Raw genomic sequence first — 56679 nt, forward strand, 5'->3', positions numbered from 1 at the left:
AGGCGGCCTTTGCGCTGGTGCGGCTGTTCGGCACTACCGGTGAGCGGCGGTGGCTTGAGGCCGCCGAACTGGCCTTCGACCATTTCGTGCGCGCCGAGCATTGGAAAGCGCATGACCACTGGCTGAGCTACTGCATCAACGAACTGACGGAACATGATTCGTCCGAGGCCTATTTTCGCTTTGGCCTCGACAATGTGCGCGACCATCTCGACTTCGTTCTCGAGCGCATCACCACCTTTCCGACGCTGCTCGAACTGATGATGGCAGCGGCGAAGATGATCGGCCGGCTGCGCGGCGACCCGGCGCGCGCGCATCTGCTCGACGGTTTCGATCTGGCGCACTTCCACAAGGCGCTGCACCACCGCGCGAACTATCTGCTCAACGGACATTTCTGGCCCGAGCTGGCGATGTTCTATGCGCGGCCCGACCGGATCGCGGGTAGCTTCTTCATCCGGCACCATGGCTTTCGCGTCCGCATCGACGATGTCGAACATTATCTCTCGGGACTGGTCGCCTATCGCGCCCATCTACTCGCGGGCGATTGCGGCGAGGAGGCGGCCGACCCGCGCGACCCGACGGTTCACTGGACCGCGGAGCATGTGGCACGCGCGACGGGCGGCCGCTGGCTGCGCCCGCCGCCGCCCGACTGGTCGGCGACCGGGCTGTGCATCGCGCCGGCGACGATGATGGCGGGCGACATGGTGGCGGTGCGGCGCCGCGAGGGCGAGGTCGGGGTGCCGGTGTCATGGCTCGCGCGCTTGCCGGCGGCACCCGCCGCGCTTCTCGTCGCCGGCGGGACCGACGACCTTCCCGGCGGCGCGCCCTTGTTGCATGTCGAGGATAGCGGGACGGCGGTTCTGGCGCTCGGCCGCTACGCGCGCGCGCAGATGAGCGGGCGGGTTCTTGCGGTGACGGGGAGCGCGGGCAAGACCACCGCTGTCGCGATGCTCGCGCATGCGCTGGCAGCCTATGGCGCGGTCGGTCAGACCCGGCACAATGCCAATTTGCCGCACGGTATCGCCTGGAATCTCGCTTCGATCCCTTGGCCGACCCCCCATGTCGTACTGGAGCTCGCGATCGGCCGGATGGCGCGCAACGCCCGGCTGACGCGCCCCGACATCGCGATTTTCACGAACATCCTTCCCGCCCACCTTGAATATCATGGCGACCTCGCCACCGTCGCGGGTCGCAAGAGCGCGATTTTCGAGGGCATGGCGCCGGGCGGCACCGCGGTTCTCAATCGCGAGATGGCCGAGTGGGAACGCGTCCATATGGCGGCGAAGATGCGCGGCCTTGAGATCGTCCACTATGGGCGGTCGGCGGGATGTCCGTTCCGCCTGCTCGGCTATGACGCCTCGCGCCGTCTTGTCCGCGCGGCGATCTTCGGAACCGAGCGGCGCTACCTGCTGGGCGCGGCGGGCGAGCATATGGCGCTCAACAGCCTCGCGGTCCTCGCCGCCGTTGCCGCCGCAGGGCACGACATCGAGCCCGCTATCGCCGCGCTCGATCGCTTCTCACCCCTCGCGGGCCGCGGCGAGCAGAGCGTGCTGCGTCTCGGGACGCGGCGCATTACGCTGATCGACGAGGGGTATAACGCCAATCCCGGTTCGATGGCCGCGGCACTGGCGCTGCTGCGCGACTGGCGTGGATCCGGCCGCAAGATCGTCGTTCTGGGCGAAATGCGCGAGCTCGGCCCCGATGCCCAAGCCTGGCACGCCGGGCTGGCGCCGCTGATCGCCGCGAACCGGATCGACCGCGTCCACGCGGTCGGCGACCTCTATGCCGCGTTCTGGCATGCGCTCCCCGAAGAGCGCCGCGGGCGCCATGTCGAGGCGCCCGAAGCGCTCGAAGCGATACTCGTCGAAGAATTGCGCGATGGCGACGTGCTCCTGCTCAAAGGGTCGCACGGCAGCCTGATTCATGAACTGGTCGATCGGCTGAAGGAGGTGGGCTGCCGCGACGGCGACGAAGACGATGCGAAACGAACGAAACTGGCGGCTTCGACGGTGGGTGCGTCGGGGCCTCTCGAAGCGGGACCTTAACACGACAAGGGGTTAGAGCCATGTACAGCCACGATGACACCCAATCCTCCGCCCGGCCGTCGGAGGGCGCGCAGCGCGCCGTCGAGTCGCTCTCGGAAGCCGCGGCGAGAAAGGTCAGCGTGGCCGAGCGTCAGCTTGTGGAGGGCGCACGGCAGCTGCTCCGGGCGCGGCTGAAAATGGCGCGGCATTTGCCCAAGGGCCTGCTTCGGGATTCGGCGTGGGACATGATCCTCGAACTCTTCATCGCGCACGAGGAGGGCGGCATCGTTTATGTGAAGCAGCTGACATTGAGCTCGGGCGAATCGGCAGCGGCGGCGATCCGGCGCATCGATCGGCTGGAAGAGGCGGGGCTGATCGAGCGTTTTCCCGACCCGCTCGACGGCCGCCGCGTCATCGTGCGGTTGCAGGAGCGTGGACGCGACGCGATGCTCGCGATGCTGATGCAGATATTCCGGACCGAAGAAGACTGATCCATTCGCAATGGAATCTCACACTCGAATTTGTCGGCGATACGTGCGGTATTCTCGGGTTTCCATGCCGATCGCGCGAATAACACCGCCGACTACCGGGCTTGACTCTATCGAGAAATAGTCACTTGCATTCGCTTGAGGCGCACATTTTCAGCTGCTCCAGCTAACCTGCGACAGAAAAATTGTGAAATTGGGCCAGCACGAAGTCGACGGACTTGCGCCGATTGCCGAGCGATTGCCGTCCGCAACCACGCCGCGCGCGATCAGGAGTCTGAGGCAGACCGGGTGGACTTTGTTCACCGACAAATTGGCACGACTATCCATGCCAATTTTTATGTCGCTTACCGCCCGGCCACGGGCTCGCCAAATTGGCGTTGTTTATAAGCAGCGTGGGGGAAGAAGCGGCATTGCAAATGAAATGCCCCGCAATATCAATGCTATATAAGAGAATGGCTCCCCGGGCAGGATTCGAACCTGCGACCAATCGATTAACAGTCGATTGCTCTACCGCTGAGCTACCGAGGAGCAGCCCGCCGTGGCGGGCGAGGCGCCCCTTTGCCGCCGCTCGCGCGATTTTGCAAGGGGGTTTTGGAATAATTCGGCCGATAAAGCGGCACCGGCCCGCTCCCCTCCCGGCCTCCCTCACGATAGTAACCTATGGGAGGCCGAGAGGGGAGCGGGCCGGTGCCGCTTCCCCGAATCAAACGATGAACTGCTCCATCGCGATGCGCTCGTCGAGCCCCTGGTCGGGGTCGAAGAGCAGGGTCAGCGGCCGGCTGCGGTCGGTGGTCACCGCCACCGTCTTGACCTCGCGGATTTCGCGCTGGTCGGCGACCGCGCTGACCGGGCGCTTCGCGGCTTCGCGGACGTTGAAGCGGATGCTCGTCGATTCGGGGACGAGCGCGCCGCGCCAGCGCCGTGGGCGGAAGGGGCTGATCGGCGTGAGCGCGAGCAGGTCGGAACCGAGCGGCAGGATCGGGCCGTTGGCCGAGAGATTATAGGCGGTCGATCCCGCCGGGGTCGCGACGAGCACGCCGTCGCAGGCGAGTTCCTCGAGCATCGTGCGCTCGTTGATCAGCACCTCGAGCTTGGCCGCCTGACGAGTTTCGCGGAGCAGCGAAATCTCGTTGATCGCGGGCAGGATGTGACGCTCGCCGCTGATCGTGGTGATGTCGCCCTGCAAGGGATGGATCAGGAAGGTGCGCGCCGCAGCAAGGCGGTCGAGCAGCCCCTCGACGCGGAACTCGTTCATCAGAAAGCCGACGGTGCCGCGATTCATCCCGAAAACGGGCAGCGTGCGTCGCTGATCGAGCAGCTGGTGCAGCATCGCGAGCAGGAAGCCGTCGCCGCCAAGCGCGATCAGCAGATCGGCCTCGGCTAGATCGACGAAATCGTAGAGCGGCCGCAATTCGGCCTCGGCCTCTTGCGCGGCGGGCGCGTTCGACGCGACGAGCGCGATCTTGCGTTGCATTTTGGTCCGGTCCCCCTTGGGGCGGCCGGTCAGCCGCCCGTGGCACTCATATGGCGCGCGACCGCCGGTTGCGATTCTCTTGTGATGACAAAGTCATGCGCGAGCGGTTTGCCAGCGAGCGCGGCGTCGATCAAGCCATCGACGTCGTCGCCCTCGCGCAGCGCCGCGCGCAGGTCGACATGATCGTCCTGGCCGAGGCACATGTAGATGCGCCCCTCGACCGTGAGGCGGATGCGGTTGCAGCTCGCGCAGAAATTGTCCGATAGCGGGGTGATGAGGCCGAGCGTCACCGGGCTGTCCTCGACCTCGAAATAGCGCGCCGGGCCGCCGGTGCGCTTGACGATCGGGGAGATTGCGCGCTCGGCGCGCAGCGGCGCGACGAACTGGTGAAGCGGGATATAATGGTCGCTGCGATCGTCCGCGACCTCGCCGAGCGGCATCGTTTCGATGAGCGTCAGGTCGCAGCCGTTCGCCGCGCACCAGCCCAGCATCGGCAGCAGCTGGTCCTCGTTGAGTCCCGCGAGCGCGACCATGTTGATCTTGACTGCCAGGCCTGCCATACGCGCCGCCTCGATGCCGCGCAGCGCAACCGACAGGTCGCCGACGCGCGTGATGTGGCGAAAGGCCTGCGGGTCGAGCGTGTCGAGGCTGACGTTGATGCGGCGCACACCCGCCGCGGCGAGCATCGACGCATGGTCGGAGAGCCGCATCGCGTTGGTGGTGAGGGTGAGCTCGTCGAGCCCATCCCCGATCAGCGCCCCGAGCCGCATCGCGAGGGTGTCGATCCCGCGCCGGACGAGCGGCTCGCCGCCGGTCAGGCGGATGCGGCGGACGCCGCGCGCGACGAATCGGGTCGCGAGATCGCCCATTTCCTCGATGCTGAGCACCGCGGATTTGGGCAGGAAGCTCATATCCTCGGCCATGCAATAGCGGCAGCGCAGGTCGCAGCGGTCGGTGACCGACAGGCGCAAATAGCTGATCCGGCGGCCATAGCCGTCGGTGAGCGCGTCGGAACGGGGCGAATTCGCGGCCATCGCGCCGATACTGGTGCAAAAGGGAAGGGATTGGCAAGCAAAGCCTGTTATGGGCGCGGCAATGAATCATAGTGCCGACCCCAATGCGGCGGGAATCCGCCACCTCGACGCGCTGCACGCGCGCCACGACGCCGACATCGGGGTGATCCTGGTGCAGATCGACCAGCTCGCGCGGATCAACCACAGCGCGGGCACCGAAACCGGCGACGCGCTGCTCGAAGAGGTCGGGCGCCGGCTCTCCACCTTTGCGCGCAACGAATTCGGCCCCGGGTCGAGCGTCGACCGGCTCGAAGGGCCGCGATTCCTGATCGCGCCGGCGGCGCCGCAGTCGCTCGCCGCGCTCCAGGCGCAGGAACGCGCGCTGCACGTTGCGCTCGCCGAACCGATGGTCGGCGATCCCAACGGGCGGCTCGCCATCCGGATCGCGACCGCGCTGATCACGCGCGACGAGCCGGTGGGCGATCAGCTGCGCACCGCGACCGACCAGCTCGCGCGCCCCGCCTCGGCGCGCGACGGCGCGATGGTCAAGGCGGCACTGTCGCGCGGCGAGGTCGCGATCTTCTATCAGCCGCAATATGACGTCGCGACCGGCGCGATGGTCGGGGTCGAGGCGCTGCTGCGCTGGCGCCATCCCGAGCTGGGGCTGCTCGGGGCGGGGCCGCTCGTGACTGCGGCGCGCGCGGCGCGGATGGAGCGCGAGCTGACCGAACATGCCCACCGCGTCGCGCTCGCCGAAGTTGCGGCGTGGCCCAGGGCGCTCGCGAAGCTGCGCGTCTCGCTCAACATCACCGCCGCCGATCTCGGCGATCCCGACTTCGCCGACCGGCTCGCGGCGATGGTCAAGGCGGCGAAGGTCGACCCCGACCGGCTGACCCTCGAACTCACCGAACAGGCGATGCTCAGCGATCCGGCGAGCGCAGCGCAGCAACTCGCGCAGATTCGCGCGCTCGGCTGCGCGATCGCGATCGACGATTTCGGCACCGGCTATTCGAGCCTGTCGCTGCTCGCGCGGCTGCCGATCGACTATCTGAAGATCGACAGCGGCTTCACCCGCACGATCGACGGCAGCGACCGCGACCGCATCGTCGTGCGCGCGATCGTCGATCTGGCGCGCGCGCTGGGCTTGCTCGTCGTCGCGGAGGGCATCGAACAGGAAAGCCAGCTTGCGCGATTGAAGGACCTCGGCGTCGCGACGTGGCAGGGGTTTCTGAAATCGGGGCCGGTGCCGGGCGAGGAATTGCCGGGGTTGATGGAATAGATAAGCCAGTCCCCTGAAGGGCCGGGCATCCCCGTTGCATCCATAGCCTCGTCATTGCGAGCAAAGCGAAGCAATCCAGGGCAGCCTTGCACCACTCTGGATTGCTTCGCTTCGCTCGCAATGACGATCTTCGGCTACGCCGCCTGCTTCGCGAGCTTGCCCAGCCCCTTCGACAATTGCAGCGCGCCGTTGAGGCGCGCGGCCGCGCTCGCCCACTCGCCGCTCACCGACAGCCGGTTGTCGGGGCGGATACGCGCGCGGCCCTTCAGCCGTTCGACATAGGCGATCAGGCCGGGGACGTTGGCGAACGCATCGCCATGGAACGACACCAGCGCGCCCTTGGCGCCGACATCGAGCTTGGCGATTCCGGCAGCCTTCGCATTCGCCTTGATCTCCATCAGCTGGATCAGGTTCGCGGTCTCGGGTGGCAGCGGGCCGAAGCGGTCGATCATCTCGGCGGCGAAGGCGTCGAGCGCCGCGCGATCCTCGGCCTCGTTGAGACGGCGATAGAGCGCCATGCGCAGCGGCAGGTCGGGGACATAGTCCTCGGGGATCAGGATCGGCGCATCGACGGTGATGACGGGCGACAGCGCCTCGCGCGGCGGCGCGACCCCGGCACCCTCGGCCTTGGCGACGAGGATCGCCTCCTCGAGCATCGACTGATAGAGTTCGAAGCCGACCTCGCGAATATGCCCCGATTGCTCGTCGCCGACGAGATTGCCCGCGCCGCGAATGTCGAGATCGTGGCTCGCGAGCTGGAAGCCCGCGCCCAATGTGTCGAGATCGCCGAGCAGTTTCAGCCGCTTTTCGGCGGTGTCGGTGATGCCGCCGCTCTCGGGCGTCGTCAGATAGGCATAGGCGCGCGTCTTCGATCGCCCGACGCGGCCGCGAAGCTGATAGAGCTGCGCGAGGCCGAAGCGGTCGGCGCGGTGGACGACCAGCGTATTGGCGCTTGGAATATCGAGCCCCGATTCGACGATCGTCGTCGAAACGAGCACGTCATATTTGCGGTCGTAAAAGGCGCTCATCCGCTCCTCGACCTCGCCCGCGCCCATCTGGCCGTGCGCGACGACATATTTGACCTCGGGCACGCGGGTGCGCAGAAATTCCTCGATGTCGGGCAGATCCTTGATGCGCGGAGTGACAAAGAAGCTCTGGCCGCCGCGGTCGTGCTCGCGCAGCAGCGCCTCGCGGATCACCACCGGGTCCCACGGCGCGACATAGGTGCGCACCGCGAGCCGATCGACGGGGGGCGTCTGGATCACCGAAAGCTCGCGCAGCCCCGACATCGCCATCTGAAGCGTGCGCGGGATCGGCGTCGCGGTCAGCGTCAGCACATGAACGTCGGCCTTCAGCTGCTTGAGCCGTTCCTTGTGGACGACACCGAAGCGCTGCTCCTCGTCGACGATGACCAGGCCGAGGCGCTGAAACTCGACCGCTTTTGCGAACACCGCATGGGTGCCGACGACGATGTCGATCTGCCCGCTCGCAAGGCCGTCGCGCGTCTTTGCCGCTTCGGCGGCGGGGACGAGGCGCGACAGGCGGCCGATGTTGATCGGGAAGCCTTTGAAGCGCTCGGCGAAATTGGTGAAATGCTGGCGCGCGAGCAGGGTGGTCGGGCAGACGACCGCGACCTGCATCCCCGCCATCGCCGCGACGAAGGCGGCGCGCAGCGCCACCTCGGTCTTGCCGAAGCCGACATCACCGCAGACGAGGCGGTCCATCGGGCGGCCCGAGGCCATGTCGGCAAGCACGTCGCCGATCGCGCGGTCCTGGTCGTCGGTTTCCTGATAGGGGAAGCGGTCGGCGAAGGCGGGATAGGCGGCGTCGGCGGCCATCACTTCGCCGGGGCGGAGCGCACGCTGCGCCGCAGTCGCGAGCAGTTCGCCCGCAATTTCGCGGATGCGCTCCTTCATCCGCGCCTTGCGCCGCTGCCACGCCTCGCCGCCCAGCTTGTCGAGCGCGACGCCCTCGCTCTCGCCGCCGTAGCGCGAGAGGACGTCTAGATTTTCGACGGGGACATAGAGCTTGTCGCCGCCCGCATAGGTCAGCGCGACGCAATCGTGCGGGCTGCTGCCCACCGGGATCGAGGTCAGTCCTTCGTAGCGGCCGATGCCATGGTCGAGGTGGACGACGAGATCGCCGACGCTGAGCGTCGCGAGTTCGGCGAGAAAGGCGTCGGCGCTCTTGCGGCGTTTCTGGCGGCGGACGAGGCGTTCGCCGAGGATGTCCTGCTCGGTGAGCAGGCTGATCGCGTCGGACGCGAAGCCATGGTCGAGCGGGAGGACGATGAGCGCGACGTTGCCTGTCCCCCTCCCGCTTGCGGGAGGGGTCAGGGGAGGGCTTGTCTCGTTGGCGCGCTCCGCAACAGGCCCTCCCCCGACCCCTCCCGCAAGCGGGAGGGGGGAAGCCAGGCCGAGAGCTTCCTGCCACGTCTCGGCCTGCACCAGCCCCGTGACCCCATGCTCCTTCAGCAGCCCGGCCAACCGGTCGCGCGCACCGCCCGAATAGCTGGCGATGATCGTGCGGCGCCCCTTGCGGCGCTCATCGGCCAGATGGTCGGCGACCTTGTCGTAGACATTGAGGTCGGCGGTCCGCTCCGGAGTGAAATCGCGCGCCGCGAAACTTTCGAGGTCGAGCACGCTCGCCGCTTCGGGCACGTCGAACGGCGTGACGACATGGACGGGGCGCGCCGCCTCGGCGTCGCTCCATTCGGCTGCGGTCAGATAGAGCGCCTCCGGTGCCAGCGGGCGATAGCTGCCTGCCTGCTCCTGCTCGGCGGCGACGCGGTTGGCATGATAGTCGCGGATCGCCTCGAAGCGCGTCTCGGCAGTCGCGTCGGTGCGGTGACCGCGCAGCACCGGGGTCGCGGCGTCGATATGGTCGAGCAGCGTCGCGAGCCGTTCCTCGAACAGCGGCAGCCAATGGTCCATGCCCGCCTGCCGCCGCCCTTCGCTCACCGCCTGATAGAGCGGATCGCCCGTCGCCTGCGCGCCGAACAATTCGCGATAGCGCGTGCGGAAGCGCTTGATCGTCGCCTCGTCGAGGAGGGTTTCGGCAGCGGGGAGCAATTGCAGCGCCTTGGCGGGGCCAAGGCTGCGCTGGTCGGCGGGGTCGAAGCGACGGATGCTTTCGATCTCGTCGCCGAAGAAATCGACCCGCAGCCCCGCCTCCTCGCCGGCGGGGAAGAGGTCGACGAGGCTGCCGCGCACGGCGAATTCGCCCTGGTCGGCGACGGTATCGACGCGGTTGAAGCCATTTGCGACGAGCAGTTCGGCGAGCGCGTCGCGGTCGATGCGCTGGCCGGCGGCCAGCGTCGTCGCGAGCTGGCGGATGCGAAAGGGGGTGAGCGTGCGCTGGGTGATCGCAGCAACGGTGGTCAGGATCAATTCGCCGCGCTTGGGCGTCGCCTGCAACGCCGACAGCGTCGCCAGCCGGTCGGCGCTGACGCGCATCGAGGGGCCCGCGCGGTCGTAGGGCAGGCAATCCCACGCGGGAAAGCGATGGACGATGAGGTCGGGGGCGAAGAAGGGGGCGGCGTCGGCCACCGCCTGCATCGCGGCGTCGTCGGTCGCGACGTAGAGCATTCTCTTGTCGCTTGCGCGCGCGAGGTCGGCGAGCAGCAGCGGCAGAAAGCCGTCCGCCGCGCGCGCGAGCGTCAGCGGCGCCGATGCCTGCCCGATGGCGGCGAAAATGTCGGCGGCAGGGCGAGTCACGGGAGCGGTATATAATCGAGCCGGCGCATCGCGGCGATCAGGTCGGGACGGTCGAGATGCGACGGCGGCGCGCCGGTGCCGAGCGCCCAGCCCATGATGTCGACGTCATCCTCGTCGCACACCGCCTCGAACCACGCGATTTCCTCGTCGCTCCAGCCGGGCGAATAGCGGTCGAAAAAGCCGCCGATCATATAATCGGCTTCGCGCGTGCCGCGGTGCCAGGCGCGGAATTTCAGGCGTTTCAGGCGGTCTTGCATGGCGGGCCTTTTAGAGCGGTTCTGAGATTTGCCCACGGTCATTTCCCAACCCGTTCGCATCGAGCGAAGTCGAGATGCCCATCGGCCCGGCGCTTGCCTTCGAGGTGTCTCGACTTCGCTCGACACGAACGGAAAGGCGAGGCTAGACATGCCCTAGCCATGCGACCCGAAATCCTCAACCCGCTCTTTGCCGCGCTCACCGACCTCAAGGGCGTCGGGCCGCAGCTCGCCAAGCCGCTCGCGCGGCTGGGGCTCGAGCGGGTGGTCGACGTGCTGTTCCATCTACCGACCGGGCTGATCTCGCGCGTGCCGGTCGACCGGCTCGACGATGCGCAGCCGGGGCAGACGGTCATCGTCGATGTGACCGCGCAGGACTATCGCCCCGGCCGTAGCCCGCGTGCGCCCTTTGGCGTCGAGGCGTTCGACCGCGCGGGCGATCATGTGCGGCTCGTCTATTTCGGGCGGACGTCGGGCCTCGCGCGCAAGCTGTTCCCGCTTGGCGAGATGCGCCGCGTGTCGGGGCGGCTCGACCTTTATGGCGACATGCGCCAGATCGTCCATCCCGACCATGTCGCCGAACCGGACGATGCCGATGCGATCGCGGTTCACGAGCCGGTCTATCCGCTGACCGAAGGGCTGACCAATGCGCGGCTGTCGCAGCTTGCCGCGGTGGCGCTCGAGCGGCGGCCCGAACTCGCCGAATGGATCGACGCGCCCCTGCTCGCGAGTCGCGGCTGGCCCGCCTGGCGCGAGGCGGTCGAGCGCGCCCACGCGAGCCCGCGCGACGAGGCGGCGCGCGACCGGCTCGCCTATGACGAGATTTTCGCCAGCCAGGTCGCGCTGATGCTGATCCGGCAGGGACTGCGCACGCGCAAGGGGCGCGCGGTGCGCGGCGACGGGCGGTTGACCGGCGCGCTCAAGCTGCCGTTCGGGCTGACGGGGGCGCAGGAGCGCGTCGGGCGCGAGATCGCCGGCGACATGGCGCAGGACACGCCGATGCTGCGGATGCTGCAGGGCGATGTCGGGTCGGGCAAGACGCTGGTGGCGCTGCGCGCGATGCTGAGCGCGGTCGAGGCGGGGACGCAGGCGGCGCTGCTGGCTCCCACCGAAATCCTCGCGCGCCAGCATCATGCGACGCTGCAGTCGATGCTCGCGGGGCTGCCGGTCAATCTCGCGATCCTCACCGGCCGCGATAAGGGACGCGTGCGCGAATCGACGCTGATGGGGCTGGCGGACGGCAGCATCGACATCCTTGTCGGCACCCATGCGATCTTTCAGGAGGCCGTGAACTACCGCGATCTCGCGCTCGTCGTCGTCGACGAACAGCATCGCTTCGGTGTCGCGCAGCGGCTGATGCTGACGAGCAAGGCGGCGCGCCCGCCGCACCTGCTGGTGATGACTGCCACGCCGATCCCGCGCACTTTGCAACTCGCCAACCATGGCGAGATGGACGTGTCGCAAATCGACGAAATGCCGCCGGGGCGCACCCCGGTCGACACGCGTGTGGTGTCGGTCGAGCGGCTGGGCGAGGTCGTCGAGGCGCTCGAACGCCATCTCGCGAGCGGCGCGCAGGCCTATTGGGTGTGCCCGCTGGTCGCCGAAAGCGAGGCGAGCGAACTCGCCGCGGCCGAGGAACGCGCGGCGCTGCTGCGCGCGCGGCTCGGCGATGCGCGCGTCGGGCTCGTCCACGGCCGGATGAAAGGCCCCGACAAGGATGCGGTGATGGCGCGCTTCGAGGCGGGCGAGATCGGGGTGCTCGTTGCGACGACGGTGATCGAGGTCGGAGTCGATGTCCCGGCGGCGAGCCTGATGATCGTCGAACATGCCGACCGTTTCGGCCTCGCGCAGCTCCACCAGCTGCGCGGGCGCGTCGGGCGCGGCACCGCGAAATCGGTATGCCTGCTGCTGCGCTCGCCGAATCTTTCGGAAACCGCGCGCGAGCGGCTCGCGCTGATGCGCGAGACGAACGACGGGTTCGTGATCGCCGAAAAGGATCTGGAGCTGCGCGGCGGCGGCGAGCTTCTCGGGCTCAAACAGTCGGGCGACGCCGATTACCGGCTCGCGAGCCCCGAACAGCTCGTGCGGCTGCTCCCGGTCGCGCACGACGATGCGCGGCTGTTCGTCGAGCGCGACGGCGGTATGGAGGGCGCGCGCGGCGAGGCGGTGCGCCTTTGCCTCTATCTCTTCGAACGCGACGCGGCGGTGCCGCTGCTGCGGAGTGGTTAGGCATTCAAGCCCCTCCCCTTCAGGGAGGGGGATTCTTCAGGCTTAATTCACGTCCCCACGCGCGCCCATCGCGCGGATCGTCGGCAGATAATCCTCGACCGAGATCATCTTTTCGAACTGCACGCCGGTCTTGCCGCCGAGCGACCAGATCACCTTGGCGGCGACACGGCCGACGATCGGCATCCGGAAGACGACAAGGTCGCCGGGTTCGAGCCCGCGCTCGAAGCGCATCAGCAGGCCGTCGGCGCTGATATTGACGCAGGTACACATTTCCTGGCGCCCGTCGGGCATCACGAAGGGCAGGCGGCAATAAACGTCGCTACGCGGCGAAAGCCGCTGATCCAGGCCGACATAGTGGGCCTTGTTGGTGTCGATCTTGCGCATAATCCTAACCTTGCTGGTCTGGCGGGAAGGATCAACCCGATTCCTCAAAAATCGGTAAATATCGCTTCATCTTTCAGCGGGTGACGAGGCCGTGCTTCTTCGCGCCGAGGCTGACCGGAACGGGATCGGCGGCGGGCGCGATCAGGTGGTGCGGGTCGCGGACGACCTCGCCCGCCACCTTCACCGCGCCCTCTTCGAGCTTGCGTCGCGCCTCCTTGTTCGACGCGGCAAAGCCGAGCTCGCGCAGCGCATCGAGGATGCGCAGCCCGTCGGCGGGTGCCGCGACCTGCGGCAAGTCGCCGCCGATATGGCCCTTTTCAAAGGTTTGCGTCGCGGTCTCGGCCGCGGCGCGCGCCGCCTCGGCACCGCGGCACAGGGCGGTCGCCTCGTTCGCGAGGATCTTTTTCGCCTCGTTGATCTCGGCGCCCTCGAGCGCTTCGAGGCGCGCAATCTCGGCGAGCGGCAGGTCGGTGAAGAGCTTCAGGAATCTGCCGACATCGCGGTCGTCGCTGTTCCGCCAATATTGCCAATAGTCGAAATGGGACAGCTGGTCGGCGTTGAGCCAGACCGCTCCGGCCGCCGTTTTTCCCATTTTGGCACCCGCTGCGGTCGTGAGCAGCGGCGTCGTGAGGCCGTAAAGCTCGGTTCCGTCCATGCGGCGGCCGAGTTCGATGCCATTGACGATATTGCCCCACTGGTCGGAGCCGCCCATCTGCAACCGCACCCCCATGTCTTTCGACAGATGGCGGAAATCATAGCCCTGGAGGATCATGTAATTGAACTCGAGGAAGGTCATCGGCTGCTCGCGCTCGAGCCGCAGGCGGACCGAATCGAAGGTCAGCATCCGGTTGATCGTGAAATGGGTGCCCACCTGTTGCAGCAGTTCGATATAGCCGAGCTGGCCGAGCCAGTCGTGGTTGTTGACCATCACCGCGTCGGTCGGGCCGTCGCCGAAGATCAGGAAGGGCTCGAAGATGGTGCGGATCGACGCGATATTCGCTTCGATCGTCGCATCGTCGAGCATCTTGCGGCTCTCGTCGCGCCCGGTCGGGTCACCGATCCGCGTCGTCCCGCCGCCCATCAGCACGATCGGCTTGTGCCCCGTCTGTTGCAGGCGGCGCAGCATCATGATCTGCACCAGGCTGCCGACATGCAGGCTCGGCGCGGTGGCGTCGAAGCCGATATAGGCGGGCACGACCTGCGACGCGGCGAGCGCATCGAGCCCTTCCGCGTCGGTCATCTGGTGGATATAGCCTCGCTCGTCGAGCAGGCGCAGCAGGTCGGATTTATAGCTGGTCATGGCGGCCTCTTTGAAAGCGGGGGGCGCTTAGCATGGGGTTTGCGATTTGGATAGCGTGCGGAAAGAGTTGATCTGCCACCCCGACACCCCCGCTGACGCGGTGCAGGCCGTGTGGGTCGAGGTGTCCTTTTCGCTCGGCGACGGGTTCGCGCTGCGCTTCGGGGTCGAGGGCGATGTCGCGCGCGTCGTGCTGCCGCCGGGCGAGGGCGCGCTCGTCATCGCCGACGCGCCGACCGACGGGCTGTGGCAGACCACCTGTTTCGAGGCCTTTCTGACCGAAGAGGGCGAAGCCGACTATACCGAGTTCAACTATGCTCCCGACGGGCGCTGGGCCTGTTATCAGTTCGACGATTATCGCTCGCTCGCCCGGACCGACGAGCTGGCGCCGTGGGAGATGACGAGCGAACGCGGCGAGGGCCTCTATATCCTGCGCGTCGAGCCCGGCATCCTGCCCGACCGGGGCAGCAAGCTGGCGCTCGCCGCGGTGATCGAGGAAATCGGCGGAACCAGAAGCTATTGGGCGCTCCGCCATCCGCCGGGGAAGCCCGACTTTCATCATCGCGATTGCTTTGCGCTCACGCTTGGGGCACCCCCCGCGGCATGACAGTCCAATTCGGCATCGACCGCCTGCTTTCCGAACCCGGCCTGCGCAAACCGCTCGAAGGCAAGCGCGTCGCGCTGCTCGCGCACCCCGCATCGGTGACCGCCGGTCTGACGCACAGCCTCGACGCGCTCGTTGCGGCGGGGGTCAACGTCACTGCGGTGTTCGGGCCGCAGCACGGCGTGCGCGGCGACCTTCAGGACAATATGATGGAGTCGCCCGATTTCACCGATCCGGTGTATGGTGTTCCTTGTTTTAGCCTCTATGGCGAAGTGCGCCGGCCGACCGGCCAGTCGATGCACATATTCGACGTGCTGCTCGTCGATCTGCAGGATCTCGGCTGCCGCATCTACACTTATGTGACGACCTTGCTCTATATCCTCGAAGCCGCCGCCGAGCATGGCAAGGCGGTGTGGGTGCTCGACCGGCCGAACCCCGCCGGCCGCCCCGTCGAGGGCACACGGCTCCGCGCAGGCTGGGAAAGCTTCGTCGGCGCGGGACCGATGGTGATGCGTCACGGGCTGACGCTCGGCGAAATGGGGCATTGGTTTATCCGCCACTTCGGGCTCGATGTCGATTATCGCGTGATCGAGATGGAGGGGTGGCGGCCCGATGCGGCGCCGGGCTTCGGCTGGCCCGCGGATCGCGTCTGGATCAACCCCAGCCCCAACGCCGCGAACGTCAACATGGCGCGCGCCTATGCCGGGACGGTGATGGTCGAGGGCGCGACCCTGAGCGAGGGCAGGGGGACGACGCGCCCGCTCGAACTGTTCGGCGCGCCCGACATCGACGCGCGGGCGCTGATCGCCGAAATGCGGCAGCTCGCTCCCCAATGGCTCGCGGGCTGTAAATTGCGCGACATCTGGTTCGAGCCGACCTTTCACAAGCATATGAGGCAGCTCAACAGCGGCATCCACATCCACGCCGAGGGGCCGTGGTACGATCATGAAGCCTTCCGCCCGTGGCGCGTGCAGGCGCTCGGCTTCAAGGCGATCCATGCGCTCTATGGCGACTATCCGCTCTGGCGCGGCAAGGATTTCAAATATGAATATACCGACGATGTGCTGGCGATCGACGTGATCAACGGCGGCACGGCTCTGCGCGAGTGGGTCGACGACGCCGGTGCGCAGCCGGGCGATCTCGACGCGCTGGCGCTGCCCGACGAGGCAGGCTGGCGCGAGGAGATCGCGGAATTGTTAATATATTGAATTTCTTCTTCTTCCTCCGTTCGCCCTGAGCTTGTCGAAGGGCTGTCCTTTTCGGACGGAGCAGGAAAAACGGCCCTTCGACAAGCTCAGGGCAAGCGGGAAAAGGGATGGTTGAGACCATGCATCGGCGACAATTCATGGGCGCGGCGGCACTCGGCGGGCTGGCGGTCGGCCTGCCTGCGGCGAGCTGGGCGGCGGACGATTTCACCGGCCTCGCCAATATGGCGAAGGACGCGCAGCCGATCGGCGCCGACGAGCATAAGGTGCGGCTTGCGAAGGCCACGCAGCTCTTGCGCGCGAACGACATGGATGCGCTGCTGATCGAGCCGGGGGCGAGCCTCATCTATTTCACCGGCGTCCACTGGTGGCGCAGCGAGCGGTTGACCGCCGCGGTGCTGACGCGCGAGGGCGAGGTGGCGATCGTCACGCCCTTTTTCGAGGAACCTTCGGTGCGCGAGAGCCTCGGCGTCGAAGCCGAGGTGCTGGTGTGGAACGAGGACGAGAATCCGCTTGCCGTTGTCGCCGCCTGGCTCGGCAAGCGCGGGCTCAGCAAGGGCAGGATCGGCATCGAGGAAACGGTGCGCTATTTCGCGGTCGACGGGCTTAAAAAGGCGATGCCCGATGTCACCGTCGTCAACGGCGCGCCGGTCGTGCGCGGGTGCCGGATGATCAAATCGGCGGCGGAGATCGCGCTGATGAGCCTCGCGACCGACATTACCATGGCCGCCTATCGCTACACCGCGCCGCGGGTGGAGGCGGGGATGACCCCCGCCGACATCGGCGCGATCATGAACGGCGCGACGCGGGCGCTGGGCGGGGAGCCCGAATTCGCGCTGGTGCTGCTCGGCGAGGCGAGCGCCTATCCGCACGGCAGCGGCAAGCCGCAGATGGTGCGGCCGGGCGAGGTGGTGCTGATGGACTGCGGCTGCAACGTCCACGGCTATCAGTCCGACATTTCGCGCAGCTGGGTCCATGGCACGGCGAGCGCGCGCCAGCGTCAGGTGTGGGATCAGATGCGCGAAGGGCAGCGGGTCGCCTTCGCCGCGGCGCAGCTCGGCACCCCCGCGGGCGCGGTCGACGATGCGGTGCGCGCCTATTATGAAGGCCTCGGCTATGGCCCTGGCTACAAGCTGCCCGGCACCTCGCACCGCACCGGCCATGGCATCGGCCTCGATGGGCACGAGCCGGTCAATCTGGTGCGCGGCGAAACCACGGCGCTGGCGCCGGGCATGTGCTTCTCGAACGAACCCGGCATCTATATCCCCGGCGAGTTCGGTATAAGGCTGGAGGATTGCTTCCATATGACCGGGGCAGGGCCGAAATGGTTCAGCGAGCCGCCGACGTCGATCGACGAGCCGATCGGCTGATCGTCAGGCGTCGAGCCCCTTCGGCCGCTGCACCAGGCTGACCAGCACGAAGGAGATGATCATCAGCAGATACCAGCTGCCGAGCTTTTCGACGCCGACCATGTGCCAGCCGTGGTTCTGGCTCGGATAGGTCCATGCGCGCGCGAAGGTGCCGATATTTTCGGCGAACCAGATGAAGAGCGCGACGAGACCCCAGCCGACGAGCAGCGGCATCCGGCGGTGGAGGTGCAGCGGGCGGAACCATATCTGACAGCGCCAGAAGAGCAGCGCCGTCGCGGCGAAGAGCAGCCAGCGGATGTCGGGTAGCCAATGGTGCGCAAAGAAATTGATATAGATGGCGGCGGCCAGCACATAGCTCGTCCACATCGGCGGATAATGGGTGTAGCGGAAATCGAAGATGCGCCAGACGCGCGCGATATAGCTGCCCACCGCGGCATACATAAAGCCCGAGAAGAGCGGCACCGCGCCGATATGGAGCAGGCTCGCCTCGGGATATTGCCACGACCCGGCGGCGGTCTTGAACAGCTCCATCACCGTGCCGACGATGTGAAAGATCAGGATGACGAGCGCTTCCTTCGGCGTTTCGAGCCGGAACATGAGCATACCGAGCTGAATCAGCACCGCGCCGATGGTGATCGCGTCATAGCGGTGAAGCGGCGCGCCTTCGGGCCAGAAGAAATGCGTGCCGAGAAGAAGTGCGAGCATCAGGCCGCCGAACAGGCACGCCCAGCCCTGCTTGAAGCCGAAAACGAGAAACTCGAGGAACCAGCCGCGCGGTCCTGGCGCGACCGCCATCGCTTCCAATTGGACACGCACGGCGTAGAAACGCGAATGGCGCCCAATTTTCTCAGTCATCCCGATCGTCTCGGTGCATGGACATTGGCTGAAAAGCGCCGGTTTCCCAATCGCGCAGATATGCGCTGCCCACGGGCGCGTCGATCAGGGGCAACCAGCTATCATCCGCGTTCAGCACCTTGCCGATGGCGATATAGCTGAAACTGGGATTTTCATATTCCTCTTTGGTCAGGCCGCGTGTGTCGCATCGAAAGCGCCAGCCGCTGTCGGGGTATTTGTCTCCGTCGCGTGGCGGGTCGGGTTCCTCGCGATACAGATATTCCACCTTGAGCCGACCATCGAGAATCTGGTCATCGACAAAGCAGCGATCCCAATATTCGCGGCGGGCAGGGGCGGTCGGCGGAGGGGTGGCGCGATCCTCGCTCCAGTCGATGTCGATGATATGCCCGCGGGCAAATGTCACGCGATCACCGGCTTTGAGCTGGGGCATGTCAAGTGGATGATTGTCGAGCGTACCGGTCAACCACGCTCCCTCTGCCGCCGTCACGATGACCCACATGCGTTCTGCGCCCCATTCGCTGCTATCGGGAATCGACCGGAAAATCAGTTTGACGAGGTCGCCGGGCGATACTGCCAACAGCTCATTCTCTGAGGGAAGATAGAAAGTATAGGGCGCCTCGGCGGCGATCGGCCGCGGGTCTTCTATCTCATACCGTCCGAACCAGCCGCGCAGCCTGTCCCTGAATAGGCCCACGCTACGTCAATGCTTTCGTGTCAGTTCGCGCATCGCGTCGTCGAGGCCGGCGAGGGTCAGCGGATACATCCGCTCGTTCATCAGCTGCTTGATCAGCTTCACCGACTGGGTGTAGCCCCAATGCGCTTGCGGAACCGGGTTGAGCCACACCGCGGCGGGATAGACATTGGTCATCCGCTGCAACCACACCGCCCCGGCTTCCTCGTTGAAATGTTCGACGCTGCCGCCCGGATGGGTGATTTCATAGGCGCTCATCGACGCGTCGCCGACGAACACCAGTTTGTAATCATGGCCATATTTGTGGAGGATGTCCCACATCGGCGTGCGTTCCGACCAGCGGCGCTTATTGTCCTTCCACACGCCCTCATAGGGGCAGTTGTGGAAATAGAAGAACTCCAGGTTCTTGAACTCGCTCGTCGCGGCGCTGAACAGTTCCTCGCACAGCTTGATGAAGGGGTCCATCGACCCGCCGACGTCGAGGAAGAGGAGCAGCTTCACCGCGTTGCGCCGTTCGGGACGCATCCTGATGTCGAGCCAGCCCTGCCGCGCGGTGCCGTCGATCGTCCCCGCGATGTCCAGCTCGTCGGCGGCGCCCTCGCGCGCGAATTTGCGCAGGCGGCGGAGCGCGATCTTGATGTTGCGCGTGCCGAGTTCCTTGGTGTTGTCGAGATTCTGGAACTCGCGCTTTTCCCACACCTTCAGCGCGCGCTTGTGCTTGCTCTCGCCTCCGATCCGCACGCCTTCGGGGTTGTAGCCCGAATTGCCGAAGGGCGAAGTGCCGCCGGTGCCGATCCATTTGTTGCCGCCCTGGTGGCGCTTCTGCTGTTCCTCGAGCCGCTTCTTCAGCGTCTCCATGATCTCGTCCCAGTCGCCGAGCGACTTGATCGCCTCCATCTCCTCGGGCGTCAGATATTTTTCGGCGACGGCCTTCAGCCATTCCTCCGGGATGTCGACGGGGTTCTGGCCATAGTCGGTGAGCAACCCCTTGAAGACCTTGTTGAACACTTGGTCGAAGCGGTCGAGCAGGCCCTCGTCCTTCACATAGATGGCGCGCGAGAGATAATAGAATTGCTCGGGGCTGCGGTCGATCACCTCGCGGTCGAGCGCCTCGAGCAGCATCAGATGCTCTTTCAGGCTGGCGGGAATGCCCGCGGCGCGAAGCTCGTCGAGAAAGCCGAAAAACATGGGCAAAGGCGTAACCTGTCGGCGCGGCGTGCGCAATCACTTTACGTAAACGGAAAGCGATTGACGGCGGGCAGCGGTGTCCGAAGCCCTCTTCCAAATTCGGGCTGCACCCGTAAAGTTTTACCCCTTCACCATTCGGAGATTCTTCCATGCAGATTGCGGTTTTGACGTTCGACGGTTTCAACGAACTCGACAGCTTCGTTGCCGCGGCCATCCTGAACCGGCTGCGCGGGCGGGGATGGGCGGCGCATATCGCGGCGCCGACACCCCAGGTCACCTCGATGAACGGGGTGACGATCGACCGGCAACAGCCGCTCGAATTCGCATCCGAAGCCGACGCGGTGATCGTCGGCAGCGGCGTAAAGACGCGCGAGATCGCGGCCGACGCGGCGATGCTCGGCCGCATCGGGCTCGATCCGGCGCGTCAGCTGGTGGGGGCGCAATGTTCGGGGACGCTTTTGCTCGCCAGGCTCGGGCTGATCGGCGACCTGCCCGCCTGCACCGACCTCACGACCAGGCCGTGGGTGATCGAAGCGGGGGTCGAGGTGCTCGACGCGCCGTTCGTCGCGCATGGCAATGTGGCGACCGCGGGCGGCTGCCTCGCCTCGCAATATCTTGCGGCCTGGATCATCGCCCGGCTCGCCGGGCCGCAGGCGGCCGAAGAGGCGCTGCACTATGTCGCGCCGGTCGGCGAGAAGGCGGCCTATATCGAGCGCGCCATGCGTGTCGTGGAGCCGTTTCTTGCCGTCGAGGGCGCGGCCTAGGACTGTCGGGGATCGAGCGCCGCGGTGGCCGCCGCCGCCGCCGGGCGCCGCTGCCGTCAGATTGCGCTTGCCATCGGCGCCGCAAATCCGGAAGAGTCGAAAGAAAACCGGGTCGCTTGGCATAGGGGGCAGAGCGATGGCACCGTTCAATTTCGGGCAACTCAAATTTCTGAAGGCGCTGACCGAGGCGCTGTTTCATGGCGCGGAGATGGCGATTTCGGCCGATCAGGTCGTCGCCAACGTCACCGATCTGTTCGCGAAGGTCGGCGGGACGAAGCTCGACGAGATCCGCCTGTCGCTGACCTTGACCGAGGTCGCGCTCGGACCGCTGTTCGCCCTCGTCAGCGTCGAAACGCGCGTCGAGCGCATCCGTGACCGGATGCAGAATACGAGCTTCGATCTGTTTCAGGACATGGGGCGGCTGCGCGGGATCATCTATGCCTGCTATTATGGCCATTGGCAGCCGGGCGGCGAGGACGAGAATGCCGCCAACCCGGTCCATGCGCAGATCGGCTTCACCCTGCCCAAATTCCGCCACCGCGGCGCAAGCGACATCGCGACCCCGATCCCGCCGGTGACGGGCCGCGAGATCGACCCCGCTCATGTCATCGACGCCGCCGGGCTCGAGCAGGAATATGACGTGATCGTCGTCGGTTCGGGCGCGGGCGGGGCGATCGCGGCGCATAATGTCGCGGCACAAGGTTACAAGGTGCTGATCGTCGAGGCGGGGCCTTTCTATCCCTCGCCGCGCATCACCCATCACGAGCTCGACATGATCGCGCAGCTTTACAAGCATGGCGCGCTGCAGACGTCGACCAACCGCGATTTCGTGGTGTTTCAGGGGCGCTGCGTCGGGGGCTCGTCGACGATCAACAACGGCATCTGCCTGCGCGTCAACGAGGCGGGGCGCACCCATCCCGACGCGCCCGACGTGCTGGCCAAATGGTCCGCAATGGGCGCGCCGGTCGACGCTGCCGCCTTTCACGCCGCCTATGATGCGGTGCAGGCGCGGCTCGGCATTGCGAAGATCGAGCCGCGGAGCGGGCGGCACAATGGACCGCATCTGCTGAACGGCTGGGCGGCCTATGCCGCGACCTCGTCCGATCCGAAGGACCGGCGCGCGGTCGCCGACTGGTTCGCGAAGAATTTCGGGCCGCCGAACACGTCCACCGCCTGCGGCTATTGCGGCTATTGCAACTCGGGCTGCGCCTATGGCCGGCGGCTGGGGATGGCGCAGACCTATCTGCCCGATGCGTGCCGCGACCATGGCGCGCGGATCATCGCGGGGACAAAGGCCGACAAGATATTGTGGCAGCATGCGATCGACGGGCGCCGCGAGGCCGAGGCGGTGAAGCTGGTGCTGCCCGACGGGTCGAAGACGCTGGTGCGCGCGCGCATTGGGGTGGTCGTCGCGGCGGGGACGATCGCCTCGTCGAAGCTGCTCGATCGCAGCGACATCGACGGCACGGGCAAGCGCGTCTCCTTGAACGTCGCCTCACCGGTCGTCGCGCTGATGCCCGACAACGTCGGCGGCGACGCATGGGACGAGGACCAGATGTCGAGCTATGTCGATTGCGGCGATTTCCTGCTCGAAAGCCACTTCCAGCCGCCGATGTCGATGGCGTCGCTGATGCCCGGCTGGTTCGACGAGCACCAGGCGCGGATGAAGCGATACGGCCGCGTGCATTCGGCGGGCATTCTCTTCCCCGCCGACCGGCGCGGGCATGTCGACGGCGGCAAGCTCAAGTTCCGGCTCGACGAGCATGAGGATCTGCCGGTGCTGCGCCGCGCGATGGCGACGCTGACCAAGGTGCATTTCGCCGCCGGCGCGCTCGAATGCTATCCGGCGCTGGCCAAGGGGCAGGTGGTGACCCCCGGCATGGACGTCGACGCCTTTTTCGACGACGCGATCCGCGAGGCCGACGACGTCACCCTGTCGAGCAGCCACCCGCACGGCGGCAACGCGATCAACGAAAATCCCGCCTATGGCATCGTCGATCCCGACTGCCGCGTCCACGGGACGACCAACGTCCTCGTCACCGACGCCAGCGTCTTTCCGAGCTGCATCCGCGTCAACGCGCAATGGACGACGATGGCGATGGCGCAATATGCGACGGGGCGGGGCGATCCGTTCCGCTAGGGCGCGCGGCCTCTCGACTTCGCGCGGCAGCCCCGGCTAAAGGCGGCCGCCATGAACTTCACCGTCGCCGCCCTCTATCGTTTCGCGCCGTTCGACGACCCGGCCGCGCTGCGCGAACCGCTGCTCGCGCTCTGCAATGCGCAAGGCGTGAAGGGCACGCTGCTGCTCGCGCGCGAGGGGATCAACGGCACGATCGCGGGGAGCGAGGCCGGCATCGCTGCGGTAGTCGGCCATGTGCGTTCGCTACCGGACTGCGCCGACCTCGACATCAAATATTCGACCGCCGCGGCGATGCCGTTCCAGCGGATGAAGGTGCGGCTGAAAAAGGAAATCGTGACGATGAAGGTGCCGGGGATCGACCCGGCGCGCGAGGCCGGCGCCTATGTCGCGCCCGCCGACTGGAACGCCGTGGTCGACGACCCCGGCACCGTCGTCATCGACACGCGCAACGATTTCGAGGTCGGCTATGGCAGCTTCGATGGCGCGGTGAACCCGCATACGAAGAGTTTCGGCGATTTTCCGCGCTGGTGGCGCGACCATGCGGCGGAATTTGCGGGCAAGCGCATTGCGATGTTCTGCACCGGCGGCATCCGCTGCGAAAAATCGACCGCTTTCCTGAAAAGCGAGGGCGTCGCCGACGTCGTCCACCTGAAGGGCGGCATTCTCGCCTATCTCGAACAGGTGCCCGAGACGGAGAGCCGCTGGCACGGCAGCTGCTTCGTCTTCGACGAGCGGGTGAGCGTCGGGCACGGGCTCGTCGAGGTGGGCGAGAAGGAATAGCGGCGGCGTGCCGGCTTTGGGGTGGCCAGTTGCCATCGCCGTCTTTGGTTATCGCGGGCTGGGTCCGCGCCGTCGTTTCAAAGTTCAGTGAAGTTCAGCCTTGTGCGGCCGCCGATGGGCCGCGTTCGGCGACCATGCCGCGCCGGTTCCCCGCATCCGCAAGCCGGGCCGTGACCGCTTTTATCCACCTATCGAAAGAGCCGAGAGGAAGGCTGGCACAGCCGGACAATGTAGGACAGCGGTTTTTTGCGGCGGATGTCCGACTTGGGGTGGGACGCGGCCGTCCCTCTCTCTTTGTCATTCCCGCGAAAGCGGGAATCCAGAGCGTGCGCCGGCTGACCCCGCTCTGGATTCCCGCTTTCGCGGGAATGACAAGGTTATGAAATGCCGATCGTCGCCTATCGGTCGATTCTGGTCATTGCCTTCAAATTGGCGCGAATGTCCGCTCCCGCCCGAAAACGGACCCTCGTGCTCGGCGGCGCTTCAGCCCGCTACCCGCGCCGTGCCATATTCGACCCAGCCGAACGGCCGCGGGGTCTTTGGCATATAATGTGCGCCCTGCCGGTCGACCGCGAAACCGGCTTTTGCATAGGCGTCGGCGATCGGCCGCGTCAGGTGGCAATTGCCGCCGATGCGCTTCCACAGCGGCTCGATGCGCCGCTGCCATTTGGCGACGCCGGGATCGGGCGCACGGCCATGTTCGAGGAAGATCGCGGTGCCCCCCGGCCGCAGCACGCGGCGGATTTCGGCGAGCACCGCCGCCTGGTCGGCGACCGAGCAGAGGGTGAAGGTCGTCACCACCGTGTCGAAGCAGGCGTCCCCGAAGGGCATCGCCTCGCCGACTCCGCCTTCGATCCGCGCCTCGATCCCATGCGCCTGTGCCGCCGCGCGGCTCATCGCGAGCAATTCGGGCGAGGGGTCGAGCCCGGTGAAGCCCGTGACGCGGTTCCGGTCATAAAATTCCATGTTGATCCCGCCGCCGCAGCCGAGTTCGAGCACCTCGCCAGCGGCATGGGGCACGACCTTGCTGCGCGCCTTCATGATCTGGCCCTGCGAGCAGGCGCATTTGATCAGGCGCGGCACCCCATGACGTTCCCACCAACTCGCCATATTCCCATCTCCCCTTGGCGCGGAAGGTGACCCTTGCTAGCGCTCTTGGCAACACCCATCTGTGCCGGCCGCACAGCCAATGAAAGATTGCCATGCCCACCACCCATCACACCAGGATGCTCATTCTCGGCTCGGGTCCCGCCGGCCTGTCGGCGGCCATCTATGCCGCGCGCGCCGGGATGAAGCCGATCGTCGTGCAGGGGCTCCAGCCCGGCGGCCAGCTCACCATCACCACCGATGTCGAAAATTACCCCGGATTCGCCGAGGTGATCCAGGGGCCGTGGCTGATGGAACAGATGACCGCGCAGGCGACGCATGTCGGCACGACGATGATCTGGGACACGATCGTCGATGTCGACGTGTCGCAGCGCCCGTTCAAGCTGACCGGCGACGGCGGCGATGTCTATCTGGCCGAGACGCTGGTCATCGCGACGGGCGCGCAGGCGAAATGGCTCGGCGTCGAGGGCGAGCAGGAACTCGGCGGCAAGGGCGTGTCGGCGTGCGCGACGTGCGACGGCTTTTTCTATCGCGGCAAGAAGGTGGTGGTGATCGGCGGCGGCAACACCGCGGTCGAAGAAGCGCTCTACCTCACCAACCACAGCGACGATGTGACGCTGATCCACCGCCGCGACAGCCTGCGCGCCGAAAAGATCCTGCAGGACCGCCTCTTCGCCAATCCCAAGATCAAGGTCCTGTGGAACAAGAAGGTCGCGCGCTTCGTCGCGGGCGAGGGCAATGCGGGACTCGTCGGGGTCGACCTGATCGACACCGAAACCGGCGAGGCGAGTCATGAGGCGACCGACGGCGGCTTCGTCGCGATCGGCCACAGCCCGGCAACCGAATTGTTCAGGGGCAAGCTGCCGCTCGATGCCGACGGCTATCTCGAGGTCACCCCCGGCACCTCGCTGACCGCGATCCCCGGCATCTTCGCCGCGGGCGATGTTACCGACAAAATCTATCGCCAGGCGGTCACCGCCGCGGGCATGGGGTGCATGGCGGCGCTCGACGCCGAACGCTTTCTGGCGGAAGCGGAATATCATGCGATGGTGGACGCGTAGGGGCGGGCGGCAAGAATCGGGCGGGAGCGGACGTTCTTAAGCCCCTCCTCTTCAGAGGAGGGGTTGGTCTATGTCCGCTGCCCCCGAAGCCGCCCTTCTGCCCCGCCACCACCCGTGTCCGCGCATGAGAAAAGGCCCCGGAGCATCGCGCCGGGGCCTCTCTTGTCTCAGCAAGCAAAGCGAAGCGGCTCAGGCCTCTTCGTCTTCCTCGCTCGCTTCGTCCTCGGCGGGAGCTTCGTCGGCGGCGGCGTCCGACGGAGGCGTGCCCTCTTCGAACTCGTCTTCGCTGTCGGGCTCGAGCGCCGCGGCGGCCATCGCAGCCTGTTCTTCCTCGAACATCGCGGCGATGACGTCGATGCCTTCCTTCTGCATCTCGGCCTCGTCGGGCGAGCGCGCGACGTTGACGCTGACGGTCACCGCAACCTCGGGGTGCAGCTTGACCTTGACGTCGAACAGGCCGAGCGACTTGATCGGGCGTTCGAGCTCGATCATCGCCTTGGTGACGCCGTTGGCGCCATCCTCGGCCAGCGCGTCGACGATGTCGCGCACCGAAACCGAGCCATAGAGCTGGCCGGTGTTCGATGCCTGGCGGATCAGGACGATCTGCTTGCCGTCGAAGTCCTTGGCCCGGCCTTCGGCGGCGGTGCGGCGTTCGGCATTGTCCGATTCGATCTTCGCGCGATTGGCTTCAAAGACCTTGCGGTTGGCTTCGTTCGCGCGCAGCGCCTTGTTGTTGGGCAACAGGAAATTGCGGGCAAAGCCGTTCTTGACGGTGACGACGTCGCCGATACCGCCCAATTTCTCGATACGTTCGAGCAGGATGACTTCCATCGGTCCGCCCTCCTTACTTCACGATATAGGGGAGCAGGCCGATGTGGCGGGCGCGCTTGATCGCACGGGCCAGCTCGCGCTGCTTCTTGGTGGACACCGCGGTGATCCGCGACGGGACGATCTTGCCGCGCTCCGACAGGTAACCCTGGAGCAGGCGGACGTCCTTGTAGTCGATGACGGGTGCGTCCTTCGCGCTGAAGGGGCAGGTCTTGCGACGGCGGAAAAAGGGTCGTGCCATGGTGCTTTCTCCTTAGTCTTCGCTGTCGCGGTCGCGGCCACGGCCGCCACGGCGTTCCTGCTTGCGCATCATCACCGACGGGCCCTTTTCGAGTTCGTCGACGCGGATGGTCAGCCAGCGGATGATGTCTTCGTTGATCGCCGCCTGGCGTTCGATTTCGGTGACGGCTTCGCCCGGCGCCTCGACCGAGACCATTGCATAATGGCCCTTGCGGTTCTTCTGGATCTTGTAGGCGAGCTGCTTGAGGCCCCAGGTTTCGGTCTTGTGAACGGTGCCCTGGTGATCGCTGACGATCGTGGCGACATTTTCCGCCAGCGCATCGACCTGAGCCTGGCTCAGGTCCTGACGCGCGATAAAGACATGCTCGTAAAACGGCATGGTTGCGCTTCCTTCGATTTGGCCGATCGCTGATTCCGCGCCGATCGCGAAACCCCTCCGGCTGTCGTCCGGCTTTGCCTATTGGTGCAAAGCAAACGGGGCGACAGGCACAAGGCCTCGCCCCGAATGGATCGCGCCTATACAGATTTCGGCGAAAGAAGCAAGGGCTGGGAGAATGGGGCTCGCGCAGAGGCGCAGAGTTCGCCGAGAAGAGAAAGAGTCGGTTCACGCGGAGACGCGGAGGCGCGGAGATGATCGGGCCGAAAGGCCCCTTTCTTACTGCACCGTCAGCTTGCAACGAGGGGTCGCAGGAAAAGGCCGCTTCGCGGCGGGCGCTTTCTCTCTGCGTCTCCGCGTCTCCGCGTGAACCTCGTCACTCTGCGAACTCTGCGCCTCTGAGCGAATCCTATTCCTCAAGCTTCTCCAGCAATTCGCGCCCGAATTCGGTCAGCGTATCGTCGCGCGCGCCAAGGATCAGGATGCGGTCGCCGGGCTGCGCCTCCTCCAGCATCGCCGCACCGCACGCGGCGCGCGTCGTCAGGTGAACCGCATCGCCGCCGCTCCCGACAATATCGGCGACCAACGCTTCGCTGCCGATGCTGCGATCGACGGTGCCGCCGAAATAGACGGGATCGCAGACATAGAGCCTGTCGTCCGTGCGCATCCCCCGTGCGAAGCTCGCGGCGAGTTGCTTGCCCATCTGGCGGAGCGGGCCATAGCCGTGCGGCTGAAAGAAGAGCAGCGCGCGGCCGGGCAGTTCGGCAACGGCCGCAAGGGTCGCGGCGACCTTGTCGGGGTTGTGCGCGAAATCGTCGATCACCGTCACCCCGCCCGCCTGGCCGAGCACTTCGTAGCGCCGCGCGAGGCCCGTAAAACCGGCGAGCGCGGCGACCGACTGCGCGACCGGCACATTGACCGCGCGCGCTGCGGCGATCGCGGCGAGGGCATTCATGGCGTTGTGCCGCCCCGGCATCCGCAGCCGGACCGCGTGACGATCGCCCGCGAAATGAACCACGAAGCGGCAGCCGTCGGGCATCGGCTCGAAATCGCTGCCGCGTATCGCCGCCGCGTCCGAAAAGCCGAAGCGCATCACATTATCGCCCGCGAGCAACGGCGCCGATTCGGGGTCGTCGGCGTTGATCACTGCGATCCGCGCCTTGGCCGCGAAGTCGCCGAACAGGGCGTGCAGTTCGTCGAGGCTCTTGTGGTCGAGGCTGATGTTGGTCACGACCGCGACATCGGGCTGGTAGAGCGCGATCGACCCGTCGCTTTCGTCGACCTCGCTGACATAGGTCGCCGGATCGCCGGCGAGCGCGCTCGCGAAGGGCATGTCATCGCTTGCGAAATTGCGCATCACCGCGCCGTTCATCACCGTCGGCTTGCGCCCGGCGCTTTCGAGGATCCAGCCGATCATGCCGGTGACGGTCGACTTGCCGCTGGTGCCCCCGACGCCGATCGCCTGCGCCGCCTCGTTGAACAGCGCGGCGTTGAGGTCGGCGCGGGTCATGCGCGGCAGGCCGAGCGCGTTCGCGGCCGCGACATCGGGGACGCTGTCCTCGACCGCCGCCGAGGCGATGAGCGTCTGGCCCGCGGCGAGGCCGCTGCCGTCCTGCGGAAAGAGCGCGATGCCGCGGCTTGCGATCCAGTCGAATTTGTCGGCCGAACGGCCCTGGTCGCGGCTGCGGTCCGAACCCGCGACGTGCGCGCCGCGCGCTGCGACGATCATCGCGAGCGGCAGCATCCCCGACCCGCCGATGCCGCAGAAGAAATAGGATTTGTTTTCGGCCATGGCGGCGCGTTATGGCCTCGGCGAAGGGTTTGCAATAAGGGCCGCAAACCCGGAAGGGTGAAACGCCGGTTTTCACACATCGTCACCCCGGACTTGATCCGGGGTTCATTCTTTCGACGCTGCGTGAATGGACCCCGGATCAAGTCCGGGGTGACGGTCAAGGAAGTTAATGATGCGCATCGGAATCGTCGCCCCCTCGACCCCCATCTTGCCCGACGATGCCGAGGCGGTGCGCGCGATCGCGGCGCTCGGCTATCCCGATGTCGAACTCATATTCGACGAGCAATGTTTCGCGGTCCACGGCCATTTCGCGGGCGAGGACGGGCATCGCTTTGCGGCGCTGGTCGAGATGGCGAACCGGCCCGACATCGACGCGATCTGGTTCGCACGCGGCGGCTATGGCGCGTGCCGCATCGCGCAGGAAGCGGTCGCGGCGATGACCGGCGCCGCGCGCGGCAAGGCCTTCCTCGGCTATTCCGACCAGGGCAATCTGCTCGCCTGCCTCTATCGCGAAGGCTTCGATCATGTCGCGCACGGGCCGATGGTCGCCGATATCCGGCGCGAGGGCGGCGACGCGGCGATCGCGCGCGCGCTCGACTGGCTCGTCGCGCGCGATCCCGCCGCGTGCGAGAGCGGGCTCGAGCATGGCGCGCGCCACGCGGCCTTCAATCTGATGACGCTGTCGATGCTGCTCGGCACCCCGCTCGAGCCCGACCTCGCGGGTCATGTCCTGCTGGTCGAAGAAGTGAGCGAGCATCTCTATGCCTTCGACCGCGCCTTTTTCCACATGGCGACCTGCCTCGCGCCGCGCGGGCTGTCGGGCATTCGCCTCGGCCGCGTGAGCGCGGTGCCCGAGAATGACCGCCCGTTCGGCATGGATGCCGAAGAGATCGCGCGCGACTGGTGTGCGCGCACCGGCATCGCCTGGCTCGGCCGCGCCGACATCGGGCACGATGCCGACAACAAGGTCGTGCCCTTCGGCTTGCATCGCGCGGGGTGAAGGAATAGGCGCGGCCATCCTAATCCGTCATCCCAGCGAAAGCTGGGATCGCTGGATCAGAACGCCAACGGTCCCAGCTTTCGCTGGGACGACGAAATGAAACGAGGACAGGGTCATGCGCGCATTCATCTTTCCGGGACAGGGCAGCCAGTCGGTTGGCATGGGCAAGGCGCTTGCCGACGCATCGAGCCACGCGCGCGAGGTATTTCAGGAAGTCGACGACGCGCTCGGGCAGAAGCTGTTCCAGCTGATGAGCGAAGGCCCCGAGGATCAGCTCACTCTCACTGAAAATGCCCAGCCTGCGATCATGGCGAACGCGATCGCCACGCTGCGCGTGCTCGAAAAGGAAGGCGGCGTGACGCTCGCCGCCAAGGCCGACTATGTCGCGGGCCACAGCCTCGGCGAATATAGCGCGCTATGCGCCGCGGGGGCCTTCGACCTCGCGACCACGGCGCGGCTTTTGAAAACGCGCGGGCAGGCGATGCAGGCGGCGGTGCCCGTCGGCGTCGGCGCGATGGCGGCGCTGCTCGGCGCCGATGTCGAGACGGCGCAGAAACTCGCCGACGCGGCGGCCGAGGGCGAGGTCTGCGCGGTCGCGAACGACAATGACCCGTCGCAGGTCGTGATCTCGGGTCACAAGGGCGCGGTCGAGCGCGCGGTCGCCATGGTCAAGGATTATGGGATCAAGCGCGGCGTGCTGCTCCCCGTGTCGGCGCCCTTCCACTGCCCGCTGATGCAGCCTGCGGCCGACGCGATGGCCGAGGCGCTCGCCGCGAGCCCCCCCGCCGCGCCGCTCGTCCCCGTCGTCGCCAATGTGACCGCGGCGCCGGTAAGCGACGCCGGCGAAATCCGCGAACTGCTCGTCAGCCAGGTCACCGGCCGCGTCCGCTGGCGCGAGAGCGTCGGCGCGATGGAAGCGATCGGCGTGACGCAGTTCGTCGAATTCGGCGGCAAGGTCCTCTCGCCGATGGTCAAACGCAGCGCGAGTGGCGAGGTCGAAACGGTCAGCCTGATGTCGATGGACGACATCGAGGCGCTGCTGAAAATCCTGTAGAATATTTCGCGCAGAGGCGCAGAGATCGCAGAGATTATGGCGCAACATATCGACCAGATTTCACATGACGTGATCGGCGTCGCGATGCGCTTGCATAGTGAAATCGGGCCAGGGTTGCTGGAGAGCGTCTATGAGACACTTCTCGCCGGACGATTGGCCGCTATGGGATATAGGATTGATCGGCAGTGGCCGATCAACATCATTTTCGACGGCATAGAATTTACTGAAGTTGCCCGTGTCGACCTGCTGATCGACGAGCAACTGGTTGTCGAGATCAAGTCGGCGGACAGCGTACACCCTGTACATTCAAAGCAGGTTCTCACCTATTTGAAGTTGTTGCATCTACCTGTAGGACTTCTCGTCAACTTTGGTCAGGCCACCTTGAAGGAAGGCATCCGACGCCTCGTCAACGACCATAAGGACTCTGCGTTCTCTGCGCCTCTGCGCGAAAATCAATCTGCACCGACATCCGATATCCAGATGCAAAACAAGGAATAAACAAATGTTCGACCTCACCGGCATGACTGCCCTCGTTACCGGCGCTTCGGGCGGGATCGGCTCGGCCATTGCGCAGGCGCTCGCGGCGCAGGGCGCGCGGCTTGCGGTTTCGGGTTCCAATGCCGAGAAGCTGGACGCCTTTCGCGACACACTCGGCGGCGACCATGTCGCGCTGCCGTGCAACCTCGGCGATGCAGCAGCGGTCGATGCGCTCGTGCCCGCGGCGGTCGAGGCGCTCGGCGGCAAACTCGACATCCTCGTCAACAATGCCGGCGTGACACGCGACAATCTGATCCTGCGGATGAAGGACGAGGAATGGGACGAGGTGATCCGCATCAACCTCGAGGCCAATTTCCGCCTCGCGCGCGCCGCGGCCAAACCGATGATGAAGGCGCGCTTCGGCCGCATTGTCTCGATCACCAGCGTCGTTGGCGCGACGGGCAATCCGGGGCAGGCGAACTATGCCGCGTCGAAGGCAGGAGTCACCGGCATGACCAAGGCGCTCGCGCAGGAACTGGCGAGCCGCAATGTCACGGTGAACTGCGTCGCGCCGGGCTTTATCGCCACCGCGATGACCGACGTTCTGCCCGATGCGCAGAAGGAAGCGCTCAACCAGCGCATTCCCGCGGGCCGGATGGGCGAAGGGAGCGACATCGCCGCGGCGGTCGTTTACCTCGCGTCAAGGGAGGCGGGCTATGTCACCGGGCAGACGATCCATGTGAACGGCGGGATGGCGATGCTGTCCTGACGGCAGGGGTTTTCGGGGGGAATTGGATTATGAAAGCATGGATCGCCGGCGCCGCGCTGGCTTTGGCCGCGGCGCCCGGCGCGGCATTCGCGCAGGACGGGGCCAAGCTCGACTGCATTTCGGGGGCCGCGAGCCCCGAGCTGAAAGCTGCGCTCGGCACCGCGATGGCGGGAAGCGCCGACAAGGCGGGCTATGACTCGCTGTTCGGACGATTTTCGGAAGTCGTCGACAGCTGCGCCGCCGAACACGGCATCGGCGACGAACTCAAGGGCGAATATTTCAACTATGGTCTCGCGCGGATCGCCCGCGACTGGCTGACGGGCGAGATCGCGAAGGCCAGCCTGTCGACGGGCCCGGTCGACAAAGCGCTCGATTTCGGCATCGACGGCACCAACCCCGATCTCGCGAACGACATGAACGAGGATCAGATCATGGCGATCGTCGCCGCCTATCAGGAGGCCGGGGTCGATGTCGAAGCGGTCGACCAGGCGGTGTGGGAAAAGGTCGGCGCCTATGCCGCGGCGACCTCGCTCTATTGGTCCAATCGCCGGAAGCTGACGCCCTGACGCAAAGCCCGGCCTCGCGCGCTGCAAGCGAAGCTCTCTTGCAGCGCTTCGGGGCGCGTCCTAGATCGGTCGCATGATCATTGCGGAAAACAGCCTGAAGCTGATCGGCAACACGCCGCTGGTGCTGCTCAAGGGGCCGAGCGAAGCGACGGGATGCGAAATCTGGGGCAAGTGCGAATATGCCAACCCCGGCGGCTCGGTAAAGGATCGCGCGGCGCTCTATATCGTCCGCGACGCCGAAGCGAACGGCAGCCTGCGTCCCGGCGGCACGATCGTCGAGGGGACCGCGGGCAACACCGGCATCGGGCTGGCGCTCGTCGGCAATGCGCTTGGCTACAAGACGATCATCGTCATGCCCGACAACCAGAGCGCCGAGAAAATGGCGACGATCCGCGCGCTCGGCGCCGAGCTGGTGCTCGTGCCGCCCGCGCCCTTCGCCAATCCGGGGCATTTCGTCCACACCTCGCGCCGGATCGCCGAGGAAACCGACAATGCGATCTGGGCCAACCAGTTCGACAATATCGCCAACCGCAAGGCGCATGTGCATGGCACCGCCGAGGAGATCTGGACGCAGATGGAGGGGCGCATCGACGGCTTCACCTGCGCCGCGGGCACCGGCGGCACGATCGCCGGCACCGGGCTGGGGCTGAAGGCGAAGGATGCGAGCATCACCATTGCGCTCACCGATCCGCACGGGGCGGGGCTCTATAATTATTACAAATGCGGCGAATTGAAGCCCGAGGGATCGAGCGTCGCCGAGGGGATCGGGCAGAACCGCATCACCGCCAATCTCGAAGGCGCGCCGATCGACACGCAGTTCCGCATTTCCGACGCCGAGGGGCTGGCGGTCGTGCGCCGCCTGCTGGACGAGGAAGGATTGTGCCTCGGCCTGTCGTCGGGGATCAACGTCGCGGGCGCGATGGCGCTCGCGCGCCAGCTCGGCCCCGGCAAGCGCATTGCAACCATCCTGTGCGACAGCGGGTTTCGCTATCTCTCGACGCTCTTCAACCCTGAGTGGCTGGCGAGCAAGGGGCTGGCGGAGGAGGCCGCATGAATCAGGTCCAGACTTGGCGCGAAACCGCCGCGGCGCCCGTCACCGCACCGGCACCGCCGAGCGACACGATGCGGCGGCTTCAGATCGGTATCGCAGGGCTGCTCGCGGTGTTGCTTCTCGTCGGCCTCGCGGGCTTGATCGGCGACCGGGCGCGCGAAAATGCCGCGAAGGACGCCGCGACCGCGATCGAGGTCAAGATGCCCGGACCGCAGCCGAAGCCGGCGAGCGCGCCGCTCGAAGAACTGGGCGTGCAGCCGGTCTCGAAGGACGAGAATGAGGATATGTCGGTGAAGGTGCCGCAGCCTACGCCGACTGTCCCCGACCTCGAACCGGATCCCGAATTGCAGCGCGCCCGCCAGTCGAAGGGACAGTGACCGCCGCCTGGCGTTCCGCGGTTGCGGCGGCGCTGGGGCTGGCACTGGCCTGGGCGCTGGGCGGGCAGGCGCTGCTCGGCCGGATCGACCCCGCGCTCGCTTTCCCGATGCTCATCCTGCCGATGCTGCTGCTCGCCTGGTGGCAGCGTGCCGATCCGCGCCAGCTGAAGTTGCGGTCGGTGGCTGCGACGCTGGCCCTGCTGCTTGCGGCGCAGGCGATGCTGGCCTGGTGGCTGTCGGACGCTTTCGCGTGGAAGCAGCTTCTTCTGATCCTTATGGGCGGCGCGTTGGCCGCCTGGCTCGCCGACCTCGTCTTGCAGCGACGTGGTGGATGGCGGCGGATATTGTTGGCCGCCGCGCTGGCGATTGGCTGGTTTGGTGCGGGCCATGCGCTGCTTGCCGCGCTTTATGCATCGCGTCTCGCCGCCGATCCGCGCCCCGTCGTCATGCTCACGGGCCTGCCGCTGCGCTGGGCGGGGGAGGGCGATCTCGCGGCGATGGTGGCGCGGGGGGCTGACGAGGACCCGGCGCTCATGCGTATCGAGGCGACCGGCCCGCTCGACCTCGTCGACAGCCTCGCCGATCATCCGCCGCCGGCGGGGTCCGCGCTGCTGCTCGCGCATCCGCGGGCGCTGGCGGCGCAGGATCTCGTCGCGATCGACGCTTTCGTGCGCGGCGGCGGCGACGCGGTGATCCTGGCCGATGCGCTCTCGGGCTGGCCGATCCGTCACCCGCTCGGCGATCCGCGCAACCCGCCGGTGACGAGCCTGCTCACGGCGCTGCTCGCGCATTGGGGCATCACGCTCGCCGCGGCGCCGGTTGGCGAGCGCGCGGCTCGCTCCTTCGATCTCGACGGCGAGCGCGTGCGGCTGTTCAGCGCGGGGCGCTTCGAGGTGCTGCCGCGCGGATGCCGCGCCTTTGCGGGCCGGCGCATCGCGCGCTGTCCGATCGGCAAGGGGACGGTGTGGCTCGTCGGCGACGCCGACCTTCTCTTCGCGCCTTTGTGGCAGCCACTCGTGCCGGGCGCCGCGCATCTGCGCTGCGCCGATACGATGGAGTGGCTCGATGCGCGGCTGCGCGGCGCGGCGATGCGCGGCGCGGTGCTGCGGCCGCTCTGGATTCGCGCAGACTGATCCGCCGCGTTTCGGCGCGCTTCCCCCTTCCAATCCGGCCCCTGAAAGGCGCGGCCCGCCCGGCCGGTCGTCGCCATTTTCCCGTTCGGCGCTGGTGTTTGCCCTGTTTTTGGGGCAAATTTGGGTTGATTTCCCTAATTCACCCTAATTTTCCCCTTTTCACCCCAATTGATTGTTGATACTCACGGAATCGGAGAGGGGCAATCTCCGCCCGAGTCACTTCGCCCGGAATCGCGCGATTCCCGGATCGGGAAAGTTTTGCCCGCAGGCGCGAGGAACGGGGGCAAGAGCGATGGCGGTTGTGACGCCCGGCCGATACTCGGGCACCAACTTCGCCGCGATTGATGGCAAGGGGCGCATCGCCGTCCCTTCGCAGTTCCGCAACAATGTGCCCCTCAATGCGGACGGTCAGCGCGTGCTCTGGGTCGGCTTTCACGAAAAGCTGCCCTGCCTCGTCGCTTATGGTCAGGATCAGTACGACCGCCTCTCGGACGAGATCGAGCGCGACCGCGCGGCCGCGCTCGCGCGCAACCTCGACTTCGACGAGGATGAGGCGTTCAAGCAGCGCTTCAGCTATACCGAGGCCTATACGCTCGACGACAGCGGGCGCTTCCTTCCCAATTTCACCGCGCGCGACCGCGTCGGCGAGACGGGCGCGACGGCGTTCGTCGGATCGGGCCGCCGCTTCGAAATCTGGTGGCTGCCGACGCTCGCCGAATGCGCCGCCGCCGACCCGGTGCTCCAGCGGCTCGCCGCCAATTGGGCCGAGACGAAGGGGAGAGGGCGCAAATGAACGACCTGCCCCGCGACCCGCGCCACGATCCGGTCCTGCGCGACGAAGTCGTCGCCGCGCTCGCCATCATGCCCGGCGAGCGTCACGTCGATGCGACCTTCGGCGCCGGCGGCTACACGCGCGCGATGCTCGCGGCGGGCGCCGAGGTAGTCGCGTGCGACCGCGACCCCGACGCGATCGCCGAAGGACAGGCGCTGGTCGAAGAGTCGGACGGCCGGCTGACGCTGATCGAAGGGCGCTTCGGCGAGATCGACCGGCTGCTCGCCGAGCGCGGGATCGAGGCGGTCGACGGCATCGTCTTCGACATCGGCGTGTCGTCGATGCAGCTCGACCGCGCCGACCGCGGCTTTTCCTTTCAGGCCGACGGGCCGCTCGACATGCGCATGGCGCAGTCGGGCGAGAGCGCGGCCGACTGGCTCAACCGCGCCGACGAAGGCGAAATCGCCGATGTGCTCTTTCATTATGGCGACGAGCGCCAGTCGCGCCGCGTCGCGCGCGCGATCGTCGCCGCGCGGCCGCTGTCGCGCACCGGCGAGCTTGCCGCGGTGATCCGCAAGGCGCTGCGGCATCCGCCCGGCGCGCCCAAGGACCCGGCCACGAAGAGCTTTCAGGCAATCCGCATCCACATCAATGGCGAACTCGAAGAGCTGGTCGCGGGGCTGTGTGCCGCCGAGCGCGTCCTGCGCCCCGGCGGCCGCCTCGCGGTGGTCAGCTTTCACAGCACCGAGGACCGGATCGTGAAGAATTTCCTGCGCGAACGCAGCGGAGGCGATGCCCGCGGTTCGCGCCACCGGCCCGCGCCCGTCCCTCTGGCGCGGGCCGCAACCTTCCACCCCCCGGCGCGCAAGGTGCGCCCCGGAAAGGCCGAGGAAGCGCGCAACCCGCGCGCGCGCTCGGCAACGCTGCGCAGTGCGGTGCGCACCTCGGCGCCCGCCTGGCCAGCCGACGACAGGATGAAGGAGGCGATGTCATGTTGATGGCGGCTCGCAAGCTCCAGGGGATCGGCCTGGTGCTGCTCGTACTGATCTTTGCGATGATGCTCTATCCGGTGTCGCTCAAGGTTGCGGCGACGCGCAGCGAACTGGCGCAGATCAATGCGCAGATCGGCCAGACGCGCGACAATATCCGCTATCTCGAATCCGAACTGGCGGTGCGCGCCTCGATGCGCCAGCTCGAACAGTGGAACGCCGAAAGCTTCGGCTATTCGGCGCCGACCGCCGACCAGTATCTCGCGAACGAGCGCCAGCTCGCCTCGCTCGACCGGCTGCCGCGCGTGCGCGGTGCGAACGATGTCGCGCCGGTGCTGATGGCGATGGTCAGCCCGGTCGGGCAGCCCGAAGCAGCGTCCGCCAAGCCCGCGTCGGTGATCCCCGTCGCTTCGGCTGCCGAACCGGCGCCGAAGCCGAAGGCGGCCGCGCCGGCGCCGAAGCCGATCCTCCTTGCCCAGGCCGATACGCGCGCCGGCGTTCGCTCGGATAGTACGCCGCGGATGGTGCCGACGGGCCGCCGCGAACAGCTCGCGATGATCGAAAACCAGCTCCTGTCCGAATCGACGCTCGCCGAACTGAAGCGCGGCGCGGCGGCCGAAGCTGCGGGAGGGCGATAGGGTTCAATGAACACGCTGGTCGTCCGTCCAGCCAGGATACGCACGGCGGGGGTGCGGCAGCAGATATTGCTGACCGCGCAGCAGCGGCTGATGATCCTGATGCTGCTGTTCACGGCCGCTTTTTTCCTCGTTTCGCTGCGCCTTCTCTATTTCGCGATGTTCGATACCTCGACCGGGCGCGGTTCGGGATCGGCGGTGTTCGTGCCCGCGCGCGCCGACATTGTCGATCGCAATGGCGTGCCGCTCGCGCGGACGATTGACGGCTATTCGATCCGCGTCGTGCCGTCGAAGCTGATCAACAAGCCCGCCTATCTGGCCGACGAGTTGCACCGCATCTTCCCCGACATGCCGCGCGAGGAATTGCTCGCAAAGCTCACCGGGCCGCACGCGACCTATATCCGCCGCCGCGCGCTGCCCGATCAGGTCGCGGCGGTGAACGCGATCGGCGACGTCGGCTTTGATTTCCCGCGCGAAAAGGAACGCCTCTATCCGCAGCTGACGCTCGCGGCGCATGTGCTCGGCTTCACCAATGCCGAAGGCCATGGCGTCACCGGAGTCGAGGGCGCGTTCGACGACCGGTTGACCAACGACGCGACGCGCGGAGAGCCCTTGAAGCTGTCGATCGACGCGCGGGTGCAGGGCGTGCTCGAAAGCGAGCTTGGCTATGCCGTGACCCAGCTTGAGGCGATCGGCGGCGCGGGGATCATCCTCGACGTCCACACCGGCGAAGTGCTGGCGATGACGTCGCTTCCGACCTATAATCCGAACAAGCTGGTCGCGGGCAATACGGAGGCACGGCGCAACGCCGTGACCTATAATCTCTACGAGCTCGGATCGACCTTCAAACCACTGTCGATCGGGGCCGCGATCGACAATGGCGTCGTCACCAGCATGGCGAAGCGCTACGATGCGACCAAGCCGCTCGCGATCGCCGGTTTCCATATCCGCGATTCGCACATGATGAACCGCTGGCTCAACGTCCCCGAAACGCTGATTCACAGCTCGAACATCGTCACCGCGCAGATCGCCGACCAGCTCGGCCGCGAAAAGATGGAGGAATTGTTCCGCAATCTCGAATTCGACGGCCGCCCGCATATCGAGCTCAAGGAGCGCGCCTTTCCGCTGTGGCCGCGCGATTGGGGCCGCGTGACGACGATGACGACGAGCTATGGCCACGGCATCGCGGTGACGCCGCTGCATCTTGCGAGCGCCTATGCCGCGCTCGTCAACGGCGGCCTGTGGCGCCCCGCCACGCTGCTCGAACTCGGCGACAAGGCTCCGCCGAAGGGGCGGCGCGTGTTCAAGGCGTCGACAAGCGCGCGGATGCGCCAGCTCTTGCGCCTGATCGTTGCCGACGGCACCGGCCGCAACGCCGACGCGCCGGGCTTTCGCGTCGGCGGCAAGACGGGCAGTGCCGAAAAGCCGGGCGCCGGCGGCTATCGCCGTCATTCGCTCGTTTCGACCTTCGTTGCCGCCTTTCCGATGGACAATCCGCGCTATGTCGTCCTCGCGATGATCGACGAGCCCAAGGGCAATGCCTTCAGTTCGGGCCAGCGCACCGCGGGCTACACCGCCGCGCCGGTGGTCAAGAAGGTGATCATGCGCGCCGGCCCGATGCTCGGCGTCTTCCCCGACGAAGGCCGCGACGTCGACGTGTCCGAGCTGATCCCGCTCTTGTGGAAGGACGAGAAGGGGGATTGATGCGTCTCTCGGCGCTCCTCGATGCCCCGGCCCAGTCCGACGCCGACCCCGTGGTCACCGGCCTCGCCATCGACCATCGCAAGGTCGCGCCCGGAACGGTCTTCGGCGCCTTCGTCGGCGCGCGCGTCAACGGCGAGGATTTCATTCCCGCCGCGGTCGAAGCAGGGGCGATCGCGATCGTCGCGCGCCCCGAGGCGAAGGTCGAGGGCGCGGTGCATGTCGCCGACGCCAATCCGCGCCGCGCCTTCGCCCGGATCGCCGCGCGCTTCTTTCATCGTTTCCCGGCGACCTGCGTTGCGGTGACCGGGACCAACGGCAAGACCTCGACCGTTGAGATGACGCGCCAGCTGTGGCGCATGGCGGGCTTTCACGCCGCCTCGATCGGGACGCTCGGCATCACGACGTCGATCGACAGCGCGGCAACCGGGCTGACGACGCCCGACATCGTGACCTTTCTCGGCACCATGTCGGGGCTCGCCGCCGAGGGGGTGACGCACGCCGCCTTCGAGGCGTCGAGCCACGGGCTCGACCAGTATCGCACCGAGGGGCTGCCCGTGCGCGCGGCGGCTTTCACCAATCTCAGCCACGACCATCTCGACTATCATGGCACGATGGACGCCTATCTTGCGGCCAAGCTGCGCCTGTTCGCAGAAGTCGTCGAACCTGGCGGCGCTGCGGTGATCTGGGCCGACGATCCCTCGTCCGCACGGGTTCTCGATACGGCGTCCGCGCGCGGATTGCGCACGCTGACGGTGGGGACGGGCGGCGAGGCGCTCCGGCTCGTCTCGCGCACGCCGACCCAGCTCGGCCAGACGCTCGCGGTCGCCGCCGGCGATCTTGAGGTGAGCGTCGACCTGCCGCTGATCGGCGCCTATCAGGCCGCCAATGCGCTCGTCGCCGCGGGGCTCGTCATCGCGACCGGCGGCGATGTGCAGCAGACGCTCGCCAACCTTTCGCGGCTCCAACCGGTGCGCGGCCGGCTCGAACGCGCCGCGATCACGCGCGCGGGCGCCCCCGTTTATGTCGATTATGCGCACACCCCCGACGGACTCGAAGCGGCGCTCGATGCGCTGCGCCCGCACGCGAGCGGCCGCCTGATCCTCGTGTTCGGCGCGGGGGGCGACCGCGACAGGGACAAGCGCGCGGCGATGGGTCGCGTCGCCGCCGCGAAGGCCGACCTTGCGATCATCACCGACGACAATCCGCGCGGCGAAGACCCGGCGGCGATCCGCGCCGCGATCGCCGAGGGCGCGCCCGCCGCGCAGGTGATCGGCGACCGCCGCGCCGCGATCGCCGCCGCGATCGCCGAGGCCGGGGTTGATGACATCGTCTGCATCGCGGGCAAGGGGCACGAGCAGGGCCAGATCGTCGGCGCGGGCGAGGCGATGCGGATCATTCCCTTCGACGACGTCGGCGTCGCGCGCGAGGTGGCGGCATGAGCGCGCTGTGGACCGCACGCGCCATCGCGGGGGCGACCGGCGGGACGGCGAGCGCCGATTTCGTGGTCCAGGGTGTCGCCTTCGATTCGCGCGAGGTGACGAAAGGCGACCTGTTCGTCGCGATGAAGGGCGAGGCGACCGACGGGCATAAATTTATCGACAAGGCGATCGCTGCGGGGGCGGCGGGGATCGTCTGCGAAACCCCGATCGACTTCCCGCACGTCCGCGTCGCCGACAGCGCCGCCGCGCTCACCGCGCTCGGCGCCGCCTCGCGCGCGCGCAGCCGGGCGCGGATCATCGGCGTCACCGGTTCGGCGGGCAAGACGGGAACCAAGGAAGCGCTCTACGCCGCGCTCGACCGCTTCCGTCCCGGCAAGGCGCATCGTTCGGTCAAGAGCTACAACAATCATGTCGGCGTGCCCTTGAGCCTCGCGCGTATGCCCGCGAACGCCGACTATGGCGTGTTCGAAATGGGGATGAACCACGCCGGCGAACTCGCCGAGCTGACCCGCCTCGTCCGCCCGCACGTCGCGATCGTCACGACCATCGCGCCCGCGCATATGGAATTCTTCGGCAGCGAAGAAGCGATTGCCGACGCCAAGGGCGAGATTTTCGAAGGGCTGGAGCCCGGCGGCACCGCGATCATCCCCTTCGACAGCCCGCATTATGCGCGGCTGCGCGCCAAAGCGGAGCGCCATGCCGCGCACGTCGTCAGCTTCGGGCTCGGCGAAGGCGCGGATGTGCGTGCGGTCGACTGGCTGTCCGACGGCAGGGGCGGCTCGCTCGTCACGGCCGAGGTCGAAGAGGCGCTGCTTTGCTTCACCATCGCGCAGGGCGGCGCGCACTGGGTCGCGAATGCGCTCGCGGTGCTCGCCGCGGTGAAAGCGGTCGGCGGCGACCTGCCCGCCGCGGGGCTCGCCTTTGCCGAAATGGGCGGTCTTGCGGGGCGCGGCGCGCGGCACCGGGTTCCGGTCGACGGCGGCGAGATACTGGTGATCGACGAAAGCTATAACGCGAACCCCGCGTCGATGGCGGCGACCCTCGGCCAGCTCGGCGACGAATCCGCGGCGCGCAAGGTGGCGATTCTCGGCAGCATGAAGGAACTCGGCGCCGGCGGCGAGGCCTATCATGCGGGGCTCGCCGCTCCGCTCGTCGCAGCTGGCGTGCAATTTGCCTTGCTTGTCGGCGAAGAAATGGCGCCGCTCGCCAAAGCGCTTGAGGGCCGCATCGATTTCGAGCATGTGGCCGCCCACCCGGCCGCCACCGCGCGGCTGAGGGACCTGATCCGCCCCGGCGACGTGGTGCTGATCAAGGGATCGAATAGCGTCGGCCTGTCGCACTTGGTGACGGCGCTGACTCATGGGGATTATTGATGCTGTACTGGCTGGCGGAATGGCTTGGCTTTCCGGGGGCGCTCAATCTCATCCGCTATCTGAGCTTTCGCTCGGGGGCCGCGGTGGCGACCGCGCTGATCATCGGGCTGTGGATCGGCCCGCGCTTCATCCTGATGCTGCGTATGCGGCAGGGGAAGGGACAGCCGATCCGCGACGACGGCCCGCAAAGCCATCTCGCGAAAAAGGGCACGCCGACGATGGGCGGGCTGATGATCCTGATTTCGTTGATGATTTCGGCGCTGCTCTGGATGGACCTGTCCAACCGTTTTGTCTGGGCCTGCCTGTTCGTCACCGGTGGTTTCGCTGCGGTCGGCTTCCTGGACGACTTCGACAAGGTGACGAAGGCGAGCCACCGCGGCATTCCGGGCCGCGTCCGGCTGCTGATCGAGTTCGTCATCGCCGGGATCGCGGTGCTGCTGATCGTTTCGCGCACCGGCACCGACCTTTATCTTCCCTTCCTCAGCGACGTCTATATCCCGCTCGGCCCGCTCTATTATGTCTTTGCGATGGTGCTGATCGTCGGCTTCGGCAATGCGGTGAACCTGACCGACGGGCTCGACGGGCTCGCGACTTTTCCGGTGATGATCGCCAGCCTGACCTTTCTGGTCATCGTTTATCTGTCGGGCAATGTGAAATTCGCCGGCTATCTGGGCATTCCGCACGTTCCGGGCGCGGGCGAGCTGGCGATCTTCGCTGCCGCGATCATCGGCGCCTGCCTCGCCTTCCTGTGGTTCAATGCCCCGCCCGCGGCGGTGTTCATGGGCGATACGGGCAGCCTTGCGCTCGGCGGCGCGCTCGCGACGATGGCGGTCACCGCGCAGCACGAGCTGGTGCTCGTCCTTGTCGGCGGCCTGTTCGTGGTCGAAGCCTTGTCGGTGATCATCCAGGTCTTCTGGTATAAGAGAACGGGCAAGCGCGTCTTTCGCATGGCGCCGATCCACCATCATTTCGAACAGCTCGGCTGGCCCGAATCGACCGTCGTCATCCGTTTCTGGATCGTGTCGATCGTCCTCGCGCTCGCGGGGCTTGCGACCCTGAAGCTGCGGTGATCACCAGCCGCGCCTTTGCCGGCCGCCGCTATGCGGTGCTGGGACTGGCGCGCTCGGGGCTCGCGACCTCAGAGGCGCTGATCGCCAGCGGCGCCGGCGTGACCGCGTGGGACGACCGCGAGGAAGCGCGCGACGAGGCGATGGCGCTGGGTGCCGACATCGGCGACCCGCTGACGATCGACCTCACCGGCTTTGCCGGGGTGGTCGTTTCGCCCGGCGTGCCATTGAACCGCCACCCGATCGCGGCGCACGCGCGCGAGGCGCATGTGCCGGTGATCGGCGACGTCGAACTTTTCGCCGAAGCGCGCGGTGAGCTGCCGTCGCACAAGCTCGTCGGCATCACCGGCACCAACGGCAAGTCGACGGTCACCGCGCTCGTCACCCATATGCTCGAAAGCGCGGGCATCCCTGCGCTGATGGGCGGCAACATCGGCCTGCCGATCCTCGCGCGCGATCCCCTGCCCGAAGGTGGCGTCTATGTGCTCGAACTGTCGAGCTATCAGATCGACCTTTCGCACAGCCTGGCGTGCGACATTGCGGTGCTCACCAACATCACCCCCGACCATCTCGACCGCTATGACGGATTCGAAGGCTATGCCGCGTCGAAGGCCCGCCTGTTCAGCCTTCAGCACCGCGATCAAGTGGCGATCGTCGCGACCGACGACGGCCCGTCGAAAGCGATCGCGAGCCACATCAACCATCGCCTCTATCGCGTCTCGGCGAAAGACATCGACCCTGCCGATCAGGCGCGCTGGCCCGCGCTGCAGGGGCCGCATAATGCGCAGAACGCCGTCTGCGCGATCGCGGTCTGCCGGGTGCTCGGCCTGAACGACGACGAAATCGAGCGCGGCCTTGCGACCTATAAGTCGCTGCCGCATCGCATGGAATGGATCGGCGAAGCCCGTGGCGCCAGCTGGTATAACGACAGCAAGGCGACCAACGCGGCTTCCGCTGCACCGGCGCTGGCGGCTTTTCCGCCGGCGCCGGACCAGCGTTTGCACTGGATCGCGGGCGGGCAGGCAAAGGGCGACGGGCTCGCCGCCTGCCGTCCATGGTTCGGCCATGTCAAGCGCGCCTATCTGATCGGCGAGGCGATGGAGGGCTTTGCCGAGGAGATCGGCGACGCACTTCCGGTCGATCGCGCGGGGACGCTCGAACAGGCCGTCGCCGATGCCGCCGCGGCGGTGCAGCCGGGCGATGTGGTGCTGCTCTCGCCCGCCTGCGCCTCGTTCGACCAGTATAAGGATTATGAAGAACGCGGCGACCGGTTCCGGGCGCTGGTCAAGGCGCTCGGGGCGTGAGCGGGGGGATGGATATGGAGCGCGCGAGCGAGCGGCCGATTATCGCGGCGACGCGCGGCACGAAACGACGCGGCCCGCGCCTCAGCCGCGCCGACCGCACGCCGCTCGGCCTGTGGTTCTGGGAAATCGACCGCGTGCTCTTGCTTCTCGTGTCGATGCTGATCGCGATCGGCCTCGTCGCGGTCGCCGCCGCGTCGCCGGTCGCCGCGCAGAAGCTGTCAACGACCACCGCGAGCCTCGATCCGCTCTATTATTTCTATCGCCAGCTGATGTGGGTGATTGTCGGCGTGCCGGTGATGCTCGCCATCTCGATGCTGCCCAAGCCGCAGGCGCGGCGGTTCGCCATCTATGGCACGCTCACCTGCCTCGCGCTGCTTTTCCTCGTGCCGCTGATCGGCACGTCGGTGAACGGCGCGCAGCGCTGGATCGGCAGCGGCGCTTTCCGCTTTCAGCCGTCCGAATTTCTGAAGCCCTTCTTTGCGGTATCGCTCGCGTGGGTCCTGTCGCTGCGGCTCCACGATCAGAGCCTGCCGGTCGTGCCGCTGTCCTTCGTGCTGACGGGCGTGATCGCGGTGCTGCTCATGGGACAGCCCGACCTCGGCCAGACGGTCATCTTCGGCGCGACCTGGTTCGTGCTCGTGCTCGTCGCCGGGCTGTCGATGCGGATCATGGCGGGGCTCGGCGTCGCGGGGCTGGTGGGGATCGTCCTCGCCTATTTCTTCTATCCGGTGGCGCAGCAGCGCATCAATATCTGGCTGTTCGAAAGCGGCGACAGCTATCAGGTCGACAAGGCGCATGCGACGCTGACGGCGGGCGGCCTGATCGGCACCGGCCCCGGCGCGGGCCTCGCGAAGTTCCAGCTTCCTGAAGCGCACACCGACTATATCTTCTCGGTGATCGGCGAAGAGTTCGGGATCATCGCCTGCGTCGCGATCGCCATCCTCTACCTCGCGATCATCGTCCGCGTCCTCGTCCGCCTGCTCGACGAGGAGGACAGCTTCCTGATCCTTGCCGTCACCGCATTGATCGCGCAATTCGGCGGACAGGCGATCATCAACATGGCGGTGAACACCCAGCTCTTTCCGTCGAAGGGCATGACCTTGCCCTTCATCAGCTATGGCGGCTCGTCGTTCATCGCTTTGTCGATCGGCATGGGTTTGCTCTTGTCGCTGACCCGGCGGAACCCCTATGCGGCGCGCGTGTCGATGACCCGCAACTGGAACAAGAAATGAGCGCCACCCGCCACTATCTTCTCGCCGCCGGCGGTACCGGCGGCCACATGCTGCCCGCCTATGCGCTCGCTGGCGAGCTGATCGCGCGCGGGCATCGCGTCGCGCTGGTCAGCGACGACCGCGGCTTGAGGATTCCCGGCGCTCCCGCCGAGCTCGAAACGCATGTGCTGCCCGCCGGGCGCGTCCATGGCGGACCGGTCGGCTGGTTCAAGGCCGCGCTCGCGATCCGCAAGGGGCGCGCACAGGCGATCGACCTGATCCGCGACTTCGACCCCGCGGTGGTCGTCGGCTTCGGCGGCTATCCCTCGCTCCCCAGCCTGCTCGCGGCGCGCGCGACGAAGACGCCAAGCGTGATCCACGAGCAGAATGCCGTGCTCGGCCGCACCAACCGGCTGATGGCGGCCCGGGTCGATGCGATCGCCGTCGCCTATCGCAACATCGACCGCTTCCCTGAAAAATGTGCGATGAAACGCCATCTCACCGGCAATCCGGTGCGCGAGGAAGTGATCGCGATCCGCGAGGAAGGCTATCCGCCGCTGCCCGAGGACGGCATATTGCGGCTGCTCGTCGTCGGCGGCAGCCTTGGCGCGACGATCCTCTCCGACGTCGTTCCGGCGGCGGTCGCAATGCTGCCGAAGGCGCTGCTCGAACGCCTGCAGATCGTCCAGCAGGCGCGCGAGGAGGATCTGGAATCGGTGCGCGGCAAATATGCCGAACTCGGCGTCGCGGCCGAATGCGCCCCCTATATCGCCGACCTGCCCGAGCGGCTGCGCTGGGCGCATCTGTTCATCGGCCGCGCGGGCGCCTCGACCGTCGCCGAACTCGCCTGCGCCGGCCGCCCCGCGATCTTCGTTCCCTATCCGCACGCGATGGACGATCACCAGACGTGGAACGTCGTCGATCTGGTCGAGGCGCATGGCGCGCTGTCGATTCCGCAGGCCGACTTCACCCCCGCCGCGCTTGCCAAGCAGATTCAGCGCATGGCGCTCGAACCCGGCGCACTCGAAACCGCGGCGGAAAATGCCGCGCGCTGCGGCTTGCCCGATGCGACGCGCGACCTCGCCGACCTCGTCGAAAGTTTTGCGCCGCCGCCGCTGATGGACGTGATCCGCGTCGGCGCGAGCGCGCCGCGTGCGGCCGCGAGCGGCGTCAGCGCGGCGCGGCGGGAGGCGAAGTGATGCGCGGCGTCGCGACCGACATCGGCATCATCCACTTCATCGGCATCGGCGGCATCGGCATGTCGGGGATCGCCGAGGTGATGCACAATCTGGGCTATCAGGTGCAGGGCAGCGACATTGCCGACTCCTATGTCGTCGAGGGGCTGAGGAAGCGCGGCATCAAGGTCGCGATCGGCCACGCCCCCGAAAATGTCGAGGGCGTCGCCGTCGTCGTCACCTCGACCGCGGTCAAGCGCGGCAATCCCGAGGTCGAAGCGGCGCTCGCCCACCGCATCCCCATCGTCCGCCGCGCCGAAATGCTCGCCGAGCTGATGCGCCTCAAATCGACCGTCGCGATCGCGGGCACGCATGGCAAGACGACGACGACCAGCCTCGTCGCGGCGCTGCTCGATGCGGGCGGGATCGACCCGACGGTCATCAACGGCGGCATCATCAACAATTACGGCTCGAACGCGCGACTCGGCGCGTCGGACTGGATGGTGGTCGAGGCCGACGAAAGCGACGGCAGCTTCCTGCGCCTCGACGGGACGATCGCGGTCGTCACCAACATCGACCCCGAACATCTCGACCATTATGGCAGCTTCGACGCGATCAAGGACGCCTTCGTCGAGTTTATCGAGAATGTGCCCTTCTATGGCGCCGCGATGCTCTGCCTCGACCATCCCGAGGTGCAGGCGATCATCCCGCGCATCCGCGACCGGCGCATCATCACCTATGGCTTTTCGGCGCAGGCCGACGTGCGCGGCACCAATGTGACGCCGGGGCCTGACGGCAACCGCTTCGATGTCGTCGTGCGCGACCGGGACGGAAACAGCCGGACGATCGAGGGCATCCACCTGCCGATGTCGGGGCGCCACAATGTCCAGAATGCCCTCGCGGCGATTGCGGTCGCGCTGCATATGGGGGTTTCGGACGACAGGATCGTGTCGGGCTTCGACGGCTTCGCGGGGGTCAAGCGCCGCTTCACCAAGGTCGGCGAGATCGCGGCGGGGGAGGGCAGTGTCGCGGTGATCGACGATTATGCGCACCACCCGGTCGAAATCCGCGCGGTCCTTTCGGCGGCGCGCGAGGGCGTCGGGGCGGGGCGCGTCGTAGCGGTGGTCCAGCCGCACCGCTTCACGCGGCTGCGCGATCATATGGACGAGTTTCAGCAGGCCTTCAACGACGCCGACATGGTGCTCGCGCTGCCGGTCTATGCCGCCGGCGAAGCGGCGATCGAGGGCGTGTCGTCGGACGCGCTGGTTCAGGGGCTGCGCGACCGCGGCCACCGCCACGCCGCGACGGTGGCCGACGCCGCCGTGCTCGCTGCCGTGCTCGCCGAGGCGATCCGCGCGGGCCAGATCGGCGCGGGCGACAAGATCATCTGCCTCGGCGCGGGCGACGTGACCAAGACGGCGGCGGGGCTGGCGGACGCGGTGGAGGCGGCGGCGTGAGCGGTCTTTCCCAAATCCTCCCCGCTGGCGGGGAGGGGGACCGCGAAGCGGTGGAGGGGGCTCGCGTCCTCACGCAGCGTCGGCGGGCCACGATAGCCCCCTCTGTCAGCCGCTGCGCGGCTGCCACCTCCCCACAAGTGGGGAGGATCGGCTTGTGACCACCGCCACCCTCCCAGCCGTCAGCGGCAAACTCACTCCCAACGCCCCGCTGGCGCCGCTCGTCTGGTTCAAGTCGGGCGGCCCCGCCGACTGGCTGTTCGAACCCAGGGACGCCGATGACCTCGCCAATTTTCTCCGCGATCTCGATCCCGCCATCCCCGTGATGGCGCTCGGGCTCGGCTCGAACCTCATCGTCCGCGACGGCGGCTTCCCCGGCGTCGTCGTGCGGCTCGGCAAGGCGTTCGCGACCGTCGAGGCGGTCGACGCGACGACACTGCGTTGCGGCGGCGGTGCGTCGGGCATTCTCGTCTCGTCGACGGCGCGCGACGCGGGCATCGCGGGACTGGAATTCCTGCGCTCGATCCCCGGCACCGTCGGCGGCTTCGTGCGCATGAACGGCGGCGCTTATGGCAGCGAGGTCAAGGACATATTGGTCGAGGCCGACATCGTTCTGCGCTCGGGCGAGCGCCGGACGCTCGCGCTCGCCGACCTCGGCTACACCTATCGCCACAGCGAATTGCCCGAGGGCGCGGTCGTCGTTTCGGCGACCTTCCGGGGCCGCCCAGGCGATCCGGCGGCGATCCAGGCCGAAATGGACCGCATCTCGGCGAGCCGCGAGGCGTCGCAGCCGCTGCGTTCGAAGACCGGCGGCTCGACCTTCAAGAACCCCGACGGGCGCAAGGCTTGGCAGCTCGTCGACGAGGCCGGGTGCCGCGGGCTGGTGCTCGGCGGCGCGCAGGTGAGCGAGAAGCACACCAATTTCCTCATCAACACCGGCACCGCCACCAGCACCGACATCGAGGCGCTGGGCGAGGAAGTGCGCCGTCGCGTCCGAGAGAAGAGCGGCATAGACCTGCAATGGGAGATTCAGCGCGTGGGAGTGGCGAAGTGAGCGTGGCAAACCAGATCCTCCCCGCTCGCGGGGAGGGGGACCGCGAAGCGGTGGAGGGGGCTCGCGTCCTCAAACAGCGTTGGCGGGCCATTACAGCCCCCTCCGTCAGCCGCTGCGCCGAAGGCGCAGTTTATCCTGAGCGGCTGCTGCAAGCAGCTAGCCGAAGGGCGTCTGCCACCTCCCCACAAGTGGGGAGGATTGGCGGATGACCCGCGGTCCCTGGCATGTCGCCGTCCTGATGGGCGGCTGGTCCGCCGAGCGCGAGGTGTCGCTGTCGAGCGGCAAGGGGATCGCCGACGCGCTCGAAAGCCGCGGGCACCGCGTCACGCGCATCGACATGGGCCGCGACGTCGCACAGCGGCTGGCCGAGGCGAAGCCCGACGTCGTCTTCAACGCGCTCCACGGCGTTCCGGGCGAGGACGGGACGGTGCAGGGCATGCTCGACCTGATGGGCCTCAAATACACCCACAGCGGCCTCGTCACCTCGGTGATCGCGATCGACAAGGAGTTGACGAAGCAGGCGCTCGTGCCGCATGGAATCCCCATGCCGACGGGGGTTATGGTCGACAGCGAAAGCCTCTTTTCCAAGGACCCTTTGCCGCGCCCCTATGTGCTGAAGCCCGTCAACGAAGGCTCGTCGGTCGGGGTCGCGATCGTCAGGGACGACAGCAATTACGGCAACCCCATCGCGCGCGGCTCGGTCGGCCCGTGGCAGGAGTTCGACCGGCTGCTCGCCGAGCCCTTCATCAAGGGGCGCGAGCTGACCGTCGCGGTGCTCGGCGAGCAGGCGCTCGGCGTCACCGAACTGCGCGTGAAGTCGGGCTTCTACGACTATGACGCCAAATATACCGAAGGGCTGACCGAGCATATCTGCCCCGCCGACGTGCCCGCGGAGGTGGCGGAGCGGATGAAAGAGCTCGCGCTCGAGGCGCACCGGCTGCTCGGCTGCAAGGGCGCCTCGCGCTCCGATTTCCGCTGGGACGACGAGCATGGCCTCGCGGGCATCTTCCTGCTCGAGGTCAACACCCAGCCTGGGATGACGCCGCTCAGCCTCGTGCCCGAACAGGCGCGCGCGATCGGCATCGACTATGCCGAACTCGTCGAACGCATCGTGGAGGAGGCGCTGTGAGCGGCACCCGGATCAAGCGCGCCAAGGCGCCGCCGCGCCGCCCCGCGCGGGCGCCGAAAAAGCGCAAGACGGTCAAGACGTCGCGCGTCAACGCGCTGCTCAACGCGCTGCCGGTCAGCCCCGCGACGCTTCAGCGCGCGGCGAACTGGACGATCGGCCTCAGCCTCGCGGCGCTCGTCGCCGTGGGCGCGCACGCGACTGGCGTGACGGCCAAGATCAATGAGGAATGGGCGCAGGCGGTCGGCCGCGCCGGATTTCAGGTCAGGAAGGTCGAGGTGGTCGGGGCCGATCGCATCGACCGGCTCAAGGTCTACGACATCGCGCTCGCGCAAAAGGATCGCTCGATGGCGGCGGTCGACCTCGAAGGGGTGCGCGACGATCTGATGCATTATGGCTGGATCAAGGATGCGCGCGTGTCGCGGCGGCTGCCCGATACGCTCGTCGTCGACATCGTCGAGCGCCAGCCCGCAGCGATCTGGCAGCATGGCGGCAAGCTGTCGCTGATCGACAAGACGGGTATCGTCCTCGAACCCGTTACCGTCGCGACGATGCCCGACCTGCCGCTCCTCATCGGCCCCAACGCCAACCAGCGCGCGCAGGATCTCGACCGGCTGCTCGCGTCGGCGAGCAGCCTCAAGGAATTGCTCGCGGGCGCCACCTGGGTGGGCAACCGCCGCTGGGATCTGCGCTTCCGCAGCGGTGAGACGCTGTCGCTTCCCGAAGGCGAGATGCCGGCGAAAGAGGCGCTCGCCAAATTCGCCCATATGGACGGCGCGAACCGGTTGCTCGGCCGCGGCATCCTGCGCTTCGACATGCGCGACCCCAGCCGTTTCGTGCTGCGCCTGCCGCATGAGGGACAGGTCGCGCCGGCGCAGCTCGAGGACGCGCGCGCCGCCGCCGATGCCGTCGCCGCGGGCACGGCGAGCGAGGGATAGGCCCATGGCGCCGCCGCGCATCGAAAGGATCATCACCGCGCTCGATGTCGGGTCGTGGAAGGTGTGCGCGCTGATCGCGGGGCAGACCGCCGAGGGCCAGTTGCATGTGCTCGGCACCGGCCAGCGCGAGAGCCGCGGCGTCCAGCGTGGCTATGTCGCCGACATGGAGCAGACCGAGCATATCGTGCGCGAGGCGATCGAGCAGGCCGAACGCATCGCCGGGCTCAACATCGACGACGTCTGGGTGAGCTTTTCGGCCGGCGGGCTCTTGAGCGACGTCGCGCCGATCGAAAGCGAGCTCGGCGGCCACCGGATCGAGCAGGAGGATATCGACGACCTGCTGGCGGCGGGACGCGCCGGGATCGACCCCGAAGGCCGGATGATCCTGCACGCCCAGCCCGCGCTCTACACGCTCGACGGGCTCACCGGCGTCAGGAACCCGATCGGCCTCCACGCCGACCGGCTCGGCGTCGACATCCATATCATCATGGCCGACGGCGCGCCGGTGCGGAACCTCGAGGCCGCGGTGCGCCAGGCGCATCTCGACGTCAACGCCGTGGTCGCGTCGCCGATCGCGGCGGGGCTCGCCTGCCTGTCGGACGAAGAACGCGACCTCGGCGTCGCGCTCGTCGAATTGGGCGCGGCGGTGACGACGGTGTCGCTTTATGCCGGCGGGATGCTCGTCGAGATGGCGTCGCTGCCGTTCGGCGCGAGCGACATCACCGACGACATCGCCTCGGCCTTCGGGATCCGCCGCAGCCAGGCGCAGCGCCTGCAGAGCTTTTACGGTTCGGCGTCGGCGAGCCCGCGCGACAATAATGATGTGATCGAACTCGATCCCGGCGCGGCGGCAGCGGGCAGCGAATCGCCGCGTATCACGCGCGCCCAGCTCGTCACGGTGATCCGCCAGCGCCTCGACGCGATGATGGGCGAGATCGGCCGGACGCTGAAGGACCTGCACTTCGTCGGGCCGGTCGGGCGGCAGGTCGTGCTCGTCGGCGGCGGCGCCGACCTCAAGGGAATCGCCGATTACACGCAGGTCGCGCTCGGCCGCGCCGCGCGCATCGGGCGGCCCCGCGGGCTGCACGGCCTGCCCGATGCGCACGCCGGACCGGCTTTCGCGACGCTTGCCGGTCTGGTTCTCTATGCCGCATCGGACCCGGTCGACCTTCGCGACCTGCCGATGATGGCGCAGGATATCTATCGCCCGAAGGGGGCGTCGATCCTCCAGCGGTTGATGACCGCGCTGAAAAGCAGTTTTTGATGGCGGGGCATGGGAAAAGGTTAATTTTTTGGATGATTCCGGCGTCACAATCGTGCAATGCGTTGTCAGAAAGCCGGGCGAAGGGGACCACCGTCCGGAGGGTCGCAAGGTGAGGCAAGCGGCAAGGGTTCGCCGCTGCAGGGAGATTTTTGGATGAGCATCAATATTGGCCCGCCGCAGGTCGATGAGCTGAAGCCGCGCATCGCGGTGATCGGCGTGGGCGGTGCAGGGGGCAATGCCATCGCCAACATGATCGCGGCGCGGGTCGAGGGGGTCGACTTCATCGTCGCGAACACCGACGCGCAGGCGCTCAACGCGTCGCCTGCCGAGCGGCGCATCCAGTTGGGGACACAGATCACTCAGGGGCTCGGTGCAGGCTCGCGGCCCGAGGTCGGACGCGCGGCGGCCGAGGAAAGCATCGCGCAGGTCGAGGAAGCGCTCGACGGCGCGCATATGTGCTTCGTCGCGGCCGGCATGGGCGGCGGCACCGGCACCGGCGCGGCGCCGGTGATCGCAAAGGCGGCGCGCGACCGCGGCATACTGACCGTCGGCGTCGTCACCAAGCCCTTCACCTTCGAGGGTCAGCGCCGTATGCGCTCGGCGGACGCGGGGATCAGCGAGCTGCAGGAACATGTCGACACGCTGATCGTCATCCCGAACCAGAATCTCTTTCTGGTCGCCAATCCGAACACGACCTTCAAGGAAGCCTTCTCCATGGCGGACGAAGTGCTCCAGCAGGGCGTGCGCGGCATCACCGACCTGATGGTCATGCCGGGCCTCATCAACCTCGACTTCGCCGACGTGCGCAGCGTGATGCGCGAAATGGGCAAGGCGATGATGGGCACGGGCGAGGCCGAAGGCGACGGCCGCGCGCTCGAAGCGGCGCAAAAGGCGATCGCCAACCCGCTGCTCGACGGCGTGTCGATGGCGGGCGCCAAGGGCGTCATCGTATCGATCGTCGGCGGCGAGGACATGCGCCTGATGGAAGTCGACGAAGCCGCGAACCACATCCGCGAACTCGTCGATCCCGATGCCAATATCATCTGGGGCAGCGCGTTCAACGAATCGCTCGAGGGCAAGATCCGCGTCTCGGTCGTCGCGACCGGGATCGACGGCAGCGGCGAACAGGGCGCGGCGCCGGCACCCGCGGCGCGCAGCTTTTCCTTCGCGCCGGCGCGCGCGACGCCTGCGCCGGTCGTCGAAGAGACGCTCGAGCCGCCGGCCGAGGAAGCGCCGGTCGCCGAGCCCGCGGCCGAGACGGGCGAGGGCGATGCGGCTCCGGGCTTCTCGCTCGGCGACAATCAGCACGCGGCCGAGCCCGAACCGGCGGCAGCGCCCGAGGAAGAGCCGATGGAGCTTTCGAACGTCGCCGCAAGCTATGACGATACCGCCGACGAGCTGGTGCTCGGCGAGCCGGCGGCGCCCGTCGCCAGCCAACCCGCCCCGGCGCCGGCTCCGGCCGAAGAGGCGCCCGCGCGCCCGATCGGCGGCGGCACCTTGTTCGAACGCATGTCGCGCCTGTCGCGCGGCGGCGCGCCGGCCGAGGCCGACGATGACAGGAAGGAGGACGGGGTCGACATCCCGCGCTTCCTGGGTCGGCAGAACAACCAGTAACGGGGTTTTTGACGGCCGCTGCATCAGGGCAGGGCGGCCCGGAATACGGGATGAGCTTGCCCATGCGGCGACCCAAATCGACGGCCAGGCCGGGACGCGCGCGGCGCTTTGCCGGTGCGCTCGGCCTGCTGTTGCTGACGACGACCCTGAATCCGGCGGCGCACGCGCAGGTGACGCCGCCCGACCCGGCGACCAAGGCGGCGATGGACAAGCGTACCGCTGCGCGCACGCTGCTGTCGTCGGCGCTCGGGCGGATCGCCGCCAACGCCAATGACGCATCGGCGCTGCTCGATGCGGGACGCGCCTCGATCGAACTCGAAGATTATCGCGCCGCGCTGAGCTTCCTGCTGCGCGCCGAGCAGGCGGCGCCGCGGAGCGGCGAGGTGAAGGCCGCGCTCGGGTCGGCGGCGGTGCATATGGAAAATCCGACGCGCGCACTCGATTATTTCGGCGAGGCGCAGCTGCTCGGCGCGCCCGAACGGCTTTTCGTCGCCGACCGCGGGCTCGCGCGCGACCTGCTCGGCCAGCAGGACCAGGCGCAGCGCGACTATCAGCTCGCGCTGTCGGTGGCGCCGAACGACGAGGTGACGCGCCGCTATGCGCTGTCGCTCGGTATCGGCGGCGATCCCGATCGCGCGATCCAGCTGCTCGCGCAGCAACTGCGCCAGTCGAACCGCGCGGCGTGGCGCTCGCGCGCGATGATTCTCGCGATGAATGGCCGCAACGATGAGGCGAAACAGATCGTCGATGCGACGATGCCACCCGAACTCGCGCGGAACATCCTGCCCTATCTGCTCAAGATGGACCGGCTCAATCCCGCGCAGATGGCCGCGGCGGCGCATTTCGGCCGCTTCCCCTCGGGCGAACTGGGGCCGGCACGGAAGCCCATGCAAATGGCGGCGGCGACCCCGGCGCCGACGCCTGCCGCCAGGCCTTCATCGAAGCCGCGGCGCGGGCGTGACACCAGGGCCGCGCCCACAGCGACTCCTGCGCCGCCCCCCGCACCAGCGCAGGCTCCAGCTGCCGTGGCCGTGCGGCGCCAACCTGCACCTACGCCGACGCCAAAACCGAAGCCGACGCCGGCACCTGCCCCGACCCCCACTCCGGTCCCGGCGCGAGCTGCCCCGACGCCCTTGCCCGCACCGCAGGCGCCCGCCGCCGCGCCGCCCGAGCCCGTTGGCGTTGCCGTGCGGCCGAACAGCGGTCCGGTCGGCCCCGGCTTTTCGCTCGCCGATACGCCCGGCAACAGCGCCGCGCCCGGGGCGCCATCGGCGGCCGCGCCGCTCGCCTCGCTCGCCGAGATCGCGAGTTCGATCGACATTCCGCCCGAGGAAATGGCGAAACCCGACGGCGCGGTCGGCGCCGAAACGCTCGCGCGGATGCTCGACGACAAGCGCAAGGCGGAAGCGGCCGAGGCGGCGAAGCGCGCGAAGGAAGAAGCGGCGGCAAAGGCGAAGGCCGAAGCCGAGGCGAAAGCGAAGGAAGAGGCCGAGCGCAAGAAAGCGAACCCCGCGCGCATCTGGGTGCAGATCGCGACGGGCTCGGACCTCAAGGCGCTCGCCTTCGACTATAACCGTTTCTCGAAACGCAACGCCGCGCTGTTCAAGGGCAAGTCGGGGTCGACCGCCGAATGGGGCCAGACGCGCCGGCTGCTCGTCGGCCCGTTCAAGGACAGGAAGAGCGCGCAGGACTGGCTCGTCGATTACAAGAAGGCCGAAGGCGACGGCTTCCTGTTCAACAGCGACGCCGGCGAAGTCGTCGAGCCGATCAAGTGAGCCTGGCGGGGGTCGCCAGCGATCCGGGCAAGACGCGCGGCCGCCGTCACGAAGAGGTCGGGCGCGTCGTGCGCGGACCGCGCGACATGTTCCAGCGCGACCGCGACCGCATCATCCATTCGATCGCTTTCCGCCGCCTCAGGCACAAGACGCAGGTGTTCGTCGCGCCCGACGGCGACCATTATCGCGTGCGCCTGACCCA

51 protein-coding genes and 1 tRNA gene (2 of these 52 running past the window's edge) are annotated in these 56679 nt (G+C 67.3%); 37 read left to right on the forward strand and 15 right to left on the reverse strand.

The window, feature by feature from the left end; translation table 11 throughout:
• Window positions 1-2042: the 3' portion of a Mur ligase family protein gene (locus tag KNJ79_RS05840; protein WP_317153187.1), read on the forward strand. Its footprint begins 1060 nt before the window's first position; only the last 2042 of its 3102 coding nucleotides appear in the window; its start codon lies beyond the left edge, outside the window; the stop codon is at window positions 2040-2042.
• 20 nt (window positions 2043-2062) lie between these two features.
• Complete coding sequence (locus KNJ79_RS05845) at window positions 2063-2512, forward strand: MarR family transcriptional regulator (RefSeq protein WP_317153188.1); 450 nt, start codon at window positions 2063-2065, stop codon at window positions 2510-2512.
• Between the two features lie 450 nt (window positions 2513-2962).
• On the opposite strand, the gene KNJ79_RS05850 is transcribed toward KNJ79_RS05845, so the two are convergent.
• The 3 genes from KNJ79_RS05850 to moaA all read right to left on the reverse strand — a co-directional run bounded on the left by KNJ79_RS05850 (window position 2963) and on the right by moaA (window position 5017).
• Window positions 2963-3037: transfer RNA gene (locus tag KNJ79_RS05850), tRNA-Asn, on the reverse strand.
• A gap of 175 nt (window positions 3038-3212) precedes the next feature.
• Entirely contained in the window at window positions 3213-3983 is a 771-nt protein-coding gene (locus tag KNJ79_RS05855) for an NAD kinase (protein WP_089217235.1), read from the reverse strand.
• Between the two features lie 29 nt (window positions 3984-4012).
• Window positions 4013-5017: a GTP 3',8-cyclase MoaA gene (gene moaA, locus KNJ79_RS05860; protein ID WP_317153189.1), complete on the reverse strand. Its 1005-nt coding sequence runs from the start codon at window positions 5015-5017 to the stop codon at window positions 4013-4015.
• 61 nt (window positions 5018-5078) lie between these two features.
• Between moaA and KNJ79_RS05865 the strand changes: the two genes are divergently transcribed.
• Entirely contained in the window at window positions 5079-6275 is a 1197-nt protein-coding gene (locus KNJ79_RS05865; RefSeq protein WP_317153190.1) for a GGDEF domain-containing phosphodiesterase, read from the forward strand.
• A gap of 134 nt (window positions 6276-6409) precedes the next feature.
• Here the strand turns inward: KNJ79_RS05865 and mfd are convergent, their stop codons facing one another.
• Window positions 6410-9991: a transcription-repair coupling factor gene (mfd, locus tag KNJ79_RS05870; protein ID WP_317153191.1), complete on the reverse strand. Its 3582-nt coding sequence runs from the start codon at window positions 9989-9991 to the stop codon at window positions 6410-6412.
• Entirely contained in the window at window positions 9988-10248 is a 261-nt protein-coding gene (locus tag KNJ79_RS05875; RefSeq protein ID WP_089217232.1) for an FAD assembly factor SdhE, read from the reverse strand. Before KNJ79_RS05875 ends, mfd begins: the two co-directional genes overlap by 4 nt.
• A gap of 159 nt (window positions 10249-10407) precedes the next feature.
• Here KNJ79_RS05875 and recG point away from each other — a divergent pair, with 159 nt between their 5' ends.
• The gene (gene recG / locus KNJ79_RS05880) at window positions 10408-12474 is read left to right on the forward strand and encodes an ATP-dependent DNA helicase RecG (RefSeq protein ID WP_317153192.1); all 2067 of its coding nucleotides are present in this window, start codon (window positions 10408-10410) and stop codon (window positions 12472-12474) included.
• 42 nt (window positions 12475-12516) lie between these two features.
• On the opposite strand, the gene KNJ79_RS05885 is transcribed toward recG, so the two are convergent.
• Both KNJ79_RS05885 and tyrS read right to left on the reverse strand, forming a co-directional pair.
• Window positions 12517-12858, reverse strand: a complete 342-nt coding sequence (locus tag KNJ79_RS05885; RefSeq protein WP_089217230.1) for a PilZ domain-containing protein — start codon at window positions 12856-12858, stop codon at window positions 12517-12519.
• Window positions 12859-12931: 73 nt separating this feature from the next.
• Window positions 12932-14158 (reverse strand): tyrosine--tRNA ligase, encoded by a 1227-nt coding sequence (gene tyrS, locus KNJ79_RS05890; RefSeq protein ID WP_317153193.1) that lies wholly within the window; start codon window positions 14156-14158, stop codon window positions 12932-12934.
• Window positions 14159-14213: 55 nt separating this feature from the next.
• On the opposite strand from tyrS, the gene KNJ79_RS05895 reads away from it, so the two are divergent.
• The 3 genes from KNJ79_RS05895 to KNJ79_RS05905 all read left to right on the forward strand — a co-directional run bounded on the left by KNJ79_RS05895 (window position 14214) and on the right by KNJ79_RS05905 (window position 17334).
• Window positions 14214-14762 carry a DOMON-like domain-containing protein gene (locus KNJ79_RS05895; protein WP_317153194.1) on the forward strand — a complete coding sequence of 183 codons (549 nt, stop codon included), beginning with the start codon at window positions 14214-14216 and terminating at the stop codon, window positions 14760-14762.
• Entirely contained in the window at window positions 14759-15967 is a 1209-nt protein-coding gene (locus KNJ79_RS05900) for an exo-beta-N-acetylmuramidase NamZ family protein (protein ID WP_317153195.1), read from the forward strand. Before KNJ79_RS05895 ends, KNJ79_RS05900 begins: the two co-directional genes overlap by 4 nt.
• 107 nt (window positions 15968-16074) lie before the next feature.
• On the forward strand, window positions 16075-17334 hold the full coding sequence (locus tag KNJ79_RS05905; protein ID WP_317153196.1) for a M24 family metallopeptidase: 1260 nt from the start codon (window positions 16075-16077) through the stop codon (window positions 17332-17334).
• A 3-nt stretch (window positions 17335-17337) separates the two neighbouring features.
• On the opposite strand, the gene KNJ79_RS05910 is transcribed toward KNJ79_RS05905, so the two are convergent.
• The 3 genes from KNJ79_RS05910 to KNJ79_RS05920 are packed head-to-tail and all read right to left on the reverse strand — an operon-like array spanning window position 17338 to window position 20068.
• A complete protein-coding gene (locus KNJ79_RS05910; protein WP_089217226.1) occupies window positions 17338-18189 on the reverse strand; it encodes a DUF817 domain-containing protein in 852 nt (283 codons plus the stop codon).
• On the reverse strand, window positions 18182-18883 hold the full coding sequence (locus KNJ79_RS05915) for an immunity protein Imm33 domain-containing protein (RefSeq protein ID WP_317153197.1): 702 nt from the start codon (window positions 18881-18883) through the stop codon (window positions 18182-18184). The genes KNJ79_RS05910 and KNJ79_RS05915 overlap by 8 nt, the downstream gene beginning before the upstream one ends.
• Before the next feature lie 6 nt (window positions 18884-18889).
• Window positions 18890-20068, reverse strand: a complete 1179-nt coding sequence (locus KNJ79_RS05920) for a vWA domain-containing protein (protein ID WP_089217224.1) — start codon at window positions 20066-20068, stop codon at window positions 18890-18892.
• A gap of 149 nt (window positions 20069-20217) precedes the next feature.
• Here KNJ79_RS05920 and KNJ79_RS05925 point away from each other — a divergent pair, with 149 nt between their 5' ends.
• From KNJ79_RS05925 to trhO, 3 genes are all read left to right on the forward strand, one after another.
• Window positions 20218-20832 carry a DJ-1/PfpI family protein gene (locus KNJ79_RS05925; RefSeq protein WP_317153198.1) on the forward strand — a complete coding sequence of 205 codons (615 nt, stop codon included), beginning with the start codon at window positions 20218-20220 and terminating at the stop codon, window positions 20830-20832.
• 136 nt (window positions 20833-20968) lie between these two features.
• On the forward strand, window positions 20969-22972 hold the full coding sequence (locus KNJ79_RS05930; protein WP_317153199.1) for a GMC family oxidoreductase N-terminal domain-containing protein: 2004 nt from the start codon (window positions 20969-20971) through the stop codon (window positions 22970-22972).
• 51 nt (window positions 22973-23023) lie between these two features.
• Window positions 23024-23752: an oxygen-dependent tRNA uridine(34) hydroxylase TrhO gene (trhO, locus tag KNJ79_RS05935; RefSeq protein WP_317153200.1), complete on the forward strand. Its 729-nt coding sequence runs from the start codon at window positions 23024-23026 to the stop codon at window positions 23750-23752.
• 483 nt (window positions 23753-24235) lie between these two features.
• Here trhO and KNJ79_RS05940 read toward each other — a convergent pair whose 3' ends face one another.
• Window positions 24236-24862 carry a class I SAM-dependent methyltransferase gene (locus KNJ79_RS05940; protein WP_317153201.1) on the reverse strand — a complete coding sequence of 209 codons (627 nt, stop codon included), beginning with the start codon at window positions 24860-24862 and terminating at the stop codon, window positions 24236-24238.
• 92 nt (window positions 24863-24954) lie between these two features.
• On the opposite strand from KNJ79_RS05940, the gene trxB reads away from it, so the two are divergent.
• A complete protein-coding gene (gene trxB / locus KNJ79_RS05945; RefSeq protein WP_317153202.1) occupies window positions 24955-25920 on the forward strand; it encodes a thioredoxin-disulfide reductase in 966 nt (321 codons plus the stop codon).
• Window positions 25921-26109: 189 nt separating this feature from the next.
• On the opposite strand, the gene rplI is transcribed toward trxB, so the two are convergent.
• The 4 genes from rplI to KNJ79_RS05965 all read right to left on the reverse strand — a co-directional run bounded on the left by rplI (window position 26110) and on the right by KNJ79_RS05965 (window position 29156).
• Window positions 26110-26751 (reverse strand): 50S ribosomal protein L9, encoded by a 642-nt coding sequence (rplI, locus tag KNJ79_RS05950; RefSeq protein ID WP_089217217.1) that lies wholly within the window; start codon window positions 26749-26751, stop codon window positions 26110-26112.
• 13 nt (window positions 26752-26764) lie between these two features.
• Window positions 26765-26989: a 30S ribosomal protein S18 gene (gene rpsR, locus KNJ79_RS05955; protein ID WP_089217216.1), complete on the reverse strand. Its 225-nt coding sequence runs from the start codon at window positions 26987-26989 to the stop codon at window positions 26765-26767.
• A 12-nt stretch (window positions 26990-27001) separates the two neighbouring features.
• The gene (rpsF, locus tag KNJ79_RS05960) at window positions 27002-27367 is read right to left on the reverse strand and encodes a 30S ribosomal protein S6 (RefSeq protein ID WP_089217215.1); all 366 of its coding nucleotides are present in this window, start codon (window positions 27365-27367) and stop codon (window positions 27002-27004) included.
• A 406-nt stretch (window positions 27368-27773) separates the two neighbouring features.
• The gene (locus KNJ79_RS05965; RefSeq protein ID WP_317153203.1) at window positions 27774-29156 is read right to left on the reverse strand and encodes a Mur ligase family protein; all 1383 of its coding nucleotides are present in this window, start codon (window positions 29154-29156) and stop codon (window positions 27774-27776) included.
• 169 nt (window positions 29157-29325) lie between these two features.
• On the opposite strand from KNJ79_RS05965, the gene KNJ79_RS05970 reads away from it, so the two are divergent.
• The 26 genes from KNJ79_RS05970 to KNJ79_RS06095 form a co-directional block, all read left to right on the forward strand.
• Window positions 29326-30156, forward strand: a complete 831-nt coding sequence (locus tag KNJ79_RS05970) for an LD-carboxypeptidase (protein ID WP_317153204.1) — start codon at window positions 29326-29328, stop codon at window positions 30154-30156.
• A gap of 115 nt (window positions 30157-30271) precedes the next feature.
• The gene (gene fabD, locus KNJ79_RS05975) at window positions 30272-31210 is read left to right on the forward strand and encodes an ACP S-malonyltransferase (RefSeq protein ID WP_317153205.1); all 939 of its coding nucleotides are present in this window, start codon (window positions 30272-30274) and stop codon (window positions 31208-31210) included.
• A gap of 36 nt (window positions 31211-31246) precedes the next feature.
• The gene (locus tag KNJ79_RS05980; protein ID WP_317153206.1) at window positions 31247-31708 is read left to right on the forward strand and encodes a GxxExxY protein; all 462 of its coding nucleotides are present in this window, start codon (window positions 31247-31249) and stop codon (window positions 31706-31708) included.
• 4 nt (window positions 31709-31712) lie between these two features.
• Complete coding sequence (gene fabG / locus KNJ79_RS05985) at window positions 31713-32456, forward strand: 3-oxoacyl-[acyl-carrier-protein] reductase (protein WP_089215067.1); 744 nt, start codon at window positions 31713-31715, stop codon at window positions 32454-32456.
• A 29-nt stretch (window positions 32457-32485) separates the two neighbouring features.
• The gene (locus KNJ79_RS05990; protein ID WP_317153207.1) at window positions 32486-33022 is read left to right on the forward strand and encodes a hypothetical protein; all 537 of its coding nucleotides are present in this window, start codon (window positions 32486-32488) and stop codon (window positions 33020-33022) included.
• 73 nt (window positions 33023-33095) lie between these two features.
• Complete coding sequence (locus tag KNJ79_RS05995) at window positions 33096-34076, forward strand: cysteine synthase A (protein WP_089215065.1); 981 nt, start codon at window positions 33096-33098, stop codon at window positions 34074-34076.
• Window positions 34073-34450: a hypothetical protein gene (locus tag KNJ79_RS06000; RefSeq protein WP_317153208.1), complete on the forward strand. Its 378-nt coding sequence runs from the start codon at window positions 34073-34075 to the stop codon at window positions 34448-34450. The genes KNJ79_RS05995 and KNJ79_RS06000 overlap by 4 nt, the downstream gene beginning before the upstream one ends.
• Window positions 34447-35583 (forward strand): Gldg family protein, encoded by a 1137-nt coding sequence (locus tag KNJ79_RS06005; RefSeq protein WP_317153209.1) that lies wholly within the window; start codon window positions 34447-34449, stop codon window positions 35581-35583. The genes KNJ79_RS06000 and KNJ79_RS06005 overlap by 4 nt, the downstream gene beginning before the upstream one ends.
• A gap of 292 nt (window positions 35584-35875) precedes the next feature.
• Window positions 35876-36376, forward strand: coding sequence for a division/cell wall cluster transcriptional repressor MraZ (locus KNJ79_RS06010; RefSeq protein WP_317153210.1), 501 nt, complete (start codon window positions 35876-35878; stop codon window positions 36374-36376).
• Window positions 36373-37353: a 16S rRNA (cytosine(1402)-N(4))-methyltransferase RsmH gene (gene rsmH / locus KNJ79_RS06015; RefSeq protein WP_317153211.1), complete on the forward strand. Its 981-nt coding sequence runs from the start codon at window positions 36373-36375 to the stop codon at window positions 37351-37353. Before KNJ79_RS06010 ends, rsmH begins: the two co-directional genes overlap by 4 nt.
• Complete coding sequence (locus KNJ79_RS06020; RefSeq protein ID WP_317153212.1) at window positions 37347-37982, forward strand: hypothetical protein; 636 nt, start codon at window positions 37347-37349, stop codon at window positions 37980-37982. The genes rsmH and KNJ79_RS06020 overlap by 7 nt, the downstream gene beginning before the upstream one ends.
• A gap of 6 nt (window positions 37983-37988) precedes the next feature.
• Window positions 37989-39683, forward strand: coding sequence for a peptidoglycan D,D-transpeptidase FtsI family protein (locus KNJ79_RS06025; protein ID WP_317153213.1), 1695 nt, complete (start codon window positions 37989-37991; stop codon window positions 39681-39683).
• A complete protein-coding gene (locus tag KNJ79_RS06030; protein WP_317153214.1) occupies window positions 39683-41122 on the forward strand; it encodes a UDP-N-acetylmuramoyl-L-alanyl-D-glutamate--2,6-diaminopimelate ligase in 1440 nt (479 codons plus the stop codon). Before KNJ79_RS06025 ends, KNJ79_RS06030 begins: the two co-directional genes overlap by 1 nt.
• On the forward strand, window positions 41119-42495 hold the full coding sequence (locus KNJ79_RS06035; protein ID WP_317153215.1) for a UDP-N-acetylmuramoyl-tripeptide--D-alanyl-D-alanine ligase: 1377 nt from the start codon (window positions 41119-41121) through the stop codon (window positions 42493-42495). The genes KNJ79_RS06030 and KNJ79_RS06035 overlap by 4 nt, the downstream gene beginning before the upstream one ends.
• On the forward strand, window positions 42495-43565 hold the full coding sequence (mraY, locus tag KNJ79_RS06040) for a phospho-N-acetylmuramoyl-pentapeptide-transferase (protein ID WP_089215057.1): 1071 nt from the start codon (window positions 42495-42497) through the stop codon (window positions 43563-43565). Before KNJ79_RS06035 ends, mraY begins: the two co-directional genes overlap by 1 nt.
• Window positions 43562-44866 (forward strand): UDP-N-acetylmuramoyl-L-alanine--D-glutamate ligase, encoded by a 1305-nt coding sequence (gene murD, locus KNJ79_RS06045; protein ID WP_317153216.1) that lies wholly within the window; start codon window positions 43562-43564, stop codon window positions 44864-44866. Before mraY ends, murD begins: the two co-directional genes overlap by 4 nt.
• A gap of 8 nt (window positions 44867-44874) precedes the next feature.
• Window positions 44875-46098 carry an FtsW/RodA/SpoVE family cell cycle protein gene (locus KNJ79_RS06050; protein ID WP_394357170.1) on the forward strand — a complete coding sequence of 408 codons (1224 nt, stop codon included), beginning with the start codon at window positions 44875-44877 and terminating at the stop codon, window positions 46096-46098.
• Complete coding sequence (gene murG, locus KNJ79_RS06055; RefSeq protein ID WP_317153217.1) at window positions 46095-47276, forward strand: undecaprenyldiphospho-muramoylpentapeptide beta-N-acetylglucosaminyltransferase; 1182 nt, start codon at window positions 46095-46097, stop codon at window positions 47274-47276. Before KNJ79_RS06050 ends, murG begins: the two co-directional genes overlap by 4 nt.
• Window positions 47276-48709: a UDP-N-acetylmuramate--L-alanine ligase gene (murC, locus tag KNJ79_RS06060; protein ID WP_317153218.1), complete on the forward strand. Its 1434-nt coding sequence runs from the start codon at window positions 47276-47278 to the stop codon at window positions 48707-48709. The genes murG and murC overlap by 1 nt, the downstream gene beginning before the upstream one ends.
• A 154-nt stretch (window positions 48710-48863) precedes the next feature.
• Window positions 48864-49760 carry a UDP-N-acetylmuramate dehydrogenase gene (gene murB, locus KNJ79_RS06065; RefSeq protein WP_317153219.1) on the forward strand — a complete coding sequence of 299 codons (897 nt, stop codon included), beginning with the start codon at window positions 48864-48866 and terminating at the stop codon, window positions 49758-49760.
• A 205-nt stretch (window positions 49761-49965) separates the two neighbouring features.
• Window positions 49966-50889, forward strand: coding sequence for a D-alanine--D-alanine ligase (locus KNJ79_RS06070; RefSeq protein ID WP_317153220.1), 924 nt, complete (start codon window positions 49966-49968; stop codon window positions 50887-50889).
• Window positions 50886-51824 carry a cell division protein FtsQ/DivIB gene (locus KNJ79_RS06075; protein ID WP_317153221.1) on the forward strand — a complete coding sequence of 313 codons (939 nt, stop codon included), beginning with the start codon at window positions 50886-50888 and terminating at the stop codon, window positions 51822-51824. Before KNJ79_RS06070 ends, KNJ79_RS06075 begins: the two co-directional genes overlap by 4 nt.
• 4 nt (window positions 51825-51828) lie before the next feature.
• On the forward strand, window positions 51829-53088 hold the full coding sequence (ftsA, locus tag KNJ79_RS06080; RefSeq protein ID WP_317153222.1) for a cell division protein FtsA: 1260 nt from the start codon (window positions 51829-51831) through the stop codon (window positions 53086-53088).
• Window positions 53089-53241: 153 nt separating this feature from the next.
• Window positions 53242-54702 (forward strand): cell division protein FtsZ, encoded by a 1461-nt coding sequence (gene ftsZ, locus KNJ79_RS06085; protein ID WP_317153223.1) that lies wholly within the window; start codon window positions 53242-53244, stop codon window positions 54700-54702.
• 62 nt (window positions 54703-54764) lie between these two features.
• The gene (locus KNJ79_RS06090) at window positions 54765-56477 is read left to right on the forward strand and encodes a tetratricopeptide repeat protein (protein WP_317153224.1); all 1713 of its coding nucleotides are present in this window, start codon (window positions 54765-54767) and stop codon (window positions 56475-56477) included.
• Window positions 56474-56679: the beginning of a deoxyguanosinetriphosphate triphosphohydrolase gene (locus KNJ79_RS06095; protein ID WP_317153225.1), read on the forward strand. The gene runs 967 nt beyond the window's last position; 206 of the gene's 1173 nt are visible here — the first part of the coding sequence; its start codon is at window positions 56474-56476; the stop codon falls past the right edge of the window. The genes KNJ79_RS06090 and KNJ79_RS06095 overlap by 4 nt, the downstream gene beginning before the upstream one ends.

Source organism: Sphingopyxis indica, from assembly GCF_032879645.1.
GTDB lineage: Bacteria > Pseudomonadota > Alphaproteobacteria > Sphingomonadales > Sphingomonadaceae > Sphingopyxis > Sphingopyxis indica.

What these genes read in the sequence shown, in the direction of transcription:
- KNJ79_RS05845 (WP_317153188.1), top strand. Translation starts at nt 2,063, where the DNA reads ATGTACAGCCACGATGACACCCAATCCTCCGCCCGGCCGTCGGAGGGC.
- KNJ79_RS05855 (WP_089217235.1), bottom strand. Translation starts at nt 3,983, where the DNA reads ATGCAACGCAAGATCGCGCTCGTCGCGTCGAACGCGCCCGCCGCGCAA.
- moaA (WP_317153189.1), bottom strand. Translation starts at nt 5,017, where the DNA reads ATGGCCGCGAATTCGCCCCGTTCCGACGCGCTCACCGACGGCTATGGC.
- KNJ79_RS05865 (WP_317153190.1), top strand. Translation starts at nt 5,079, where the DNA reads ATGAATCATAGTGCCGACCCCAATGCGGCGGGAATCCGCCACCTCGAC.
- KNJ79_RS05875 (WP_089217232.1), bottom strand. Translation starts at nt 10,248, where the DNA reads ATGCAAGACCGCCTGAAACGCCTGAAATTCCGCGCCTGGCACCGCGGC.
- recG (WP_317153192.1), top strand. Translation starts at nt 10,408, where the DNA reads ATGCGACCCGAAATCCTCAACCCGCTCTTTGCCGCGCTCACCGACCTC.
- KNJ79_RS05885 (WP_089217230.1), bottom strand. Translation starts at nt 12,858, where the DNA reads ATGCGCAAGATCGACACCAACAAGGCCCACTATGTCGGCCTGGATCAG.
- tyrS (WP_317153193.1), bottom strand. Translation starts at nt 14,158, where the DNA reads ATGACCAGCTATAAATCCGACCTGCTGCGCCTGCTCGACGAGCGAGGC.
- KNJ79_RS05900 (WP_317153195.1), top strand. Translation starts at nt 14,759, where the DNA reads ATGACAGTCCAATTCGGCATCGACCGCCTGCTTTCCGAACCCGGCCTG.
- KNJ79_RS05905 (WP_317153196.1), top strand. Translation starts at nt 16,075, where the DNA reads ATGGTTGAGACCATGCATCGGCGACAATTCATGGGCGCGGCGGCACTC.
- KNJ79_RS05910 (WP_089217226.1), bottom strand. Translation starts at nt 18,189, where the DNA reads ATGACTGAGAAAATTGGGCGCCATTCGCGTTTCTACGCCGTGCGTGTC.
- KNJ79_RS05920 (WP_089217224.1), bottom strand. Translation starts at nt 20,068, where the DNA reads ATGTTTTTCGGCTTTCTCGACGAGCTTCGCGCCGCGGGCATTCCCGCC.
- KNJ79_RS05925 (WP_317153198.1), top strand. Translation starts at nt 20,218, where the DNA reads ATGCAGATTGCGGTTTTGACGTTCGACGGTTTCAACGAACTCGACAGC.
- KNJ79_RS05930 (WP_317153199.1), top strand. Translation starts at nt 20,969, where the DNA reads ATGGCACCGTTCAATTTCGGGCAACTCAAATTTCTGAAGGCGCTGACC.
- trhO (WP_317153200.1), top strand. Translation starts at nt 23,024, where the DNA reads ATGAACTTCACCGTCGCCGCCCTCTATCGTTTCGCGCCGTTCGACGAC.
- KNJ79_RS05940 (WP_317153201.1), bottom strand. Translation starts at nt 24,862, where the DNA reads ATGGCGAGTTGGTGGGAACGTCATGGGGTGCCGCGCCTGATCAAATGC.
- trxB (WP_317153202.1), top strand. Translation starts at nt 24,955, where the DNA reads ATGCCCACCACCCATCACACCAGGATGCTCATTCTCGGCTCGGGTCCC.
- rplI (WP_089217217.1), bottom strand. Translation starts at nt 26,751, where the DNA reads ATGGAAGTCATCCTGCTCGAACGTATCGAGAAATTGGGCGGTATCGGC.
- rpsR (WP_089217216.1), bottom strand. Translation starts at nt 26,989, where the DNA reads ATGGCACGACCCTTTTTCCGCCGTCGCAAGACCTGCCCCTTCAGCGCG.
- rpsF (WP_089217215.1), bottom strand. Translation starts at nt 27,367, where the DNA reads ATGCCGTTTTACGAGCATGTCTTTATCGCGCGTCAGGACCTGAGCCAG.
- KNJ79_RS05965 (WP_317153203.1), bottom strand. Translation starts at nt 29,156, where the DNA reads ATGGCCGAAAACAAATCCTATTTCTTCTGCGGCATCGGCGGGTCGGGG.
- KNJ79_RS05970 (WP_317153204.1), top strand. Translation starts at nt 29,326, where the DNA reads ATGATGCGCATCGGAATCGTCGCCCCCTCGACCCCCATCTTGCCCGAC.
- fabD (WP_317153205.1), top strand. Translation starts at nt 30,272, where the DNA reads ATGCGCGCATTCATCTTTCCGGGACAGGGCAGCCAGTCGGTTGGCATG.
- KNJ79_RS05980 (WP_317153206.1), top strand. Translation starts at nt 31,247, where the DNA reads ATGGCGCAACATATCGACCAGATTTCACATGACGTGATCGGCGTCGCG.
- fabG (WP_089215067.1), top strand. Translation starts at nt 31,713, where the DNA reads ATGTTCGACCTCACCGGCATGACTGCCCTCGTTACCGGCGCTTCGGGC.
- KNJ79_RS05990 (WP_317153207.1), top strand. Translation starts at nt 32,486, where the DNA reads ATGAAAGCATGGATCGCCGGCGCCGCGCTGGCTTTGGCCGCGGCGCCC.
- KNJ79_RS05995 (WP_089215065.1), top strand. Translation starts at nt 33,096, where the DNA reads ATGATCATTGCGGAAAACAGCCTGAAGCTGATCGGCAACACGCCGCTG.
- KNJ79_RS06000 (WP_317153208.1), top strand. Translation starts at nt 34,073, where the DNA reads ATGAATCAGGTCCAGACTTGGCGCGAAACCGCCGCGGCGCCCGTCACC.
- KNJ79_RS06010 (WP_317153210.1), top strand. Translation starts at nt 35,876, where the DNA reads ATGGCGGTTGTGACGCCCGGCCGATACTCGGGCACCAACTTCGCCGCG.
- rsmH (WP_317153211.1), top strand. Translation starts at nt 36,373, where the DNA reads ATGAACGACCTGCCCCGCGACCCGCGCCACGATCCGGTCCTGCGCGAC.
- KNJ79_RS06020 (WP_317153212.1), top strand. Translation starts at nt 37,347, where the DNA reads ATGTTGATGGCGGCTCGCAAGCTCCAGGGGATCGGCCTGGTGCTGCTC.
- KNJ79_RS06025 (WP_317153213.1), top strand. Translation starts at nt 37,989, where the DNA reads ATGAACACGCTGGTCGTCCGTCCAGCCAGGATACGCACGGCGGGGGTG.
- KNJ79_RS06030 (WP_317153214.1), top strand. Translation starts at nt 39,683, where the DNA reads ATGCGTCTCTCGGCGCTCCTCGATGCCCCGGCCCAGTCCGACGCCGAC.
- KNJ79_RS06035 (WP_317153215.1), top strand. Translation starts at nt 41,119, where the DNA reads ATGAGCGCGCTGTGGACCGCACGCGCCATCGCGGGGGCGACCGGCGGG.
- mraY (WP_089215057.1), top strand. Translation starts at nt 42,495, where the DNA reads ATGCTGTACTGGCTGGCGGAATGGCTTGGCTTTCCGGGGGCGCTCAAT.
- KNJ79_RS06050 (WP_394357170.1), top strand. Translation starts at nt 44,875, where the DNA reads ATGGATATGGAGCGCGCGAGCGAGCGGCCGATTATCGCGGCGACGCGC.
- murG (WP_317153217.1), top strand. Translation starts at nt 46,095, where the DNA reads ATGAGCGCCACCCGCCACTATCTTCTCGCCGCCGGCGGTACCGGCGGC.
- murC (WP_317153218.1), top strand. Translation starts at nt 47,276, where the DNA reads ATGCGCGGCGTCGCGACCGACATCGGCATCATCCACTTCATCGGCATC.
- KNJ79_RS06070 (WP_317153220.1), top strand. Translation starts at nt 49,966, where the DNA reads ATGACCCGCGGTCCCTGGCATGTCGCCGTCCTGATGGGCGGCTGGTCC.
- ftsA (WP_317153222.1), top strand. Translation starts at nt 51,829, where the DNA reads ATGGCGCCGCCGCGCATCGAAAGGATCATCACCGCGCTCGATGTCGGG.
- ftsZ (WP_317153223.1), top strand. Translation starts at nt 53,242, where the DNA reads ATGAGCATCAATATTGGCCCGCCGCAGGTCGATGAGCTGAAGCCGCGC.
- KNJ79_RS06090 (WP_317153224.1), top strand. Translation starts at nt 54,765, where the DNA reads ATGCGGCGACCCAAATCGACGGCCAGGCCGGGACGCGCGCGGCGCTTT.